This is a genomic window from Streptococcus cuniculipharyngis (assembly GCF_007859195.1).
Lineage (GTDB): Bacteria > Bacillota > Bacilli > Lactobacillales > Streptococcaceae > Streptococcus > Streptococcus cuniculipharyngis.
In genome coordinates this window covers 115,344-173,014 of record NZ_VOHL01000002.1, presented here as the reverse complement: position 1 = coordinate 173,014, position 57,671 = coordinate 115,344, and the positions used below count along the sequence as shown (strand labels likewise).

The 57,671-nt window shown below is 44.2% G+C and carries 56 protein-coding genes, 1 other RNA gene and 3 pseudogenes (2 of these 60 cut by a window edge); 54 read left to right on the top strand and 6 right to left on the bottom strand.

Going from position 1 to position 57,671, the window contains the following annotated elements; all coding sequences use genetic code 11:
* The 8 genes from dnaI to greA form a co-directional block, all read left to right on the top strand.
* A protein-coding gene (gene dnaI, locus FRX57_RS04290) for a primosomal protein DnaI (protein WP_146567049.1) crosses the window boundary here: on the top strand, positions 1-896 show its 3' portion. The gene continues 7 nt to the left of window position 1, outside the view; the window shows 896 of its 903 coding nt (coding positions 8-903); the start codon falls outside the window, past its left edge; the stop codon is at positions 894-896.
* Positions 897-932: 36 nt separating this feature from the next.
* Positions 933-2,243 (top strand): ribosome biogenesis GTPase Der, encoded by a 1,311-nt coding sequence (gene der, locus FRX57_RS04285; protein ID WP_146567047.1) that lies wholly within the window; start codon positions 933-935, stop codon positions 2,241-2,243.
* 87 nt (positions 2,244-2,330) lie between these two features.
* Positions 2,331-5,411: a pilus expression-regulating Snf2 family helicase gene (locus tag FRX57_RS04280; protein WP_146567044.1), complete on the top strand. Its 3,081-nt coding sequence runs from the start codon at positions 2,331-2,333 to the stop codon at positions 5,409-5,411.
* Between the two features lie 118 nt (positions 5,412-5,529).
* Positions 5,530-6,153 carry a divisome accessory protein ZapJ gene (gene zapJ, locus FRX57_RS04275; RefSeq protein ID WP_146567042.1) on the top strand — a complete coding sequence of 208 codons (624 nt, stop codon included), beginning with the start codon at positions 5,530-5,532 and terminating at the stop codon, positions 6,151-6,153.
* An 8-nt stretch (positions 6,154-6,161) separates the two neighbouring features.
* Entirely contained in the window at positions 6,162-7,493 is a 1,332-nt protein-coding gene (gene murC / locus FRX57_RS04270) for a UDP-N-acetylmuramate--L-alanine ligase (RefSeq protein WP_146567040.1), read from the top strand.
* A gap of 12 nt (positions 7,494-7,505) precedes the next feature.
* On the top strand, positions 7,506-8,006 hold the full coding sequence (locus tag FRX57_RS04265) for a GNAT family N-acetyltransferase (protein WP_342782202.1): 501 nt from the start codon (positions 7,506-7,508) through the stop codon (positions 8,004-8,006).
* Between the two features lie 116 nt (positions 8,007-8,122).
* Positions 8,123-9,841, top strand: coding sequence for an endolytic transglycosylase MltG (mltG, locus tag FRX57_RS04260; protein WP_146567038.1), 1,719 nt, complete (start codon positions 8,123-8,125; stop codon positions 9,839-9,841).
* 80 nt (positions 9,842-9,921) lie between these two features.
* On the top strand, positions 9,922-10,404 hold the full coding sequence (gene greA, locus FRX57_RS04255) for a transcription elongation factor GreA (protein ID WP_146567036.1): 483 nt from the start codon (positions 9,922-9,924) through the stop codon (positions 10,402-10,404).
* 93 nt (positions 10,405-10,497) lie between these two features.
* Here greA and yidC read toward each other — a convergent pair whose 3' ends face one another.
* Together yidC and FRX57_RS04245 are read right to left on the bottom strand one after the other, a co-directional pair.
* Positions 10,498-11,424, bottom strand: a complete 927-nt coding sequence (yidC, locus tag FRX57_RS04250; protein ID WP_146567034.1) for a membrane protein insertase YidC — start codon at positions 11,422-11,424, stop codon at positions 10,498-10,500.
* Positions 11,425-11,502: 78 nt separating this feature from the next.
* The gene (locus tag FRX57_RS04245) at positions 11,503-11,781 is read right to left on the bottom strand and encodes an acylphosphatase (RefSeq protein WP_146567032.1); all 279 of its coding nucleotides are present in this window, start codon (positions 11,779-11,781) and stop codon (positions 11,503-11,505) included.
* 73 nt (positions 11,782-11,854) lie between these two features.
* Between FRX57_RS04245 and FRX57_RS04240 the strand changes: the two genes are divergently transcribed.
* The 29 genes from FRX57_RS04240 to trxB all read left to right on the top strand — a co-directional run bounded on the left by FRX57_RS04240 (position 11,855) and on the right by trxB (position 36,036).
* On the top strand, positions 11,855-12,598 hold the full coding sequence (locus tag FRX57_RS04240) for a TrmH family RNA methyltransferase (protein WP_146567030.1): 744 nt from the start codon (positions 11,855-11,857) through the stop codon (positions 12,596-12,598).
* 38 nt (positions 12,599-12,636) lie between these two features.
* The gene (locus FRX57_RS04235) at positions 12,637-13,134 is read left to right on the top strand and encodes an HD domain-containing protein (protein WP_146567028.1); all 498 of its coding nucleotides are present in this window, start codon (positions 12,637-12,639) and stop codon (positions 13,132-13,134) included.
* Between the two features lie 9 nt (positions 13,135-13,143).
* Complete coding sequence (locus tag FRX57_RS04230; RefSeq protein WP_146567026.1) at positions 13,144-13,830, top strand: Bax inhibitor-1/YccA family protein; 687 nt, start codon at positions 13,144-13,146, stop codon at positions 13,828-13,830.
* Positions 13,831-13,959: 129 nt separating this feature from the next.
* Positions 13,960-14,205, top strand: a complete 246-nt coding sequence (locus FRX57_RS04225) for a YneF family protein (RefSeq protein ID WP_146567024.1) — start codon at positions 13,960-13,962, stop codon at positions 14,203-14,205.
* 82 nt (positions 14,206-14,287) lie between these two features.
* A complete protein-coding gene (gene racE / locus FRX57_RS04220) occupies positions 14,288-15,085 on the top strand; it encodes a glutamate racemase (protein ID WP_146567022.1) in 798 nt (265 codons plus the stop codon).
* Positions 15,082-16,059, top strand: a complete 978-nt coding sequence (locus FRX57_RS04215) for a nucleoside-triphosphate diphosphatase (protein WP_146567020.1) — start codon at positions 15,082-15,084, stop codon at positions 16,057-16,059. Before racE ends, FRX57_RS04215 begins: the two co-directional genes overlap by 4 nt.
* Positions 16,041-16,559, top strand: a complete 519-nt coding sequence (locus FRX57_RS04210; protein ID WP_146567018.1) for a metallophosphoesterase — start codon at positions 16,041-16,043, stop codon at positions 16,557-16,559. Before FRX57_RS04215 ends, FRX57_RS04210 begins: the two co-directional genes overlap by 19 nt.
* Complete coding sequence (gene cbpB, locus FRX57_RS04205; protein ID WP_146567016.1) at positions 16,556-17,023, top strand: cyclic-di-AMP-binding protein CbpB; 468 nt, start codon at positions 16,556-16,558, stop codon at positions 17,021-17,023. The genes FRX57_RS04210 and cbpB overlap by 4 nt, the downstream gene beginning before the upstream one ends.
* Positions 17,024-17,026: 3 nt before the next feature.
* The gene (xerD, locus tag FRX57_RS04200) at positions 17,027-17,779 is read left to right on the top strand and encodes a site-specific tyrosine recombinase XerD (protein ID WP_146567014.1); all 753 of its coding nucleotides are present in this window, start codon (positions 17,027-17,029) and stop codon (positions 17,777-17,779) included.
* A gap of 224 nt (positions 17,780-18,003) precedes the next feature.
* Complete coding sequence (locus FRX57_RS04195; RefSeq protein ID WP_146567012.1) at positions 18,004-18,711, top strand: segregation/condensation protein A; 708 nt, start codon at positions 18,004-18,006, stop codon at positions 18,709-18,711.
* Positions 18,708-19,292, top strand: coding sequence for an SMC-Scp complex subunit ScpB (gene scpB / locus FRX57_RS04190; RefSeq protein ID WP_146567010.1), 585 nt, complete (start codon positions 18,708-18,710; stop codon positions 19,290-19,292). The genes FRX57_RS04195 and scpB overlap by 4 nt, the downstream gene beginning before the upstream one ends.
* Entirely contained in the window at positions 19,282-20,007 is a 726-nt protein-coding gene (locus tag FRX57_RS04185) for a pseudouridine synthase (protein WP_146567008.1), read from the top strand. Before scpB ends, FRX57_RS04185 begins: the two co-directional genes overlap by 11 nt.
* The gene (gene yidD, locus FRX57_RS04180; protein ID WP_146567006.1) at positions 20,004-20,243 is read left to right on the top strand and encodes a membrane protein insertion efficiency factor YidD; all 240 of its coding nucleotides are present in this window, start codon (positions 20,004-20,006) and stop codon (positions 20,241-20,243) included. Before FRX57_RS04185 ends, yidD begins: the two co-directional genes overlap by 4 nt.
* Positions 20,244-20,317: 74 nt before the next feature.
* Entirely contained in the window at positions 20,318-21,466 is a 1,149-nt protein-coding gene (gene nagA / locus FRX57_RS04175) for an N-acetylglucosamine-6-phosphate deacetylase (protein ID WP_146567004.1), read from the top strand.
* A 282-nt stretch (positions 21,467-21,748) separates the two neighbouring features.
* Positions 21,749-22,144, top strand: coding sequence for a DUF1398 domain-containing protein (locus tag FRX57_RS04170; protein WP_146567002.1), 396 nt, complete (start codon positions 21,749-21,751; stop codon positions 22,142-22,144).
* A 13-nt stretch (positions 22,145-22,157) separates the two neighbouring features.
* Complete coding sequence (glyQ, locus tag FRX57_RS04165; RefSeq protein WP_146567000.1) at positions 22,158-23,072, top strand: glycine--tRNA ligase subunit alpha; 915 nt, start codon at positions 22,158-22,160, stop codon at positions 23,070-23,072.
* Positions 23,073-23,075: 3 nt separating this feature from the next.
* Complete coding sequence (glyS, locus tag FRX57_RS04160; protein WP_146566998.1) at positions 23,076-25,109, top strand: glycine--tRNA ligase subunit beta; 2,034 nt, start codon at positions 23,076-23,078, stop codon at positions 25,107-25,109.
* Between the two features lie 8 nt (positions 25,110-25,117).
* Positions 25,118-25,372 carry a DUF896 family protein gene (locus FRX57_RS04155; protein WP_146566996.1) on the top strand — a complete coding sequence of 85 codons (255 nt, stop codon included), beginning with the start codon at positions 25,118-25,120 and terminating at the stop codon, positions 25,370-25,372.
* Positions 25,373-25,542: 170 nt separating this feature from the next.
* Positions 25,543-26,292: a PepSY domain-containing protein gene (locus FRX57_RS04150; RefSeq protein WP_146566994.1), complete on the top strand. Its 750-nt coding sequence runs from the start codon at positions 25,543-25,545 to the stop codon at positions 26,290-26,292.
* A 143-nt stretch (positions 26,293-26,435) separates the two neighbouring features.
* Positions 26,436-27,386 carry a 16S rRNA (cytosine(1402)-N(4))-methyltransferase RsmH gene (gene rsmH / locus FRX57_RS04145; RefSeq protein WP_146566992.1) on the top strand — a complete coding sequence of 317 codons (951 nt, stop codon included), beginning with the start codon at positions 26,436-26,438 and terminating at the stop codon, positions 27,384-27,386.
* A 5-nt stretch (positions 27,387-27,391) separates the two neighbouring features.
* Positions 27,392-27,724, top strand: coding sequence for a cell division protein FtsL (gene ftsL, locus FRX57_RS04140; RefSeq protein WP_146566990.1), 333 nt, complete (start codon positions 27,392-27,394; stop codon positions 27,722-27,724).
* A complete protein-coding gene (gene pbp2x, locus FRX57_RS04135) occupies positions 27,721-29,964 on the top strand; it encodes a penicillin-binding protein PBP2X (RefSeq protein WP_146566988.1) in 2,244 nt (747 codons plus the stop codon). The genes ftsL and pbp2x overlap by 4 nt, the downstream gene beginning before the upstream one ends.
* A 1-nt stretch (position 29,965) precedes the next feature.
* On the top strand, positions 29,966-30,970 hold the full coding sequence (gene mraY, locus FRX57_RS04130; RefSeq protein ID WP_146566986.1) for a phospho-N-acetylmuramoyl-pentapeptide-transferase: 1,005 nt from the start codon (positions 29,966-29,968) through the stop codon (positions 30,968-30,970).
* Between the two features lie 88 nt (positions 30,971-31,058).
* Positions 31,059-32,402: a DEAD/DEAH box helicase gene (locus FRX57_RS04125; protein WP_146566984.1), complete on the top strand. Its 1,344-nt coding sequence runs from the start codon at positions 31,059-31,061 to the stop codon at positions 32,400-32,402.
* Positions 32,403-32,511: 109 nt separating this feature from the next.
* Positions 32,512-33,327 (top strand): transporter substrate-binding domain-containing protein, encoded by an 816-nt coding sequence (locus tag FRX57_RS04120; protein WP_146566982.1) that lies wholly within the window; start codon positions 32,512-32,514, stop codon positions 33,325-33,327.
* 6 nt (positions 33,328-33,333) lie between these two features.
* On the top strand, positions 33,334-34,122 hold the full coding sequence (locus FRX57_RS04115; RefSeq protein WP_425472613.1) for an amino acid ABC transporter permease: 789 nt from the start codon (positions 33,334-33,336) through the stop codon (positions 34,120-34,122).
* Positions 34,115-34,858, top strand: coding sequence for an amino acid ABC transporter ATP-binding protein (locus tag FRX57_RS04110; RefSeq protein ID WP_146566978.1), 744 nt, complete (start codon positions 34,115-34,117; stop codon positions 34,856-34,858). The genes FRX57_RS04115 and FRX57_RS04110 overlap by 8 nt, the downstream gene beginning before the upstream one ends.
* A gap of 5 nt (positions 34,859-34,863) precedes the next feature.
* Entirely contained in the window at positions 34,864-35,088 is a 225-nt protein-coding gene (locus FRX57_RS04105; RefSeq protein WP_146566976.1) for a DUF4059 family protein, read from the top strand.
* Between the two features lie 36 nt (positions 35,089-35,124).
* Positions 35,125-36,036, top strand: a complete 912-nt coding sequence (gene trxB, locus FRX57_RS04100; RefSeq protein ID WP_186600824.1) for a thioredoxin-disulfide reductase — start codon at positions 35,125-35,127, stop codon at positions 36,034-36,036.
* 191 nt (positions 36,037-36,227) lie between these two features.
* Here the strand turns inward: trxB and FRX57_RS04095 are convergent, their stop codons facing one another.
* Positions 36,228-36,419: a hypothetical protein gene (locus FRX57_RS04095; RefSeq protein WP_146566972.1), complete on the bottom strand. Its 192-nt coding sequence runs from the start codon at positions 36,417-36,419 to the stop codon at positions 36,228-36,230.
* A gap of 172 nt (positions 36,420-36,591) precedes the next feature.
* Here FRX57_RS04095 and FRX57_RS04090 point away from each other — a divergent pair, with 172 nt between their 5' ends.
* The 3 genes from FRX57_RS04090 (at position 36,592) to FRX57_RS04080 (ending at position 40,049) form a co-directional block, all read left to right on the top strand.
* Complete coding sequence (locus tag FRX57_RS04090) at positions 36,592-38,055, top strand: nicotinate phosphoribosyltransferase (RefSeq protein WP_146566970.1); 1,464 nt, start codon at positions 36,592-36,594, stop codon at positions 38,053-38,055.
* Positions 38,052-38,876, top strand: coding sequence for an ammonia-dependent NAD(+) synthetase (gene nadE, locus FRX57_RS04085; RefSeq protein ID WP_146566968.1), 825 nt, complete (start codon positions 38,052-38,054; stop codon positions 38,874-38,876). The genes FRX57_RS04090 and nadE overlap by 4 nt, the downstream gene beginning before the upstream one ends.
* Positions 38,877-38,993: 117 nt before the next feature.
* The gene (locus FRX57_RS04080) at positions 38,994-40,049 is read left to right on the top strand and encodes a zinc-dependent alcohol dehydrogenase family protein (protein WP_146566966.1); all 1,056 of its coding nucleotides are present in this window, start codon (positions 38,994-38,996) and stop codon (positions 40,047-40,049) included.
* Between the two features lie 35 nt (positions 40,050-40,084).
* Here FRX57_RS04080 and pbp1a read toward each other — a convergent pair whose 3' ends face one another.
* Together pbp1a and recU are read right to left on the bottom strand one after the other, a co-directional pair.
* Positions 40,085-42,412, bottom strand: a complete 2,328-nt coding sequence (gene pbp1a / locus FRX57_RS04075; protein ID WP_146566964.1) for a penicillin-binding protein PBP1A — start codon at positions 42,410-42,412, stop codon at positions 40,085-40,087.
* Positions 42,372-42,999 (bottom strand): annotated as a pseudogene (recU, locus tag FRX57_RS04070) (Holliday junction resolvase RecU). Before recU ends, pbp1a begins: the two are co-directional and overlap by 41 nt.
* A gap of 71 nt (positions 43,000-43,070) precedes the next feature.
* Here recU and FRX57_RS04065 point away from each other — a divergent pair.
* The 6 genes and pseudogenes from FRX57_RS04065 (at position 43,071) to FRX57_RS04045 (ending at position 47,284) form a co-directional block, all read left to right on the top strand.
* A complete protein-coding gene (locus tag FRX57_RS04065) occupies positions 43,071-43,589 on the top strand; it encodes an SLOG family protein (RefSeq protein ID WP_146566961.1) in 519 nt (172 codons plus the stop codon).
* 91 nt (positions 43,590-43,680) lie between these two features.
* A pseudogene (locus FRX57_RS04060) lies at positions 43,681-44,016 on the top strand (DivIVA domain-containing protein); the annotation flags it as partial.
* A pseudogene (locus FRX57_RS07875) lies at positions 43,999-44,079 on the top strand (cell division regulator GpsB); the annotation flags it as partial. The pseudogenes FRX57_RS04060 and FRX57_RS07875, both read left to right, overlap by 18 nt.
* 14 nt (positions 44,080-44,093) lie before the next feature.
* Positions 44,094-44,471, top strand: an RNA gene (gene rnpB, locus FRX57_RS04055) — RNase P RNA component class B.
* A gap of 60 nt (positions 44,472-44,531) precedes the next feature.
* A complete protein-coding gene (locus FRX57_RS04050; protein WP_146566957.1) occupies positions 44,532-45,686 on the top strand; it encodes a THUMP domain-containing class I SAM-dependent RNA methyltransferase in 1,155 nt (384 codons plus the stop codon).
* A gap of 20 nt (positions 45,687-45,706) precedes the next feature.
* On the top strand, positions 45,707-47,284 hold the full coding sequence (locus tag FRX57_RS04045) for a cell division site-positioning protein MapZ family protein (RefSeq protein WP_146566955.1): 1,578 nt from the start codon (positions 45,707-45,709) through the stop codon (positions 47,282-47,284).
* Between the two features lie 22 nt (positions 47,285-47,306).
* Here the strand turns inward: FRX57_RS04045 and FRX57_RS04040 are convergent, their stop codons facing one another.
* Entirely contained in the window at positions 47,307-47,789 is a 483-nt protein-coding gene (locus FRX57_RS04040; RefSeq protein ID WP_146566953.1) for an S-ribosylhomocysteine lyase, read from the bottom strand.
* A 137-nt stretch (positions 47,790-47,926) separates the two neighbouring features.
* Here FRX57_RS04040 and FRX57_RS04035 point away from each other — a divergent pair, with 137 nt between their 5' ends.
* The 8 genes from FRX57_RS04035 to pknB all read left to right on the top strand — a co-directional run.
* Positions 47,927-49,534 carry a ribonuclease Y gene (locus tag FRX57_RS04035; RefSeq protein ID WP_146566951.1) on the top strand — a complete coding sequence of 536 codons (1,608 nt, stop codon included), beginning with the start codon at positions 47,927-47,929 and terminating at the stop codon, positions 49,532-49,534.
* A gap of 170 nt (positions 49,535-49,704) precedes the next feature.
* Positions 49,705-50,328, top strand: a complete 624-nt coding sequence (gene gmk, locus FRX57_RS04030; protein ID WP_146566949.1) for a guanylate kinase — start codon at positions 49,705-49,707, stop codon at positions 50,326-50,328.
* Between the two features lie 21 nt (positions 50,329-50,349).
* Entirely contained in the window at positions 50,350-50,667 is a 318-nt protein-coding gene (gene rpoZ / locus FRX57_RS04025; RefSeq protein ID WP_146566947.1) for a DNA-directed RNA polymerase subunit omega, read from the top strand.
* 42 nt (positions 50,668-50,709) lie between these two features.
* The gene (locus tag FRX57_RS04020; RefSeq protein WP_146566945.1) at positions 50,710-53,088 is read left to right on the top strand and encodes a primosomal protein N'; all 2,379 of its coding nucleotides are present in this window, start codon (positions 50,710-50,712) and stop codon (positions 53,086-53,088) included.
* Positions 53,089-53,201: 113 nt separating this feature from the next.
* A complete protein-coding gene (gene fmt, locus FRX57_RS04015; protein WP_146566943.1) occupies positions 53,202-54,137 on the top strand; it encodes a methionyl-tRNA formyltransferase in 936 nt (311 codons plus the stop codon).
* Positions 54,127-55,446, top strand: a complete 1,320-nt coding sequence (gene rsmB, locus FRX57_RS04010) for a 16S rRNA (cytosine(967)-C(5))-methyltransferase RsmB (protein ID WP_146566941.1) — start codon at positions 54,127-54,129, stop codon at positions 55,444-55,446. Before fmt ends, rsmB begins: the two co-directional genes overlap by 11 nt.
* A gap of 36 nt (positions 55,447-55,482) precedes the next feature.
* Positions 55,483-56,223: a Stp1/IreP family PP2C-type Ser/Thr phosphatase gene (locus tag FRX57_RS04005; RefSeq protein WP_146566938.1), complete on the top strand. Its 741-nt coding sequence runs from the start codon at positions 55,483-55,485 to the stop codon at positions 56,221-56,223.
* Positions 56,220-57,671, top strand: the 5' portion of a protein-coding gene (pknB, locus tag FRX57_RS04000; RefSeq protein WP_146566936.1) for a Stk1 family PASTA domain-containing Ser/Thr kinase. 360 nt of this gene lie beyond the right edge of the window; 1,452 of the gene's 1,812 nt are visible here — the first part of the coding sequence; its start codon is at positions 56,220-56,222; its stop codon lies off the right edge, out of view. The genes FRX57_RS04005 and pknB overlap by 4 nt, the downstream gene beginning before the upstream one ends.

The following is a 57,671-nucleotide window of genomic DNA, read 5'->3' as shown; positions in this document are numbered from 1 at the left end:
GAGTAGGACAGACCTTGGGTCAGGGGCGACTGACCAGTCACTTGTCAACAGAAGAGATTATTCAGAAAATCTTAGCGGATAGTGATGTGGCGACCTTTATTGCCAAGGAAGGCTTGGACCAGCTAGCGATTAAGCGGAGCTTACCTAAGTTTAACCAGTATCTGATTGAACGAGAAAAATTCTTGACCCAAGACCAGACCTATTTAGCCAAGGGCTATCAGCCCATCTTGGCCATGAATGAGGGCTATGCGGATGTGTCTTATTTGGAGACGGCAGAGCTCAAATATCGGCAACAGGAACGTGATGTTCTGTCACGGATTCGGTTGCTAAATCTGCCCAAGAGTTATCGTCAGGTCACTATTGAGGATATTGCCTTGGACGACCTTAAACGGATACCTGTTTTTGATGCCTTGGTTGATTTTGTCAATCATTATCCTCAGGGCCAGTCTAAGGGGATTTACCTTTATGGTGATATGGGGTTAGGCAAGTCCTTTATGATGGCGGCTTTTGCCCATGAATTGTCGAAAAAAAAGGAAGTGTCAACCACCTTGGTTCATTTTCCCAGCTTTGCCATTGACATTAAACAAGCCATTAAAACGGGAGAGGTCAAGGAAGAAATTGACCGCCTGAAGCTAGCTCCAGTTCTTGTTTTGGATGATATTGGAGCAGAGCAAACCAGTTCATGGTTGCGCGATGAGGTTTTGCAGGTCATTTTGCAGTATCGGATGCAGGAAGAATTGCCGACCTTTTTCACCTCTAATTATAGTTTGGCAGATTTGGAAAAGAAAATGGCCCAGGTCAAAGATAATGATGAGGCTTGGCCAGCCAAGCGGGTCATGGAACGGATTCGCTATTTGGCCCGCGAAATCCATCTAGTCGGCGAAAATCGTCGTTAATTGAAATCAAGACAAATAGAAAGCAGAGAAAGAATTATGGCTTTACCAACAGTTGCCATCGTGGGACGTCCCAACGTTGGCAAATCAACCTTATTTAATCGTGTGGCGGGTGAACGCATTTCCATTGTTGAAGATGTGGAAGGGGTCACTCGCGACCGCATTTACACGACGGCAGAATGGCTCAACCGTCAATTTTCTATCATTGATACAGGGGGAATTGACGATGTGGACGCTCCCTTTATGGAGCAAATCAAGCACCAGGCTGATATTGCCATGACCGAGGCTGATGTCATCGTTTTTGTCGTTTCGGCCAAGGAGGGCGTGACAGACGCAGATGAATACGTGGCAAAAATCCTTTATCGGACCAATAAACCAGTCATTCTAGCGGTCAACAAGGTGGACAATCCCGAGATGCGTAATGACATTTATGATTTTTATTCGCTGGGCTTGGGTGACCCTTACCCAGTGTCATCTGTCCATGGGATTGGGACAGGTGATGTCCTAGATGCCATTGTCAGCCACCTGCCAGCGGAACAGGAAGAGGAAAATCCTGATGTCATCAGGTTTAGCTTGATTGGTCGCCCTAATGTCGGTAAATCCAGTCTGATCAATGCTATTTTGGGTGAGGATCGTGTCATTGCCAGTCCGATTGCAGGAACTACCCGTGATGCCATTGATACCAGCTTTACAGACAACGAGGGTCAGGAGTATGTCATGATTGACACGGCTGGTATGCGTAAGTCTGGTAAGGTTTATGAAAATACCGAAAAATACTCAGTCATGCGGTCTATGCGGGCCATTGACCGGTCTGATGTGGTGCTGATGGTTATCAATGCTGAAGAAGGGATTCGCGAGTATGACAAACGGATTGCCGGCTTTGCCCATGAGGCTGGTAAGGGCATTATCATCGTGGTTAATAAGTGGGATACCTTAGAAAAAGACAACCACACGGTTAGCCAGTGGGAGGCGGATATTCGTGATAATTTCCAATATATCTCCTATGCCCCAATTATTTTTGTGTCGGCCGTGACCAAGCAACGCCTGCACAAGTTGCCAGACATGATCAAAACCATTAGTCAAAATCAGAATCTCCGTATCCCATCGGCTGTCCTTAATGATGTGATTATGGATGCTATTGCCATCAACCCAACACCGACAGATAAGGGCAAACGCTTGAAAATCTTTTATGCCACCCAGGTTGCGGTCAAACCACCAACCTTTGTGATTTTTGTTAATGAAGAAGAGCTCATGCACTTTTCTTACCTGCGTTTCTTAGAAAACCAAATCCGTCAGGCCTTTGTCTTTGAGGGAACACCAATCCATCTCATTGCCAGAAAACGGAAATAATAGACCGATAAGTGGGGTAAACTCCACTTATTTTTTGTTTTTTTGGAAAATTTTGTTATAATTTAACTAATAAAAAGGAGTGAGAGCATGGGAAGAATGATTCCTGGACGGGTGCGTAATGAAGGCATAGCCCTATACGACCAAGGTCTAGTTATTTTTTTGGATGAAAAAGATGAGCTAATTGAAGCCCAAGTAGCAGGAATCGCTATTTGTTATTCCTTTAATGACCACTTGGTACATTGTGCCTGTCAATCATTTGCGGAAAAAGATTACTGTGTCCACCTGGCGGCAGTGGAGCATGCTCTCAACAAGGACAATCGTTTTAAAAACCGACAAGCTATGGCTGCCCAATCAAACCTTAAGGCGGAGCGGACCAAGTCTTTTGGTAGCCTATTTTTAGAAGGCTTAGCCAGTAATCAAGATCGGACAACCACGTATCGCCTGTCTGTTCAGGGACAGTTTAGCCCCTATGCGAGTGATATTTGGTGGACCCTAAAAATCAATCGTCTCCCCGATCAACGAACTTATATCATTCGTGACATTAGAGCTTTTTTGACGACGGTCAAAAAGGAAACAGGTTATCAGATCAATAAGCAGTATTTTGAACCTCTATCATTGTTAAAATTTGATCAGCCTAGTCAGGCACTTATTCGTTTTTTATGGCGTATGTTACCCAAGGGTAATCAAAGTATTACTGCTGTGTTTCTTCCCAACCAGGGGCGTCATCTTTCCTTGTTTGGTGGCTTTTTTGAGGAAGGCCTCGGCCTGTTTCAAAACTTACATGAATTTCGTTTTGAAGATGGAGAGACCCTCTATGAGAAACTGGAGTGTCGTGAGTTAAGTCCAGACCAACCACTTTATTCTTTTGATATTGTGGAAAAAGGTCAGCAGATTGAATTATTGATTTTGGAAAAAAGTCAGGAGCTCTTTTTTGATCATGATTACCTATGGTTTGAGGGGGTGTTTTATCGGCTGACTGTCCAGCAATCTCGTTTGGTGGGAGCCTTGAGGAGTCTGCCATTAGAAGATGATGGTAGTCGTCGTCTTACTTTTAATTTGGAAGATAAGGCCCAATTAGCAGCCGTTTTACCAGAATTTCAACTTTTGGGGCAAGTAAATGCTCCTCTTGATTTTATGGTCAAAGATTTTGTTCCTCAGTTTGACGTGGATCTTTTAGCGGATGGTCGCCTGCTCCTGTCCCTGACCTTTGACTATGGTGAACATTTGGTTAGAAGTCGTCAAGACTTATCAGCTCTGCCCTACACTAGTCATTTTCAGCATGAGGAAGAGGTCTTTCAGACCTTGCTTGCTCATGGTTTTCAAGGGGATTTTCAGGCTCATCATGTACCATTGACTTCAAAAAACATCTATGATTTTTTTGCTAAAACTGTTCCGTCCTTGGAGGCGCTAGGAACGGTAAGACTGTCCCAAGACATCTGGGCCTTACGGGCAGTGTCCCGACCGCAAGTATTGATTGACCATAGCGGTGGTCTATTGGAAGTCTCCTTTGACTTTTCTGGTATTGATGAAGCAGATGTTAGCCAAGCCATGACGGCTCTCTTTAATCATCAGGCCCATTTTATTAGCCAAGAGGGGCAGTTGATTCTGTTTGACCAAGAAACACAGGGCATTAGTGATACCCTGCATGGGCTAAAGCTATCATCGGCCAAAGATAACCGTTTTTTATTGGCGCCTCGCCAAGCCTATCAGTTGTCACAGGCGGTTCAGGGACTAGATTCGGTTCGTTTGTCTGAAGACTTTCAGCAACTGGCCTATGATTTGACCCATCCTGAAGCCTTTCAACTAGATCAGTTAGTGGTCAAGGCTGAGTTGAGAGATTATCAGCTGGTGGGTGTCCGCTGGTTTAATATGTTGGACCATTATGGCTTTGGGGGGATTTTAGCGGATGACATGGGGTTAGGTAAAACCTTACAGACCATCGCTTTCTTATCGTCAAAAGTAAATCCTGAATCCAAAGTGTTAATTCTAGCTCCCTCTAGCTTGATTTACAATTGGCAGGATGAATTTGTCAAATTTGCTCCCCAATTGGATGTCGTTGTTTCCTATGGCCAAAAGGCCGTCCGAGATCAATGTATCGCAGAAAATCATCAAGTGACCATTACCAGCTATGCCTCCTTCCGTCAGGATTTTGAAGCTTATCGGGCCCATAACTTTGATTACCTCATCTTAGACGAGGCTCAGGTGATGAAGAATAATCAAACCAAAATTGCCCAGCATTTGCGACAGTTCCCCGCCAAGCGTTGTTTTGCTTTGTCAGGAACTCCTATTGAAAACAAGTTACAGGAAATCTGGTCGATTTTTCAAATTGTCTTGCCAGGTCTCCTTCCTAGCCTACCCAAGTTTGTCAAAATGCCTCCAAGTTTGGTGGCAAGATATATTGGTCCTTTTGTCATGCGCCGGAAAAAAGAAGATGTGTTGCCGGAATTACCAGACTTGATGGAAATAGTTTATCATAATGAACTGGTTGATGAGCAAAAGGCGATTTATTTGGCCCAGTTACGCCAAATGCAAGAGCGAGTCAGAGAAACCTCCGCGCAGGATTTTCAATCGCAAAAGATGGAAATTCTGTCGGGTATTATGCGCTTGCGTCAAATTTGTGACACTCCCGCCCTCTTTATGCCTTATCAAGGAAGTAGTGGTAAATTAGAAAGCTTGCGTCAGCTCTTGACGCAACTACGAGAAAGTGGGCATCGTGCCTTGATTTTTTCTCAGTTTAGGGGGATGCTAGACCTAATCGAACTGGAGTTAGGGCAACAAGGCCTAACCAGTTATAAGATAACCGGTTCAACGCCAGCTTCTCTACGTCAAGAGATGACTCGCTCCTTTAATGAGGGGCAAGGGGACTTTTTCTTAATTTCCCTCAAGGCAGGAGGGGTCGGTTTGAATTTAACAGGGGCAGATACAGTTGTCTTGATTGACTTATGGTGGAACCCTGCGGTGGAAATGCAAGCCATTGGTCGTGCCCATCGCTTAGGACAAAAACGGAATGTCGAAGTCTATCGCCTGATTACTCGTGGCACCATTGAGGAGAAGATTTTAGCCTTGCAAGAGAATAAACGTCACTTAATTACAACGGTTTTAGATGGCAAAGAGAGTCGTTCTAATCTTAGTTTGGCAGAGGTGAGGCAAATTCTTGGCTTGGACTAATTGACACAGAAAGAGTCAGCAAAAGCTGGCTCTTTTTCAAAGGGTGTTTTCTAAAAAAGAAGTTTTGAAAAAAAAGAGAAATTAAGGTATAATAAACAAGCGTAGAAAGGAGGTTCCCATGGCAAAAGGAAGAAGACCGTTTCCCTTAGTGGCTGACAATGAGCCTGTGATGACACCAGCTCCCGTCATGCACCTGTACGATAAGGAAGATTTGATTAGCAATATCTCAGGAGTTTATCAAGAAAAAACTTATGCAGATAAAGTACCGGCCTATCAGCCCATTTCGCAAATGACAGGGTCAGATGAGCTAACTGTTTCAGCCAAGCCAGCTCCTGCTCCTGTAACAACTAAATCCTACGCTCAGGAAATGCGGGAAGCAGCCAAGCAAGATTTGAAGCAGAAAAGACAGACTTTTTTGGCCCAGGAAATGAAAATTCCGGCTAAACCTAGCTTTCAGAGGGAACCGACTAAACCGGTACCTTCGGACAAGAGAGACAAGCCAAAGGTTATTAGCCCCCTAGCCAGGTTGGCTAATCACCTTAGGCAAGAGGAGTATATCTTGGCTGAGCTACCGCGCCTTTATCAGGAACCAAACAACCTTTCTATCAAGGAGAAACCTAAAAAAAATAACTATGATTTCTTAAAACGAAGTCAAATTTACAATCAAACAGAACATCAGCTTCAAAAAGAACGTCAAGTGGCGCAAGAATTAAATTTGACGCGTTTTGAAGACATGAAGTAGGAGACAAGATGACAAAGATTTATCATTTTATTGGAATTAAAGGTGCAGGTATGAGCGCCTTAGCGTTGATGTTGCACCAAATGGGGCATAAGGTACAAGGAAGTGACGTTGATAAGTACTACTTTACACAGTACGGTTTGGAGCAAGCAGGGGTAGCCATCCTACCATTTGATTCAAATAATATCCAGGCGGACATGGAAATTATTGCAGGGAATGCCTTTCGTGAAGATAATAATGTTGAAGTGGCCTATGCAGTTCAGCAAGGAATACCTTTCAAGCGTTACCATGAATTTTTAGGGGAGTTCATGCGCCAATTTACCAGTCTAGGTGTGGCGGGGGCCCATGGTAAGACGTCGACAACCGGCCTTTTATCACACGTCTTGAAAAATATCACTGACACTTCTTATCTGATTGGTGATGGAACAGGACGTGGCTCAGCCAAAAGTGAGTATTTTGTGTTTGAATCTGACGAATACGAGCGTCATTTTGCACCCTATCATCCAGAGTACAGCATTATCACCAATATTGACTTTGACCATCCAGATTATTTCACTAGTCTTGATGATGTCTTCAATGCTTTTAATGACTATGCCAAGCAGATTACCAAAGGGTTGTTTGTCTTTGGTGGGGATCCCCTATTGCGCCAGTTAGAAGCTACGGCGCCAATCTACTATTATGGCTTTGACCAAGATTGTGATTTTATTGCCTATGATGTGGTCCGTACAACCAATGGATCTGATTTCAAGGTGCGCTATGGACAGGTGGAGTTGGGGAGTTTCCATGTTCCTGCCTTTGGTCGTCACAATGTGTTAAATGCCACAGCAGTTATCGGCAATCTCCATATTGCAGGTTTTGAGATGAGCTTGGTAGCAGAGCACTTAAAAACATTTTCAGGTGTTAAACGTCGCTTTACGGAAAAAATTGTTGATGGAACCATCATCATCGATGATTTTGCCCACCATCCAACTGAAATCATCGCAACCCTAGATGCAGCCCGTCAGAAATATCCAGCTAAACAGGTGGTAGCAATTTTCCAACCCCATACCTTTACTCGGACTATTGCCCTGCTAGATGATTTTGCTCAAGCCTTGAATGAAGCTGATTATGTTTATTTAGCGCAGATTTATGGCTCAGCCCGTGAGGTGGATAATGGCCAGGTCAAGATTGAAGATTTGGCGGCGAATATTGCCAAACCAGTCCAGGTCATCAGCGTGGACAATGTTTCTCCCCTATTAGACCATGATAATGCGGTCTATGTTTTTATGGGAGCTGGCGATATCCAAACCTATGAATACGCTTTTGAAAGCTTGGTTGCCAGTCTGGCTAGTAGTAATCAATAGGGTTTGAGGAAAATGATGCAAATTAGGCATGTTAAGCCAGAAGATTTAGCTCGTTTGATGGTTCTTGAACGTGAAAACTTTCTGCCAGCAGAGGCTATTTCGGAAGCTGCGATGAGAGAACAGATTGCTCATATCAGCGACAGTTTTCTGGTGGCTGACATTGATCAACAAGTGGTTGGCTATATTACTGCCCATGTGCGCCAAGAGAAGTACCTTGTTGATGATGTTTTTATGGGAGCTGTTCCCAATCAAGGTCAGGGAGGCTTCCTTATCATCAGCGCCTTGTCAGTTGCTAAGAGTCATCAGGGTCAGGGCATTGGAAGCACCTTATTGGCGGCAGTCAAGGATTTGGCAGTGGTCCAAAATCGTCGTGGTCTCAGTTTGACCTGCCATGACTACCTCATCAAGTATTATGAGATGAATGGCTTTGTGGATGAAGGGGAATCAGCCTCTCAACTGGCAGCTTGTCAGTGGTTTAATCTGGTTTGGTATAATCCCCAATATCAAGATTAATAATTATTACGACAAGATAACATTTAACTGAAAAGTAACCGAAAATAGAGTGAAGTCTTGATTTTATCACGTTTTTAGGTTATAATGGCGTTTGATAAAGATGGGAGGTTGAGAATTTGACTGACACGAATAAGCCAAAGACTCCGACAGGCCAGTCTTTTAAGGAGCAGATTTTAGCAGAATTGGAAGAGGCCAATAGACTAAGAAAACTTCGAGAAGAAGAATTATATCAAAAAAAATTAGAAGCAGAGGCAGCTGCTAAACGAACAGCAGAATTGTTGGCCGAGTATGAAGAACAACGTCGTTTAGAAGAACAACGAGTGACTGAAGAGCGAGTGAAACTGGAACGTCAAGTCCAGTCTGCCTTAGATGACATTCGAGTAGAAAAATTAGCGGTGAATACCAAGGAGCTCAATGAGCAGGCCGCATATGTGACTCGCCCTCAAGAGCCTAGCTTAGAAGCAGAAGAGGTTGAATCCTTGAACCTGTCTCCTCAGGAGGAAACCGTTGAGCTGGTTCAGACACAGAATCTTTCGGACTTGGTTGGCTTGGCTGACCTGCCTGAAGAAGAACTGGCAGAAAGTCAGGTGGAATCAGGTTTAGAAATGGTTCCTGAGGAAGAGGACCTGGTAGATACTCAGGTACCTTTTGCCTCAGATTCTGTTTTGGAAGAAGAGGACCGGCCTGCTTATAGCAACAAGAAAGAAAAGACGGATAGTATTGCCAAGAAAATCTCTACAATCTTAATTTCTATTATTGTTATCTTGATGTTGGTGACCGCCTTCTTTGGTTATCGCTATGTCAAGGGAGCCCTTAATCCAGTAGATTCTACCTCGACAGAATATGTGCAGGTAGAAATTCCGGCCGGCTCTGGTAACAAGCTGATTGGTCAAATCCTTGAACAGGCTGGTGTCATCAAAAATGGCACAATCTTTAACTACTACACTAAATTCCGTAATTATACTAATTTCCAAAGTGGTTACTATAATTTCCAAAAAAATATGTCCTTGGATGATATTGCTGCGGAATTGCAAAAAGGAGGCACGGCTGAGCCGACACGTCCAGCCTTGGGTAAAGTGTTAGTCACAGAAGGTTATACGATTGACCAGATTTCTCAAGCAGTGACCAGCAATGCCAATACCAAGGATACGTCAGATAAAACACCGTTTAGTCGTGATGAATTTTTGAAATTGGTAGCTAACCAGACTTTCATCAACAAAATGGTTCAAAAATACCCAAATCTCTTATCGGGACTGCCATCAGCCAATGATGCCGTTTACCAGTTAGAGGGGTATCTTTTCCCAGCAACCTATAATTACTATGAAGAAACAACCCTAGAAGAGTTGGTTGAAGAAATGATTGCAACGATGGATGCCCAACTAGCGCCATATTACAATCAAATCGCAGCTTCTGGTAAGACCGTTAATGAAGTCTTGACCCTGGCATCTTTGGTTGAAAAAGAAGGGTCAACAGATGATGATCGTAAGATGATTGCTAGTGTCTTTAATAACCGTTTGCAACAAAATATGCCACTCCAAAGTAACATTGCTATCTTATATGCCATGGGTAAACTGGGACAAAAAACAACGCTAGCTGAAGATGCGGCCATCAATACAGAGATTAACTCCCCTTATAATATTTACCGTAACACAGGCTTGATGCCTGGTCCAGTGGATAGTCCAAGTCTGTCAGCGATTAAGGCAACGGTAGCTCCAGCTAATACGAATTTCTTGTATTTTGTTGCTGATGTTAAAACAGGAAATGTTTATTATGCAACCAGCTACGAAGAACATTCAGCCAATGTTGAAAAATACGTTAATAGTCAATTGAACTAATCTAAGCACTAAGCCAAGAGCCTGGAAATTTTCCTAGCTCTTTGGTTTTCAGAGAATCAAGAAAGAGGTTTCGAAAAATTATGGCAGAAAAAACCTATCAAATGACCCTAGCTGAGAAAGAGCAGTTAGAAAAAGAGTTAGAAGAACTGAAACTGGTTCGTCGTCCGGAAGTTGTTGAACGGATTAAAATTGCCCGTTCTTACGGAGATCTTTCTGAAAATAGCGAATACGATGCGGCCAAAGATGAACAAGCGTTTGTTGAGGATCAAATTTCCATGTTGGAAACTAAAATTCGCTATGCTGAAATTATTGACAGTGATGCCTTTGCCAAAGATGAAGTGGCTATCGGACGAACTGTTGAGGTCAAAGAGGTTGGCTCTGGCGATAAACACACCTATTCAATTGTCGGAGCGGCTAGTGTGGATATTTTCTCTGGTAAGATTTCTAACGAAAGCCCAATTGCTCAAGCCTTGATTGGTAAAAAAGTTGGTGACAAGGTCAGTATAAATGCACCTGTTGGGGCCTATCAGGTTGAAATCGTTCGTGTTAGCAAAACCAAATAAGTTAATAACAGAAGGTAGTTGTTTCTACCTTCTGTTGTTTTCCATATACAAAAAGCAAGAGCCTTTACGGCTCTTGCTTTTTGTACTGTCTAATTATTTTCGACGTTGCTTGCCGGCATTGCGGTTTGATGGTTTTCGAGCGCCAAGAGCTTCTTGGGCTTTTGGGGTAACATCCTTGCGTGTTTTCGAACTTTGGTAGGCCTTTGGTGGATTTTTTTCAAATTCCTCAGCAACTTTTTGACGCAGTCTTGGTCGTAAAATAGACATGGTAATCAATTGTTGTAGGATGGAGAAGATACCACCGACAAACCAATATAGGGTGACACCTGCTGGCATACTAAAGGACATCATCACCATCATGAGTGGGGTCATATACATCATGGTCTGCATTTGTTTGGCTTGTTCCGGAGACGCGTTCTGCATGCCCTGCATGGATAGCCAAGATTGAACATAGTAGAGAATCCCGACAATGATAACCAGCGGTAAATCTGGCTGGTCTAGTCTAAACCAGAGGAAGCTCTGCCCCGCAATCCCTTCAGTAAAGCGGGCGGCATAAAAGAGGGCTGAGAAGAAGGGAATTTGAATCAGAAGAGGCATGCAGCCAATTCCCCCCAACATACTGACCCCATTTTCACGCTGTGCAGCTAGGAGGGCTGTTTGCGCAGCTAGTTTTTCCTCTTGGCTACTTGCTGCTTGCATTTGCTTCTGCAGAGGCTCAAGAATAGGTTTGAGATAAGCCATCTTCTCAGACTGGTAGCTGGCTTTCCAACTTTGGTAAAGCCCTAGTGGTAAAATAACCAGCCGGACAATGATGGTGACCAGGATAATGGCGATACCAAAGCCAAGCCCCATGTCATTGGCGAAGTATTGGATGAATTTGCCCATGGGTTCAACAAGGAGTTTATAGACCCAGCCTTCTCCAGTGGGGACACCATTTTTTTGCTGGACACACCCTGCAAGAAGAAAAAGTAGGCTCAGGCCAAGCCCAGATAAGCGTAATTGTTTCTGTCTTTTTTTCACAATAATTTCCTCAAATTTTAAGATACCCCTTATTTTACCTTTTTTTTGTTAATTTCTCAATAGTTCTCAAGGATGAATTTAATAAATCACTTGAAAGTCGCTGAAATCTGAAAAATTAGCCATGGTGACGTCCAAATAGCTAACCTTAGACATAGGAGAAGGTCCCTTGCGAATGTCTTGGATAAATTTTGCTAATTTGGCAGAATTTTCGGATTGGACTAGAATTTCGACCGTTCCATCAGCATTATTCCATACTCGGCCATAAAGATCTTCTATGTCTAGGGCTAGATTGACAACGGCATAGCGAAAGCCAACTCCCTGAACGCGACCTGAGGCTAGTAGTCTTAGTTTTTTCATGGTGAAATCTCCCTTCTGAAGTCATGACTTCATTATATCATAGAATGGACCAGCTTTGTGGTATAATAAGGACATGATTACAATGACATCTAAAGCCAATCCATTAATAAAACAGACCAAAAAATTATTGCAGAAAAAACATCGTCAGTCCGCCTACTTGATTGAAGGTTGGCATTTATTTGAAGAGGCTTGTCGGGCAGAAGTGCCAATAACCCGTGTTTTTGTCCTGCCCGATTATTTGGAGCAATTGTCGACTTACCAGGGTCAGGTGGTCTGTGTCTCTGAACAGGTGCTGAAGGAACTATCTAGTTCTCAGACGCCTCAAGGGATTATAGCAGAATTGCCAATACCTGAGCAGACGTTTTTACAAAAGGTTCAAGGAAGATACCTGTTGTTGGAGGATGTGCAGGACCCGGGCAATGTAGGAACAATGATTCGGACAGCAGATGCTGCCGGTTTTGATGGGGTTTTCATTTCAGAGAAGACGGCGGATATTTATAATCCAAAGACGTTGCGTTCAATGCAGGGGAGCCATTTTCATCTCCCGATCTATCGGATGCCTACCTTGACTAGTCTTGATATGTTACAGGCCCAAGGGGTTACTTGTTTGGCTACGACCGTATCAAAGGATTCGGTAGACTATCGCTCAGTGGAGTTGCCTTCATCTTTTGCCCTGATTTTTGGTAATGAGGGTCAGGGAATTTCTCAGGAGGTTGCAGAAGTAGCCGACCAACTGGTTCATATTAGCATGCCAGGTCAGGCTGAAAGTTTAAATGTTGCAGTGGCAGCTGGTATTTTAATGTTTAGTTTTATTTAAGTTGATATGATATAATAATTCAACAGAGGTGAAATAAAATGAAACATTATGAACGAGATACTGAGTTTATGCAACATGTGGGGCATTTGATTCGTCACCCACGCTTTCAAAAGTTAATCCCTATTGTTCAACATCATCATTCTACCCGTTTTGAACATTCGATCAATGTGGCCTATACCAGCTATAAAATTGCTAAAAAATTTGGCTGGGATCATAAGAGCACGGCTCGGGGAGGCTTGTTGCATGACTTCTTTTATTATGATTGGCGAGAAACTAAATTTAATAAAAGTCATGCCTGGGTTCACCCGCGCATTGCTATCCGTAATGCCAGAAAATTAACCCAGTTGAACAAACGGGAAGAAGATATTATTTTAAAACATATGTGGGGGGCCACCATGGCTCCGCCACGTTACAAAGAGGCTTATATCGTAACCATGGTGGACAAATATTGGGCGGTCAAGGAGGCTTTGACGCCGCTCAGAAACTACTTGAAACAAGGCCCTTGGTCTAAGACCTCAAATAAGATGAAGATTTAGGAGTGAAAGATGAGTACAGCTGTTTATGACCGGTCTGAGGCGGGTTTGGCTAGCTTTTATGCTAAGGTTTATAGCTTGGTTGGAATGGGAATCGGCCTATCGGCTGCTGTTGCTGGTTTGATGCTTTATGTCTTTCCAGACAATATGCAGTTGATTTTAGTTAGCTACCCTTGGCTTTATTATGGGGCGATGGTTATTGAATTGGCCTTAGTTTTTGTGGCAGGCGGTGCAGCACGTCAGAATACTCCCATGGCCCTGCCTCTCTTTTTAGCTTATTCTGCTCTCAATGGTTTTACCTTGAGTTTTATCCTTAAAGCTTATGCTCAGACAACCGTCTTTCAAGCTTTAGTGTCATCGGCCTTGGTTTTCTTTGTGATGGCCATGATTGGACGGCGGACTCATAAGGATTTATCGGGTATGAAAAAAGCAATGATGGCTGCCTTAATTGGTGTTTTGCTAGCCAGTCTGGTTAATCTCTTTTTGTCAAGTAGCTTGATGTCCTACCTAATCAGTCTAGTGTCGGTCCTTGTTTTTTCGGGTTTGATTGCCTATGACAACCAACTCATTAAAGGTGTGTATGAGCAGACAGGTGGTCAGGTCACGGATGGGTGGGCTATCTCTCTGGCCCTGAGCCTTTACCTTGATTTTGTCAATCTTTTCCTCAGTCTGTTGCGCTTGTTAGGGCGGAGAGATTAAGATAGCGGAGCATTTCCCTTGTTGAAGCTTAGAGGAGAGGTTATTGGTTGGGCTACTGCATGCCGTAAATTTTGTCTTTTGGCTGGTTTTTTGGTATAATGAGTAGGTAAAAAAATGAGGAGAAGGAAGATGTCAACATTTCTTTGGATTGTAATTGTATTGCTTGCTTTTTTAGGTGGCCTTGTGGGAGGGACTTTTATTGCCCGTAAACAAATGGAAAAATATTTGGAAGAAAACCCACCATTGAACGAGGATGTTATTCGCACCATGATGAGTCAAATGGGACAAAAGCCAAGTGAAGCTAAGGTTCAACAGGTTGTTCGTCAAATGAACAAGCAACAAAAGGCGGCACGCGCTAAGGCCAAGAAAAAATAAATGTAACGGGGAGCAGGGAAGGGATTTTCTGCTCTCTTATTTTTTAGCTTGGTAAAATTAGTGATGAAAGAATGGGGAAGGTATGGATAATAGGCCAATTGGCTTTTTAGATTCTGGTGTGGGGGGACTGACAGTGGTTAGAGAGTTGATACGCCAACTCCCCCAAGAAGAGGTTGTCTATGTTGGCGATTCAGCAAGGGCTCCCTATGGACCGCGTCCAGCGGAGCAGATTAGGGAGTTTACTTGGCAACTGGTTAGGTTTTTGTTAACCAAAAATGTTAAAATGATTGTTATCGCTTGTAATACGGCAACAGCTATTGTCTGGGAAGAAATCAAGGAAAAGTTGGACATTCCAGTCATTGGCGTGATTTTACCTGGGGCGGGGGCTGCCATCAAGGCTAGCCAGACGGGTCGTATTGGTGTCATTGGGACGCCGATGACTATCCAGTCGGATATTTATCGGGAAAAAATCCAGTTCTTAGCCCCACAAATAGAGGTAATCAGTCTGGCTTGTCCCCGTTTTGCCCCTTTGGTAGAATCTAATGAAATTAACTCTAGTCTGGCTAAAAAAGTTGTTTATGAAAGCCTAGCCCCCTTGGCTGAGGCAGAACTAGATACCTTGGTTTTGGGGTGCACTCATTACCCTTTATTGGGGGCTTTGATTCAAAGGGTTATGGGAAGCAATGTTAGCCTGATTGATAGTGGAGCAGAATGTGTGCGTGATATTTCTGTCCTGCTAAACTATTTCCAGCTAAATCGAAGCTGGTCAGCGGGTTCTTCTCGACACCAGTTCTATACGACTGCTAGTGCCAAAAGCTTTCAGGACATTGCAGAAAGCTGGTTGAAACAAACGATTGATGTGGAGCATGTGGACTTATGAGTAAAGATATTTATGAATACAAGGCAGGAGAAGACTGGTACATTGCCAAGTGGGGTAGTGCCAGTCCTATGATATATCACCTAGGAGCAGGCGAGGAGAAATTGACGGGCATTAGGGATTGTTTAGCCAGCCTATCCATGATGACTGAAGGGCAGCCTTCTTTTGAATTAGTGGTGGTAAAAAAATCTTCGGATGAGAAACTCTTGCAGTTTTTGGTAGAGATGCTTAATGAGCACTTAGGGCGGACCCTAAAGTTAACATACTTTAAGGGGTTGATTTTGATTTCAGAAGAGAACCGGGTCTTGTGGACTCAGGTCGCCAAGGAGGAACTCAAATTGTCAGAGGTTTTAGGGCAGGCGCATGTCTTGGGAGAGACTCTCTTGATTGCGACACGTAATGAGGGGAAAACCAAGGAATTTCGTGCCTTATTTGAGCGCCTAGGGGTTAAGGTAGAGAATCTTAATGACTACCCAGACCTACCAGAAGTGGCTGAGACGGGGATGACCTTTGAGGAGAATGCTCGCCTTAAAGCTGAAACGATTGCTAGGTTAACAGGACAGATGGTTTTAGCCGATGACTCAGGGCTCAAAGTAGACTTGCTGGGTGGTTTACCTGGGGTTTGGTCATCTCGTTTTGCTGGTCCAGATGCTAGTGATGAGGAAAATAATAGGAAATTGTTGCATGAATTGGCAGTGATTGCTGACTTGAAAAAACGCAGTGCTCAATTCCACACCACCCTGGTGGTGGCTGCTCCGGAGCGGGAGAGTCTAGTCGTGTCAGCTGATTGGACGGGTTATATTGGCTTTCAACCACAGGGAGAGAACGGTTTTGGCTATGATCCACTCTTCTTGGTTGGGGAGACAGGCAAAACAGCGGCAGAACTGACAGCGGCCGAAAAAAATCAGCAGTCTCACCGTGGGCAAGCCGTTAAAAAATTAATGGAGGTTTTTCCAAGATGGCAAACTACACTTTAATTGTTATGAGTGATTCTCATGGAAATCCTAGCGTGGTGGAAGAGATCAAGGCACGTTACCAAGGGCAGGTTACTGGCATTTTTCACAATGGTGATTCAGAACTTGCTAGCAATTTGCCAGTTTGGGAGGGCATTCAGGTTGTTCGGGGAAATTGTGATGGGGAAGGCTATCCAGATCGTCTAGTGACTCAGTTTGCTGGTTTAACCATTGCTCAAACTCACGGGCATCTCTATCTGATCAATTTCATGTGGGATCGTCTGTACTTTTGGGCACAAGAAGAAGGCGCTGATATCTGTCTTTATGGCCATCTTCACCAAGCGACGGCTTGGCAGGAGGGGAAAACAGTCTTTATTAACCCTGGAAGTGTCGAGCAACCGCGTGGCCCTGTTCAGGAAAAATTATATGCCCGGGTAGAGGTAGATGATGAGCGGATTAAGGTTGATTTTTACACCCTTGATCATCAACTCTATCCCGCTTTATCAAAGGAATTTAGTCGATGATTGCAAAAGAATTTGAAGAATTTTTACTGGCCCATTTGGAAAATTACCTAACGCCAGAGGAAGAATTAGCCATTTTCATTGATAGTCACAATGTCAGTCATGTCATGCTCTTGTTGACCAATAATGGCTTTTCCCGGGTTCCTGTGATGACGAAAGATAAGCACTATGTCGGAACAATCAGTATGTCGGATATTATCCAGTACCAGAAAGAGCATGACTTGACCGAGATGGAACTGGCGGACTTAGATATTTCGCTGATGGTCAATAAAAAATTGCCCACCATTGCTTTCGATGCTGATTTGACAGAAGTGATGCACAAGCTGGTGGATGCCTCTTTTTTACCCGTTTTGACTAATGACCAACTGTTTCTAGGAATTATAACCCGTAAATCAATTCTCAAAGCAATCAATAGTCTGTTACATGATTTTAATCGCTTTTATGAGATTCAGCCTAAGGAGGACTAGGCCTTGCTTGAACAAATGATGTGTCAGGTGTCAGCTTTTTTGGCGACGAGAACTCTGGCTGCCAATTCCCAGCAGTCCTATCGCTATGATTTACAACAATTTTGCCAGACCACAAGGGGTCAGGTGACAGATCAAAGCTTAAGACGGTATGAGGAGTCCTTGCTCGGTTTAAAGGCAACGGCCCGCAATCGTAAATTATCAGTTGTTAATCAGTTCCTCTATTTCTTATACGAGCAAGGAGAATTAACTCGATTTTACCGACTGAAAAGTCAGCAAGTCTTGGTTAAGAACAGGACTTGGCTAGTTTCAGAACAATTAAACCTATCACGTCTTTACCAGATAGACTTGGCCAGCACTGGTCAACTAATTGCCCTTTTAATTCTTGAATTAGGCTTGACACCCAGTGAATTGGTTTTGGCAGAGATGAAGCAGTTTGATTTGGATTTTAAGCTCTTGCGTCTGATCAGAAAGCAACAGGTTAGGGTTCTGCCCTTGTCGGACGTTTTGCTTCCATTTTTACTAGCTCGTCAAGCACAAACCTATCTTTTTGAGCATGATGGCCAAAGGTATTCTCGGCAATGGTTTCATCGGCAATTATCTAACTACTTAAGAGAACTCGGCTTGTCAGAGGTTTCGGCCCAACGGTTGAGGGAAGAATATATCAAACGACAGGTTGAGCAAGGCATGGATGCGCAAACCTTGGCGAAACATCTGGGGTTAAAAAGTCTAACGAGTCTGGAAAGATATTACAAATGAAGAGGGGTTGACCAAGTCACCCCATAAAGGTCGGTTGGGGTGCCAATCGACTTTTAGTCTGTTCTTAGGATTGAGGTGATTTTCAGGTGAATAGACGGGAAAGCCTGGTCAAGGTCTCTCATCTGAGGAAATTTATGATATACTGGAAGAAGTTGAAAAAATCAGGTCCGCTCCTCTTGGAGATCGGGGGATGTGAGGGAGAAATAAAGCAGGTTGAATAGGCAATGGATATAAAATTAAATGATTTTGAAGGCCCCTTGGACTTGCTCTTGCACCTAGTGTCTAAGTATGAGGTCGATATTTATGATGTGCCTTTGGTCGAGGTGATTGAGCAGTACTTGGCTTATTTGAAAACCTTGCAGAGCATGAGGTTGGAGATTGCTGGTGACTATATGGTTATGGCCAGTCAGTTGATGCTGATAAAAAGTCGTAAGTTGCTGCCTAAACTGGTCGAAGAAAAGCCTGTTGAAGAGAGTCCTGAATATGAGTTGCTCAATCAATTAGAAGAGTATAGTCGCTTTAAGCTCCTAAGTCAGGAGATGGGCCAGCAGCATGATCAGCGGGCTCGCCATTTTTCAAAGCCCAAACAGGAACTGGTCTATGATGATTCGATTTTAGTCCAAGATAAGACGGTGGTGGATCTCTACTTAGCTTTTGCTAAAATCATGGCTAGAAAGCAGGAGGAATTCAAATACAATCATGCCACGATTGAGGCAGAAGACTACCACATAGAAGATGCGATGTTAGACATTGAACAAGCTATGTCTGAGCAAAAACAACTGCCGTTGTCTCAGTTATTTGGGCAAAAGCAGACCCTAAATGACCTTATTACCCTTTTTTTAGCCCTCTTAGAATTAATCAAATTGGGGAAGGTGACCTGCTATCAGGCCAAGGCTTTTGATGATATTTACCTAGAGAAGGAGACGGTATGAGACCTTATTTGGCAGAGATTGAGGCCCTACTATTTGTAGCAGGTGAGGAAGGGCTGAGTTTGAGACAAATGGCTGAGCTTTTGGATTTGCCCCCTTCAGCCCTGATACAACAGTTGGAAGCTTTACAGGTGAAACATCGGGAGGATGTCCAGTCTAGTTTGGCAGTTTTAGAAACAGGGCAGCGATATCGGCTGGCAACCAAGGAGGGACATGCTGACTTATTACGTCAGTATTCGCGGAGCCCGATTAACCAGAGTTTGTCACGAGCTAGTTTGGAAGTCTTATCAATTATTGCTTACAAGCAACCCATTACTCGGATTGAGGTGGACCATATTCGCGGTGTCAATTCCAGTGGGGCTATCAGTAAGCTTTTGGCTTTTGATTTGATTGAAGAAGCTGGTAAAAAAGAGGTTGTGGGTCGTCCCAATCTCTATCGAACAACAGCTTACTTTTTGGATTATATGGGGATTAATCATTTGGAAGAGTTAGTTGATATTTCTGACTTGACAGTTAAGGAAGAAAGCGTTAATCTCTTTGATAAGGAAGAACTAGGAGACAGAGAAGAACAACATGAGAATTAACAAATATATTGCTCACGCAGGGGTGGCTAGTCGTCGCAAGGCAGAAGAACTAATCAAAAAAGGTCTGGTTACTATTAATGGCCAGCTGGTGACAGAGCTTGCGACGATGGTCAAGTCAGGCGATGTGGTTGAGGTCAGTGGTAGTCCGATTTATAACGAAGAAAAGGTCTATTACCTACTGAACAAACCACGTGGTGTGATTTCCAGTGTCTCTGATGATAAGGGGCGGCAAACGGTTATTGACCTCTTGCCTCAAGTCAAGGAGAGGATTTACCCCGTGGGACGTTTGGACTGGGATACGACCGGACTTTTGATTTTGACTAATGATGGTGATTTTACCGACAAGATGATTCACCCGAGAAATGAAATTGACAAGGTCTATGTGGCGCGTGTCAAGGGCTTGGCAACCAAGGAAAACCTGCGTCCCTTGACCCGTGGTGTGGTTATTGATGGCAAAAAGACCAAGCCTGCACGTTATACCATTATCAAGGTGGACCGGGAGAAAAATCGTTCAGTGGTAGAGCTAGTTATCCATGAAGGACGCAACCATCAGGTCAAGAAGATGTTTGAAAGTGTCGGTCTGTTGGTTGACAAATTGTCACGCACTCGCTTTGGCACCTTGGATTTGACTGGCTTGCGACCAGGAGACTATCGCCGTCTCAACAAAAAAGAAATCAGTCAGCTCCATAATGCGGCCATCAATAAAATCAAATGAAGCTAGTCATTTACTTGGTACGAGCCTACCAAAGATGGATTTCACCCTTGTTTCCGCCTTCCTGTATCTATCGCCCCACTTGCTCGGCCTATATGATTGAGGCCATTGAAAAGCATGGGATCAAAGGGGTAGTTATGGGCTTGGCTCGGATTGGTCGTTGTCATCCGTTTGCTAGGGCAGGTAGCGATGAAGTGCCTGACCATTTTTCCTTAAAAAGAAATGGTCAAGATGATTGAGAAAATGTTTATTGTCGGTTGCTTCAGAGTTTTTATATTATAATAAACCTAGTTTGTGGAAGAAAGAGGTAGTTATGTTTATCAAGGCAGATGGCTTTATTTACCCTTACGAGGAAAAAGAAGGCGGCTATCTTGAACTGGTGGATGGTCGTTTTGGTCAGTGGTATCCCACGGTTCCTGCAGGGGCAGAAGTGGTGGATTATACGGGTTTTTATGTGGCTCCAGGGTTGGTGGATACCCATATCCATGGTTATGCTGGGGCGGATGTTATGGACTGTCAGGAGGAAAGTTTGGCTCGTATGAGTCAAGCCTTACCAGAGACTGGGGTAACCAGTTTTTTACCCACAGCTTTGACTGCTGATAGGGAAACTCTGACCAAGGTTTGTCAGGTAACGGTGGCCATGAAAGATAAGGTAACAGGGAGTAAGATTCAGGGGCTTTATTTTGAGGGGCCTTATTTTACAGAAGCTTATAAGGGGGCTCAAAATCCTACCTATATGCGTAATCCTAGCCAGCAGGAGTTGGACCAGTGGTTGATGGCCTCGCAAGGGCTCTTGTGCAAGCTAGCTCTAGCTCCTGAACGTCCAGGCACAGAAGAGTTTATCGCCTATGCCAAAGCCAAGGGGGTCAAGATTGCCTTGGGGCATTCTAATGCAACCTATGACCAAGCCAAAAAAGCAGTGGCTGCCGGTGCTAGCGTCTGGGTCCATGCCTATAATGGCATGCGGGGGCTCAATCATCGTGAACTGGGCATGCTAGGGGCAGTTTATCACTTGCCAGAAACCTTTGCCGAATTGATTTGCGATGGCTACCATGTCCATCCCAATGCCTGTGATTTACTGATTAAGCAAAAAGGCCATGATCGTGTTGCCTTGATTACGGATTGCATGAGTGCCGGAGGGATGGCAGAAGGCACTTATCACTTGGGAGAATTCCCGGTAGCGGTAGCTGATGGCCAAGTGAGGTTACGAGATGGAGGCAGTTTGGCTGGCTCAATTTTGCAGCTGAAAGATGCTGTAAAAAATATCGTGACCTGGGGTCTGGCCAGTCGTTTGGAAGCCATTCGGATGGCTAGTTACATTCCTGCCAAGTCCCTTGGCATTGAAGACCGTTGTGGGCAAATCAAGCAGGGTCTGCCAGCAGACTTTATCATCATGACCAAGGACCTCGATCTGGTGGCCACTTATGTCAATGGGCAAAAAATTTGGTTGCAAGAAGAGTAAGATTAGACAGGTCAAACATTTTGTGGTAAGATAGGTGTGTTGAAAGAGATTTTATTGGAACCTTAAAGCGAGTCTAGGTCGGTGTAAGCTAGGCAGGCGTACAGTAAATGGTGGCAGTTCAATGCTTTAATCAATAACAATGAAGTCAAAAATAGGGTGGAACCGCGTTGCTACGCCCCTGTGTAAACAGGGGAAAGTGCGTGGTTTTTATTTGTTTTGGATTGATTATTGGAAAAAGCTTATTTGGATAAGGAATATTAAGGAAATAGAAAGAGAGCGTCAATGTTTACCTTAGAAAATATCAATCGAGGTCATGAACAGTTTACAGGGCCTGATTTTCCTAAGCTGATTGCTTATTTTAAGGAATTGGGCATGGTGGAAAATAGGGTGAATATCCAGTCTGGTCTGGTTACTTATCGCTCAACAACAGGCCAGTTATTGGAAAAAACGGGCTATCAGGTGACGGGATTGGTTGCGGACAAGGTCAATCGCGATCAGTTTCTGGCTAGTTTACGCCATCATCAGGCTGGACAGACAGATTTTCCAACCTTCTGTCAAGAAACAGCAGAAGCTGGGATTTACCAATGGGTGATTGACCTTGAAGCTATGACTTGTTCCTATGTGGATAAGACAGGAGAGCCTGTCTTTGTAGAAATTATACCTAGTGTGGATAAATAGAAAAGAGGATATGATGTCAAAAAAATTAACCTTTCAGGAAATTATCCTGACCTTGCAACAATTTTGGAATGAACAAGGCTGCTTGCTCATGCAGGCCTATGATAATGAAAAAGGGGCGGGAACCATGAGCCCCTACACCTTCTTGCGTGCTATTGGGCCAGAGCCTTGGAATGCGGCTTATGTCGAGCCATCTCGTCGTCCAGCAGACGGTCGCTATGGGGAGAATCCTAACCGTCTTTACCAACACCATCAGTTTCAGGTGGTCATGAAACCAAGCCCAAGCAATATTCAAGAACTTTACCTACAAAGTTTGGAGCTCTTGGGCATCAATCCCTTGGAACATGATATTCGTTTTGTTGAGGACAACTGGGAAAATCCGTCAACAGGTTCAGCAGGTTTGGGCTGGGAGGTCTGGCTTGACGGCATGGAAATTACTCAGTTCACTTATTTCCAACAAGTTGGTGGCTTGGAGACCTATCCTGTGACGGCTGAGGTGACCTATGGTTTGGAGCGTCTGGCGTCTTATATCCAAGAGGTGGAGTCAGTTTATGACATTGAGTGGGCTGATGGGGTCAAATATGGCGAAATTTTCATCCAGCCAGAGTATGAGCATTCCAAATACAGTTTTGAATTGAGCGACCAAGACATGCTTTTGGCTAATTTTGAGAAATTTGAGCAGGAGGCCAAGAATTGCTTGGCAGAACATCTTGTTCACCCAGCCTATGACTATGTTTTGAAATGTTCGCATACCTTTAACCTCTTAGATGCTCGTGGGGCAGTGTCAGTAACAGAGCGGGCAGGTTATATTGCCCGTATCCGTAATCTGGCGCGTGTGGTAGCCAAGACCTTTGTCGCTGAACGCAAACGCTTGGGTTACCCATTGTTAGATGAAAAAACACGTCAAGAATTATTGGCAGAGGAGGAATAAGGCATGGTAAAGAATTTATTAGTAGAACTTGGCTTGGAAGAATTGCCAGCCTATGTGGTCACTCCCAGCATGGAGCAGTTGCGTGACCGAATGGCCAACTTTTTACAGGAACATCGGCTAGAGTTTCAAGAAATCGAGACCTTTTCAACTCCCCGTCGCTTGGCGGTTTGTGTGCGAGGTTTGGCTGACCAACAGACGGATTTAACCGAGGATTTCAAAGGGCCAGCTAAAAAAATTGCCCTAGATGCAGATGGGAATTTCACCAAGGCTGCGGAAGGCTTTGTCCGTGGCAAAGGCTTGACGACAGCCGACATTCGCTTTGAGGAAATCAAGGGCGAGGAATATGTCTATGTGACCAAGCAAGAGAGTGGTAAGCCAGTCAAGGAAGTTTTAGCAAATCTTGCACCAGTCTTGACCGGCATGACCTTCCCGGTGAGCATGCGTTGGGCAAGTAACAAGGCCAGCTATATCCGCCCAGTGCACACCGTAACAGTTCTCTTAGATGATGACCTGTTAGACTTAGAGCTGTTTGGTGTTCAAAGCAACCGACTTAGTCGTGGCCACCGTTTCCTTGGTCATGATGTGGAAATCGCTAGTGCGGATAGCTATGAAGCAGATTTAGCCTCAGTCTTTGTTGTGGCAAATCCAACCCAGCGTCAGCAAATGATTGTCGAGCAGATTAAGGCCTTGGAAGAAAAACATGGCATTCAAGTGGAGATTGACCCAGACCTACTAAATGAGGTGTTGAACTTGGTTGAATACCCAACTGCTTTCTTGGGACAATTTGATGCCAAATACCTAGAGGTTCCAGAAGAAGTCTTGATTACCTCCATGAAAAATCACCAACGCTACTTTGTTGTCCGTGACCAAGCAGGCCAACTCTTACCCGCCTTTGTTTCTGTTCACAATGGTAATGACCAACACTTAGAAAATGTCATCAAAGGCAATCAAAAGGTGCTCTTGGCACGCTTGGAAGATGCCGAATTCTTCTGGCGTGAAGACCAGAAGTTAGAGATTACTGACTTGGTAACCAAGCTAGAACATGTGACCTTCCATGAGAAAATTGGCTCTTTAGCTGACCACATGAAGCGGACCAAAGAGATTGCTCTCTACCTTGCCCAGCAGCTAGACCTGTCTGCCAGCGACTTGGCTGATTTAGAGCGTGCAGCAACTATTTATAAATTTGACCTCTTGACGGGGATGGTGGGAGAATTTGATGAGTTACAAGGCGTCATGGGTGAAAAATATGCCCGCCTAGCAGGTGAAAGCAGTGGCGTGGCAACTGCCATTCGTGAGCATTATTTGCCAAGCAGCAGTGAAGGGGCTTTGCCAGAAAGCCAGGTTGGAGCAATTCTCGCTTTTGCGGACAAGCTGGATACCCTGCTTTCCTTCTTTAGTGTTAGCTTGATTCCAAGTGGTTCCAATGACCCATATGCCCTTCGCCGTGCTGCCCAAGGTCTGGTAAGGATTTTGGAAGAGCGGGCTTGGCCACTAGATTTGAAAGACCTTTTGGCACAAGTCTATGATCTCGCAAGCCTAGCTTATAATAATCAAGCGGAGGTCTTGACCTTTATTCAAGCGCGTTTGGATAAAATGCTAGCTGATGATCAGATGGCCAAGGATATCCGGACAGCTGTTTTGGCAAGCACGACTTGGCAGGTGCCTCAGCTCTTAGCGACAGCTAAGTGGTTGACCAAGCAAGCTCAAACAGAAGGTTATAAGGTGGCAGTGGAAAATCTGGCCCGAGTCTTTAATTTAGCGGAAAAAGCAGAAACAAGAACAGTTGATGATAGCTTGTTTGATAATCTAGCTGAAAGCAAATTCTATCAGGCCATTAGCCGTTTAGACTTGACCCAGTCCTTGCCTGCTAGTTTGGATCAGCTCTTTGCCCTTAGCCCAGTCATTGCGGATTTCTTTGACAATACCATGGTCATGGTTGATGACCAGGCGGTGAAAAATAACCGTTTGGCCTTGCTTGCTTCTTTGGCGGATCAAGCAGGACAATTTGCCATCTTTAACCAACTACAAACCAAATAGGAGATCTTATGGAACAAGCAAAAATTGATCGAATTAATGAACTGGCCCGCAAGAAAAAATCAACTGGCTTGACTGAGGCCGAATTACTAGAACAAAAAGCTTTGCGGGAAGAATACATTGAAGGCTATCGTCGGGCTGTCCGTAGTCACATTGAAGGCCTTAAAATTGTTGACGAAGAAGGCAATGACGTTACCCCAGAAAAACTCAAGCAAATTCAGCGAGAGAAAGGGCTTCATGGTCGTTCCTTGACGGACCAAGATTAAAAGTGTTGCTATTTTTCATGAGCAGTTGACTGGAAGACAAACCCTACTTGAGGTTTGTCTTTTCTCTGTTTGGGAATAAATTCTGTTTCTTTTATTTTATCAGGTCAAATTGCTTGACAGTCTTAGTGTCTTAGCATAGAATAGAAAAGTAATAAAAAGGAGAAATTCACATGAAAATCAAAAAAATATTAATTGCTGCTGCAATTGCCCTGCTATCTATCCTTGGTCTTTCGACCTGTGCTAATGCTGTTTTGAATTCGAATAATTCAGCAACTGTTTCAAATAGTTCAAGCACCAAAGAAACTGCGTCAAACAGTTCGGCAGATAAGACGTCTTCATCTGCTAGCGCTTCAGCTTCTGACAAAAAAGGGACATCTGAAGCTTCTTCTTCAGGATCATCTGCTTCATCAAGTGCTAAGTCTTCAAGCACTGATGGTTCAGTTAGCGGTCCTCTGAGCCAAGATGATGCGATTGCCGCAGCCCTGGCTGATGCCGGTGTGGCTGCAGAAGATGCGACGGTTACAGCAGTTACAGAGACAAGTGTTGACGGTGTTAACCAAGTTAAGGTTGAATTTACTAGCCAAGGTAAAGAATACGAGTACACCCTAAATGCAGACAGTGGTGAAATCATTGAAAAAGGTTCAGAATCAGCAGATGAGTCAAGTGAATCAGATGCAGAGGATTCAGACACCGCAACAAGTAGCCTATCAGCAGCTCAACAAGAAAAAATTCTTGCTGCAGCAGCTGCCGATGCCGGTGTAGCAGTTGAAGATGCAACTCTTCTTGGTCTTGAACAAGATGAAGAAGACGGCACAAAACAAGTGGATGTTGACTTTGTCAGCAATGGTGTGAGATACCACTATATCCTCAATGCAGCTAACAATGAAGTGATTGAAACATCATCAAGTCCAGCAGAGTAAGCTTTGTTAAGGAATAGCGTAAGAAAATTCTCCAAATCTTAGGATTTGGAGAATTTTTTAGTTGTCTTGGCTGATAAGTTGCAGATTAAGAAAGAGACTTCCTTTTAATTTATAAAATAGGTAAAATATGTTAAAATATGTCTATGACTAAAAATTTTCATCATGTAACGGTTCTTTTGCACGAAACAGTTGATCAGTTAGCCATTAAACCAGACGGGATTTATGTTGATGCCACCCTCGGTGGAGCAGGCCACAGTGCCTATCTCTTGTCGCAACTCGGCGACCAGGGGCATCTCTACTGTTTTGATCAGGACCAAACCGCTATTGATCATGCTAAGGAACGCTTAAAAGACTATGTCGCGAAGGGCCAAGTAACCTTTATCAAGGATAATTTTAGACATTTAGCAGCCAATCTCGCTCGTTATGGGGTAGAGGAAATTGATGGCATTATCTATGACTTGGGAGTGTCTAGCCCACAATTAGACCAAAAAGAGCGTGGCTTTTCTTATAAGCAAGATGCGCCTTTAGATATGCGGATGAATCAAGAGGCGAGTCTAACAGCGTATGAGGTGGTCAATCACTATGATTACCATGATTTGGTGCGGATTTTTTTCCGCTATGGTGAGGATAAATTTGCCAAGCAAGTGGCCAGAAAAATCGAGCAAGCTCGAGCAGTCACGCCCATTGAAACAACGACTGAATTAGCAGAGGTGATAAAGGCAGCCAAGCCAGCCAAAGAACTAAAAAAGAAGGGACATCCGGCCAAACAAATCTTTCAAGCTATCCGGATTGAAGTCAATGATGAGTTAGGAGCAGCGGAAGCTTCCTTGCAAGAGGCCTTAAGGCTATTGGCAGTGGATGGGCGAATGTCAGTGATTACCTTTCATTCTTTGGAAGATCGTTTGACCAAGCAGCTTTTCAAAGAGGTCAGCACAGTCCAGGTTCCTAAGGGACTTCCCTTTGTGCCTGAAAACTTGGAGGCTCAATATGAACTGGTTACTCGTAAGCCTATTCTGCCAAGCCTAGAGGAACTGGACCAAAATAATCGGGCTCATTCTGCTAAGCTCCGTGTCATTAAGAGAATTAGGAAATAACAGCTATGTCAAAAGAAAAACGACAGGAAGCCTTATCACAGGTGCTTCAAGATCATATTAGGACCTTGTCTAGAATTGAGAAGGCTTTTTATGGTGCCCTTGTGGTCACAGCGGTTACCATGGCCATCAGCATTGTTTACCTCCAAACCAGAATGTTGCAGGTTCAACAGGAAGTCACTAGCTTGAATAATAAAATCAGCGAGAAGGAAACGGAACTCAATGATGCCAAGCAGGAGGTCAATGAATTAAATCGTTTTGACCGCATTGCCAAGATAGCGACAGAGGCCGGTCTTAGTATCCAGCACGATAATATTGGTAAGGTGGACGCGGAAGAATGAGAAAATTCACGGATTATTTTTTACAGTATGTGTTGACTGATCGCCGAAGACCAGCTGAAAATCGTGTTCGGGTAGGGCAAAACTTGATGCTCTTGTCCATCTTTTTCTTCTTTATCTTTATGATTAACTTTGTTATTATCATTGGGACAGATAAGAAGTTTGGTGTGGATTTGTCTGAAGGAGCGAAGCAAGTCTACCAGCGCACGCAGACGGTAGCCGCTAGGCGGGGAACCATCTATGATCGCAATGGTAATGTGATTGCTGAGGATTCTACGACCTACAGCGTCTATGCCATTATTGACAAAAATTACGTGACGGCTACTGGTGAGGAGTTGTTTGTCAAGGCTGACCAGTATGGCCAGGTGGCGGATATTTTTAAAAAATACCTCAAGTTGGAAAAGGACTATGTGTTAAAACAACTATCGCAAGAGGGTCTGACTCAGGTTTACTTCGGGGTCAAAGGGGGCAACTTAACCTATAGCACCATGAGTAATATCAAAAAGGCAGCCGAATCAGCAGGGGTTAAAGGGATTGCTTTTGAAACAAGTACGAGCCGTATGTACCCCAACGGAACCTTTGCTTCTCAATTTATTGGTCTAGCCCAAACCCAGGAAGATAAAGACGGGAACAAGCACCTGGTTGGTACAACTGGGTTGGAAGCTGCCTTCAATGATATTTTATCAGGAACGGATGGTAAAATTACCTATCAAAAGGATAAAAATGGGAATACCCTATTGGGAACAGGTGTTCAGGTGAGCAAGGCTATCAATGGTAAGGACATCTACACCACCTTATCGGAGCCCATCCAGCGCTATTTGGAAACGCAAATGGATGTTTTTCAATCCAAGGCCAGAGGTGTCCAGGCTAGTGCTACCCTGGTTAATGCAAAGACGGGTGAAATTTTAGCCACCACTCAACGGCCAACATTTAATGCAGATACCAAGGAAGGCTTGACAGAAGATTTTACCTGGCGTAGTGCTCTCTATCAGACCAACTATGAACCGGGTTCAACCTTGAAGGTGATGACTCTCGCCTCCTCAATTGATGCAGGGGTCTTTAATCCCAATGAGATTTACAATAATAGTAGTCTGACCTTGATTGATGCTACTATCCGAGACTGGTCGGTCAATGATGGAACGTCAACAGGGGGCTACATGTCCTTTGCCCAAGGTTTTGCCTACTCTAGTAATATCGGGATGACTTTGCTTGAGCAGAAAATGGGTGAGGACAAATGGCTTAATTATCTGGCTAAGTTTCGTTTTGGTTTCCCAACACGTTTTGGGATGGGGAATGAGGCGACTGGTTTAATGCCAGCTGACAATATTGTCAGCATTGCCATGAGTTCTTTTGGGCAGGGGATTGCTGTGACCCAAACCCAAATGCTTCGAGCCTTTACAGCTATCTCAAACGATGGGGTGATGCTAGAGCCCCAGTTTATTAGTCGGATTTATGACCCTAATACGGATAGTTCACGGGTCAGTCAAAAAGAAGAAGTCGGTCATCCAGTTTCCAAGCAAGCAGCCAGCCAAACCCGTGATTATATGGTAACCGTTGGTACTGATCCGAATTTCGGAACCCTTTACTCTAAAACAGAGGGACCGATTATCCAAGCCAATAATCAGTCAGTAGCAGTTAAGTCAGGAACCGCCCAAATCGCTGCCGAAGATGGCTCTGGTTATTTGACAGGACCACGGGACTATATTTATTCCGTTGTGGCCATGGTACCGTCAGATAACCCTGACTTTATCATGTATGTTACCTTGCAGCAACCACAAGAGTGGTCAGGCCTATTTTGGAAAGATGTGGTCAATCCTGTTCTTGAAGAAGCTATTCTGATGAAGGACACAGTTCTCAGTCCGGTTGAAAATCCATCGAAAACATCAAGTCCTTATCAATTGCCAGATGTATTGGGCGAAAGTCCAGGGGATACGGCAGATGAGCTTCGTCGCAACCTTGTGCACCCAGTTGTTTTGGGGTCAGGAAGTAAGATTAGTAAACTTTCGGTCAAGCCAGGTAGTGACCTAAAAGAAAATCAACAGATTTTAATATTGACCAGTAATTTGGAAAATGTCCCTGACATGTATGGCTGGACCAAGAAAAATGTAGAGGTATTTGCCAAATGGATGGGTGTTGAAGTCAGCTTCAAGGGATCGTCCTCAGGCAAGGTTATCCAGCAAAACATTGATGCTGGAACATCAATTAATAAATTGAAAAAAATAAGTGTAACGTTAGGAGATTAACATGTTTGTAAGTTTAATGGCTGGTGGCATAAGCTTTGCCTTGACAGTCTTTCTCATTCCACATTTTATGACCTTTTTCCAAAGGAAAAAAATTGGTGGGCAACAAATGCATGAAGATGTCAAGCAGCACATGGCCAAGGCTGGCACACCAACCATGGGAGGCTTTGTGTTTCTCTCTGTTTCAGTAGTGGTTAGTTTGTTAGCTCTTTTACTGACCACCCTGCCTAGTCAATGGGCTCCAGGACTAGCGATTTTATCTGTAGTGCTGATTTATGGCGGCATTGGTTTTCTTGATGACTTTCTCAAGATTTTTAAAAAAATCAATGAGGGCCTTACCCCAAGCCAAAAAATGTCAGCTCAGATTCTGGCAGGCCTAATTTTTTACTTTGCCTATAGTCAGCCTAGTGGAGCGACCTCTTTAAACCTCTTTGGGTTGGACTTGAATTTAGGGATTTTCTATTTAGGCTTTGTTCTGTTTTGGATTGTCGGCTTTTCTAATGCAGTCAATCTGACAGACGGTCTGGACGGTTTAGCCTCTATTTCAGTGGTGATTAGCCTGACAGCTTATGGCATCATTGCCCTAGTGCAAAAGCAATATGATGTCTTGCTCCTGATTGTTAGTACCATTGGTGGTCTGCTTGGTTTCTTTCTTTACAATAAAAAACCAGCTAAAATTTTTATGGGGGATGTGGGTAGCCTTGCCCTAGGAGCCTTGCTAGCCACCATTTCCATTGCTCTCCATCAGGAATGGACCTTGCTCTTGATTGGTTTTGTTTATGTCTGTGAAACCAGCTCGGTCATGCTGCAGGTGGCCTATTTCAAATACACCAAGAAAAAATATGGTGAGGGTCGTCGGATTTTCCGTATGACCCCGCTCCATCACCATTTTGAATTAGGTGGCTTTACCGGTCGGGGTCAGGTCTGGAGTGAGTGGAAGGTAGATATCTTCTTTTGGTTGGTTGGGCTGCTGATGAGTGCCCTAACTTTGCTGATTCTATATCTGTGAGAAAGAGGGACTGTGGTCCTTCTTTTTATTTGTGGTCAAGAGATAGTCAGAGTTTCTTCTTATTGGCTTTTTTGTTATAATAAAAGGTATGAACTTTACAGATTTTAATTTTAAACCATCTATACAGGCAGCTTTGGCAGACCTGAAATTTATCCAACCAACACCTGTACAGGAAAAACTGATTCCTCTTGTCTTATCAGGAAGAGATATTGTTGGTGAGTCAAAAACAGGGTCAGGGAAAACCCATACCTTTTTGCTACCGATTTTTCAGCAATTAGATGAGACAAGCCAGCAGGTGCAGGCTGTTATCACTGCCCCATCTCGTGAGTTAGCCACGCAGATTTACAAGGCCTGTCAGCAACTCGCTTCTTTTTCCGAGCAGGAGATTCGCTTGGCCAATTATGTGGGAGGGACAGACAAGCAACGACAGATTGAGCGTCTCAAGACCCATCAGCCCCATCTTGTGGTTGGGACACCAGGTCGAATCTATGATTTGGTTCAGTCAGGTGATTTGGACATTCATAAGGCTAAGACTTTTGTGGTTGATGAGGCGGATATGACCTTGGACATGGGCTTTTTGGACACGGTTGACCGCATTGCTGCTCGCCTGGCTAAGGATGTGCAGATCTTGGTCTTTTCAGCGACCATTCCGCAAAAATTACAGCCTTTCTTGAAAAAATACCTGACCAATCCCATGATGGAAAAAATCAAAACCCAGACGGTGATTGCCGATACCATTGACAATTGGCTGGTATCCACCAAGGGTCGGGATAAGAATGGTCAGATTTTAGAAATGATTCAGGGCATGCAGCCCTATTTGGCCATGATTTTTGTCAATACCAAGACACGGGCAGAAGAGTTACACCAGTACTTGGTAGCCAATGGCTTGAAGGTGGCTAAAATTCATGGGAATGTGCCACCCCGTGAACGTAAGCGTATCATGAACCAGGTCAAAAATTTAGACTATCAGTACATCGTAGCGACAGACTTGGCAGCACGAGGCATTGATATTGAGGGCGTCAGTCATGTCATCAATGATGAAATTCCTCAAGACTTGAGCTTTTTTGTCCATCGTGTTGGTCGAACAGGCCGCAATGGCCTTAGTGGCACAGCCATTACCCTTTATAAGCCAAGTGATGACTCTGATATTCGAGAGTTGGAAAAATTAGGCATTAGCTTTGTGCCCAAAGTCTTGAAACACGGTGAACTTCAGGACACCTACGACCGCGATCGTCGCCTTAATCGTGAGAAAAGCCAGCAAAAACTGGACACGGAGATGATTGGCTTGGTTAAGAAGAAAAAGAAAAAAATCAAGCCCGGCTACAAGAAGAAAATTCAATGGGCCGTTAATGAAAAGCGACGTAAGGAAAAACGGGCGGAATTGCGGGCCAAGGGCCGTGCTGAGCGTAAGGCTAAAAAGCAGAGCTTTTAAGAGTATCACTAATTGATAATAAATACTTATCACCTCCATAGAAAATTGTTATTAGGCAAGCTGTCTTTCTTATGTTATACTAGGAGCAATTAAAAAAGGAGGAAAAACGATGACAAACAAGTTCTTTAAATTAGCGTTACTGATGACCCTAGTGGGGGTGAGCTTGTGTTGCCAATTGACCGTATCGGCTAAGACCAAGGTCCGTGTGGCAACGGATTCGGACACCGCTCCTTTTACCTACAAGGATAAAAACCGGTTTACGGGCTATGATATTGATGTCTTACGAGCTGTCTTTCAAAATAGCAAGGATTATCAGTTGACTTTTGAAACGGTGCCCTTCGCCTCTATCTTGACGGGTTTGGATGCTGGACGCTACCAGATCGCTGCCAATAACTTTAATTACAGTGCTGAGCGGGCTAGCAAGTATCTTTACTCTCAGCCCATTTCCCAGTCAAATTATGCCATTGCTAGTCAAAAGGGCTACAAGCAGTTAGCTGATTTATCGGGCAAGAAGACCTCTGCCTACGCGGGAGCTAGCTATACTCAGGTTTTGGAAAACTGGAATCAAGCTAATCCAGCCAAAGAACCAATTGCCATCAACTATGTGGCCAATTCAGTTCCCTTAGCCCAACGCTTGCAGGAGGTAGAGTCAGGCAAGAGTGATTTTATCTTTTTTGATGCGATTTCCCTAAAGACCATTAGCCAGGAACAGGGCATTCAAGTGGACATCCAACCCTTGACTGACCAGGTTGGTGAAGACAAGGATGGTCTGGAATACTTCTTGTTTGCTAAGGGCAAGGAGGGCAAGAAACTCCAAGCCTTTGTTAATAAGCGTTTGACTAGCCTGGAAAAAGACGGTACTTTGAAAAAACTCAGTGAGAAATACTTTGGTGGCGATTTTGTCTCGCTCCTATCAGAAAAATAAAGGAAGATTATGAATACATTAGCAACGACAGGCTGGTACGGACGTTTTGTGGCAGTCCTGCCAGACGGTCAGTTATTTAGCTGGCGAGCAGTTTTTGATGCTGTTCCTAGCATTTTGGAACAAATGCCCATCACCTTAGGGTTAACAGCGGGAGGAGCAGTCTTTGGTCTGCTCCTAGCCTTGTTTTTTGCCATTGTCAAAATCAATCGAACCAAGATCCTCTATCCTATCCAAGCATTGGTGGTTAGTTTCCTACGCGGAACCCCTATTTTGGTTCAATTGATGTTGAGTTATTATGGGATTCCCCTCTTGCTCAAGGCCCTCAACCAAAAGTATGGTTTGGATTTAAATGTCAATAATATTCCTGCTTCGGTCTTTGCCATCACAGCCTTTGCCTTCAATGAGGCAGCCTATACCAGTGAGACTATCCGGGCAGCTATTCAGGCGGTCAATAGTGGGGAAATTGAAGCAGCCAAAAGTCTGGGCATGACCTCTGCTCAAATCTATCGTCGGGTTATCATTCCCAATGCAGCAGTGGTGGCAACCCCAACCCTGATTAACACCCTGATTGGCTTGACCAAGGGAACCTCACTAGCCTTTAACGCAGGGATTGTGGAAATGTTTGCTCAGGCACAAATCTTGGGTGGGCGTGATTACCGTTATTTTGAACGTTTTATTTCCGTAGCCCTGATTTACTGGTTGGTTAATATCGTTATTGAAAATATTGGTCGCTTGTTGGAGAAGAAAATGGCCATTCCAGCACCAGAGCAAGTCAAAGGAGGCCGTCATGATTAAGATTTCTCATCTAACTAAGGAATTTTCCGGTCAAAAAGTCTTGGACAATTTGAACTTGGACATTGAAAAAGGACAGGTTGTTGCCCTAGTCGGTGCCTCTGGTGCTGGTAAATCAACCTTTCTCCGTAGCCTTAACTATTTAGAACAAGCCGATTCTGGCATCATTGACATTGACGGTTTTCAGGTTGATTTTACCAAGATTAGTCAGGAGGATGTCCTTATTCTTCGGCGAAAATTAGCCATGGTGTTTCAACAGTTTAACCTCTTTGAACGCCGCACGGCCCTCGATAATGTCAAGGAAGGGCTCAAGATTGTCAAAAAACTGTCTGACCAAGAAGCTACCCAAATTGCCAAGGAAGAGTTGGCCAAGGTTGGCTTAGCTGACCGTGAAAATCACTACCCCCGTCATCTTTCAGGGGGCCAAAAACAGCGGGTGGCCTTGGCTAGGGCCTTGGCTATGAAACCTGATGTGCTTTTGTTGGACGAGCCAACCTCAGCCCTTGACCCAGAATTAGTTGGCGAAGTGGAAAAATCCATTGCTGATGCAGCCAAGGCTGGTCAGACCATGGTCTTGGTTAGTCATGACATGAATTTTGTCTATCAGGTAGCCGACAAGGTCCTCTTTCTGGAAAAAGGGAAAATCTTGGAGCAAGGGAGCCCAGAAGAGATTTTCCGCCACCCTAAAGAAGCAAGAACCAAGGAATTTTTTGCTTCCTACAACAAACAATATCTCTAAAGCCTATGTTAATGAATATTTTTAGTTTTTATTTGCAAGGCCTTCTGTGGGCCATCGTCTTTGCCATTTTGCTATCCATTGCCTGGATGCTGTATCGGGTTCACCGCAAACTTGATCCCACCCTCAAAGAGCGGCAAGCAGCCCTTTATGACACCCTGATGATGGCTTTGATTACCATTCCCATCTTGTCCTTTGCCTTTATGGCCTTGATTTTGATGATTAAAGCTTAGGACAAGGTTGGGACAATAGTAGCCTAAAAAGGAGAAATGATGTACGATACCATAGTGATTGGGGCAGGACCAGCAGGCATGACCGCAGCCCTCTATGCTGCCCGTAGTAACTTGAAAGTAGGCCTCTTGGAACAAGGAGCCCCAGGCGGTCAGATGAACAATACCGCTGATATTGAAAACTACCCAGGCTTTGAGTTGATTTCAGGCCCAGACTTATCCATGAAAATGTTTGAACCCTTAGAAAAATTAGGGGTAGAGCATATCTATGGCATTGTCGAAGAGGTTGAGGACAAGGGTCAGACCAAGCTAGTCAAGACCGCAGATGAGGTTTATGAAACCAAGAGCCTGATTGTTGCGACTGGAGCCAAGCACCGCTTGTTGGGTGTGGCTGGCGAAGCTGACTATAGCAGCCGTGGGGTTTCCTACTGTGCGGTCTGTGATGGTGCTTTTTTCCGTGACCAAGACCTTTTGGTCGTTGGTGGTGGTGATTCAGCGGTGGAAGAAGCTCTCTTTTTAACCCGATTTGCCAAAAGTGTTACCATTGTTCACCGTCGTGACCAGCTGCGTGCTCAGAAAGTCCTGCAAGACCGTGCCTTCGCCAATAATAAGATTAACTTTATCTGGGACAGTGTGGTCAAGGAAATCAAGGGTGACGGTAGCAAAGTGACCAGTGTTGATGTGGAAAATGTCAACACTGGGGAAGTCAGCAACCATGCCTTTGGCGGTGTCTTTATCTACATTGGCCTAGACCCTGTCTCTCAGATGGTATCGGGTCTAGACATCACTGACCAAGACGGTTGGATTCCAACAGATGACCAAATGGCAACTAAGCGAACAGGGATTTTTGCCATTGGTGATGTGCGGCAAAAAAACTTGCGGCAAATCACCACCGCTGTTGGTGATGGAGCTACCGCAGGTATCTCAGTCTATAACTATTTAGCGGAATAAAAATAAACAACTATTTCAATCAGAAATAGTTGTTTTTTGTATGTCCTCTTGAGGCCCCAACGAATAGCCTTACCAGATGACGCTAGGACCATATATCGTTAATTTAGGTTTGACATCTTTGACATGAAAGCGGTCGTAGGTCCGCCAGACCTGATAGGCTGCTTCAGATAAATTTATATTGGGCAGGCCAATCAAGAGGCTGGCCGATTGATAAAATTTTCTAGGGTGAGATAGCTGGTATTGGTGACCTGCAAGATTTTTTTAAGGCTAGCTAGGGGGTCGCTGAGGAGAATAAAAAATTTTTTCTCATCCCGTGACAGGTTGGACAGCTTAATAAATTTTTTATTGAGGCGATGACTAAGATGGCTGGCTTCTTGAATCACTGGGCTGATGGTTTTTCTCTCTTCTTTATGGTTCGTTTAACTCTGTTTCTGAGAGATATCAAGAAACAAAAAAGGGCTTTCTGGCTCTGTCGGCTACCAAGACGGTCTCACTGGCCTTTTTCAAGGAAATTTATGCTATAATAGTAGGGAAAAAAGAAAGAAGTGAGTAATCATGTACACAGATGATAGTTTAACCCTGCACACAGATTTGTACCAAATCAATATGATGCAGGTTTACTTTAAGCAAGGGATTCATAACAAGAAGGCTGTTTTTGAAGTTTATTTTAGAAAATTGCCTTTTGCCAATGGCTATGCTGTTTTTGCTGGTCTGGAGCGGATTGTCAAGTATCTGGAAAAGCTCAAATTTTCGGAAACAGACTTGGCCTATTTGAAGGATTTGGGTTACGATGACGATTATTTGGCTTACTTGAAAAACTTTAAGCTTAGTTTATCCATCAAATCAGCCCGTGAGGGGGACCTGGTCTTTGCCAATGAACCCTTGGTGCAGGTGGAAGGTCCGCTGGCCCAGTGTCAGTTGATTGAAACAGCCCTGCTCAATATCATCAATTTCCAAACCCTAATTGCGACCAAGGCAGCTCGGATCAAGTCCGTCATTGAGGATGAACCCTTGTTAGAATTTGGCACTCGGCGTGCTCAAGAGATGGATGCCGCTCTTTGGGGGAGTCGGGCAGCAGTGATTGGTGGCGCAGATGCAACCAGTAATGTCCGTGCGGGAAAACTGTTTGGTATTCCTGTTGCAGGCACTCATGCCCATGCCTTGGTTCAGGCTTATGGTAATGACTATGAGGCCTTTAAGGCCTATGCTCAAACCCACAAAGACTGTATCTTCCTTGTCGATACCTATGACACGCTGCGTCTTGGTGTCCCTGCTGCCATCAAGGTGGCCAAGGAATTTGGTGATCAGATTAATTTCAAGGGCGTGCGGATTGACTCAGGCGACATGGCTTATCTGTCCAAGAAAGTCCGTCAACAACTGGACGAGGCTGGCTTCCCAGAGGCTAAAATCTATGCTTCCAATGATTTGGACGAAAATACCATTCTCAATTTGAAAATGCAGAAAGCCAAGATTGATGTCTGGGGGGTAGGCACAAAACTCATCACCGCCTATGACCAACCAGCCCTGGGAGCTGTTTATAAGATTGTTTCTATTGAGGATGACAAGGGGGTCATGCAGGACACCATCAAGCTGTCTAACAATGCCGAAAAGGTTTCTACTCCTGGCAAAAAGCAGGTTTGGCGGATTACCAGTCGTGCCAAGGGCAAGTCAGAAGGGGATTACATTACCTTTACCGATATTGACGTTAATCAACTGGATGAAATTCACATGTTCCACCCGACCTATACTTACATTAATAAGTGGGTGCGTGATTTTGATGCGGTTCCTCTTTTAGTGGATATTTACGATCAGGGACAACTGGTCTATGACTTACCGAGCTTAGCGGCCATTAAAGATTATGCCAAGAAAGAACTGGATGCCCTTTGGGATGAGTACAAGCGGGTACTCAATCCGCAAGAATATCCCGTAGATTTGGCGGGAGATGTTTGGAAAAACAAGATGGACTTGATTGACCGTGTCCGCAAGGAAGCTTTTAGTAAGGGGGTAGAGGTATCATGAGTTTACAAGCAGAAATTATTCAAGCTCTTGGGGTTGAGCCTCAGATTGACCCTGAGCTAGAGATTCGTCGTTCCATTGATTTTTTGAAAGCTTATTTGACCAAACATGCCTTTCTCAAGACCCTTGTTTTGGGGATTTCAGGCGGACAGGATTCGACCTTGGCAGGACGCTTGGCTCAGTTAGCCATGGAGGAAATGCGGGCCGAAACCAAGACCGAGGATTATCAGTTTATCGCGGTTCGTCTCCCTTATGGGGTCCAGGCTGATGAGGCAGATGCCCAAAAAGCTCTGGATTTTATTCAACCAGATAAACTGTTAACGGTTAATATCAAAGCAGCTGTTGATGGCCAGGTGGCCGAATTAGCTAGTGCTGGTGTCAGCATTTCTGATTTTAACAAGGGCAATATCAAGGCCCGCCAGCGGATGATTAGCCAATACGCCATTGCCGGCCAATATCAGGGGGCAGTCATTGGGACAGACCATGCAGCGGAAAATATCACTGGCTTCTTCACTAAATTTGGTGATGGTGGGGCAGATATCCTCCCTCTCTTTCGTCTTAACAAGCGGCAGGGCAAGCAACTCTTACAGGCTTTGGGAGCGGATAAATCCCTTTACGAGAAAGTTCCGACTGCTGACCTAGAAGAGGATAAGCCAGGTCTTGCTGACGAAGTGGCTCTAGGGGTTACCTATGCTGAGATTGATGATTATTTGGAAGGCAAAACCATTTCCCCTCAGGCCCAAGAGATTATTGAAAACTGGTGGCGTAAGACCGCCCACAAACGTCATTTACCCATTACCATCTTTGATGATTTTTGGAAATAAGAGCAATCTACCCTTTAGGGTAGATTTTTTTGTTAAAAGACTAACAAAATACTTGCAACCGCTTACTTCGAGGAGTATAATATTGTTAAAGAAATAACAATATTAGAGGAGGCACTTATGAAAGCTGCAACTTACCTTGCCAAGGGGCAATTAGAACTGGTTGACCAACCAAAACCAAGCATCCAAAAGCCAACCGATGCCATTGTCCGTATGGTTAAGACCACTATTTGTGGAACTGACCTCCATATTTTGGGTGGTGATGTGCCCGCCTGTCAACCGGGTACCATTTTGGGCCATGAAGGCTTGGGCATTGTCGAAGAAGTTGGTTCTGCGGTCAGCAATTTCAAGGTGGGCGACAAGGTCATTGTGTCTTGCATCACCTCTTGCAATACTTGCTATTATTGTAAACGTCAGTTGCCATCTCATTGTGAGAGTGGGGGGTGGATTTTAGGTCACCTCATCAATGGTACCCAGGCTGAATATGTTCATATTCCTCATGCGGACGGTAGTCTCTACCATGCTCCGAAAACAGTTGAGGACGATGGCTTGGTCATGCTGTCTGATATTTTCCCAACTTCCTATGAAATTGGCGTGCAAGCATCAGATGTCAAACCAGGTGACAGTGTTTGTATCGTCGGAGCAGGACCTGTTGGCCTAGCAGCCCTCTTGACCGTTCAATTTTATTCTCCAGCCAAGATTATCATGATTGATTTGTCCCAATCTCGATTAGAAGCGGCTAAGAAATTTGGGGCGACCCACACCATTTGTTCGAGTGATTTGGCAGAAATTAAAGGCGAGATTGATGCCATTACTGAGGGGCGTGGGGTTGATGTTTCCATGGAGTGTGTCGGCTATCCTGAAACCTTTGACATCTGTCAAAAAGTGGTTGCTATCGGTGGGCATATTGCTAATCTGGGTGTTCATGGCAAACCCGTTAGTTTTGAGCTACAAGACCTATGGATTAAAAACATTAGTCTCTCAACAGGTTTGGTTAATGCCAATACCACTGAGACCTTGCTTAATGTCTTAAAATCAGGCAAGATTGACGCCACTCAACTGGTCACCCATCACTTCAAGCTATCGGAAGTGGACAAGGCCTATGAGGTCTTTAAGAATGCTGGTACTAATCATGCCCTCAAGGTTATTATTGACAATGATATTACAGTGGTCTAAAAAAGAAAGCTCCAGGTTAACTGGGGCTTTCTTGCTTAGTCACTGTCTATGACACTGGTGTTACCGGAGATTGAATTGACTGCTTCACCAGTTCCTGTGGCAGGAGTTGACGAGTAGATTGGGTCAAAATCAGTGGTTTCTTCATCGGTATCAAGTTTAGCTGAAGATGCTGGTGTCTCCGTTGTTTCCTTACTGCTGATGCTCGTCTCAGTAGAGGATTCAAGGGCTGAACTGCTGGCACTAGCGGAAACCTTGTTGTCAGAAGAACTTGTTTTTTCCTGACTAGAAGAGCTTTTAGCTTCGGAGCTGCTAGTTGTCGGTTGACTATGGTTGGAACGACTCGCTTTTGGTGGGGTATAGTAGTTTTTGTTGTTACTATTGTAACCATCCAAATAGAGCATACCACCGCTACGATACATGCCAGCTGGCATTTCCCAATCATCACTGTAACCACCCGTTAGGTAGGACATGGCGGTGCGATAGACCTGGGCTGCAATTTTCAAGCCATTACCGTAAAGTGGTGTTAGGCGGTTTTTGTAACCTGTCCAAACGGCCATAGAATATTGTGACGTGTAGCCGACAAAGTTAGAATCGGGAGCGATTGTTCCTACATTTTGCGTGTACAGTCCTGTTTCGGCAGCAATGATGTCCAATTCTTCATCACTATAGTTAGAGGTTCCTGTTTTACCAGCCTGTGGCATGTAACCAATAGCGGCTTCGGTACCTGTTCCGTAAGAAAGAACAGTTTTCAACATGTCTGTCATCATGTAGGCTGTTGTTTCTTTCATGGCCCGATTGCCTTCTGGCTTGTAAGTTTTTACGGAGCCATCGTTGAATTCAATCTTGTTGACATATTGCGGTTTGTAATAGGTACCGCCGTTAGCAAATGCAGCATAAGCGGCAGCCATTTTTTCACTACTTGCACCATATTTTTGATCAGCAACGGAAGTGTTACTTGAAATGGCATTTGAGTAGAGGAGCTCAGGGTAATCAATGCCTAGTCCGTTGAGGAATTTGAGGGCTTGATCAAGGCCAGCAGCTTCTAAGGCACGGATAGCAGGGATATTACGCGACTGCATCAAGGCAGTTTGAATGGTCATCCAACCGTAGTACTGACGGTCCCAGTTATAAACTTGGATATCAGTGCCTGGCCAGAAGTAAACCGAGTCATTGGTTGCTTGGGCAGTTGAGGTATAGGCCCCTGTATCAAGAGCAGGTGCATAGTCGGTGATGGGTTTCATGGTAGAGGCCCAGTCACGATCGGTAAGCACGGCTTGGTTGGTTCCAAAAGAAATACTTTCGTCTTGGTTACGTGCCCCCAGTTGGGCAATAACCTGTCCATTGGTAACATCCATGATGGTAGAGGCTACCTGCATTTGGTCATCTGGATAGGCGATATAATCGTAAGTGTTATAAACGTCCCAGAGGTAGCGCTGGAGGTCAGCATTGACATTGGTATAAACTTTTAGGCCAGAGGTGAAGATGTCTTTACCAGTTTTGTCTTGAATCTCTTGAATCACTTGTTTGAGGTAGTTATCCAAGTATTTTTCGTAGCTGATTTTCTTTTGTAGGGCTTGGAGACCGTCTTCAACAGGTGTTGCGACAGCTTCTTGGTAGTCTTTTTCACTAATGCGGCCGTAATTATACATTTGAGCTAGAACGGTATCACGACGTCCTTTGGCAGCTTCGGCATTGGTATAAGGGTCATATTGACTTGGGGCCTGTGGAATACCTGCAAGCAGGGCTAATTGGGCGATGGAGAGCTCAGGTAAATCCTTACCGTAGTAGTTTTTAGCAGCTGTTCGCATGCCGTAGTAGCCATTTCCCATATAGACCTTATTAATGTAGAAGGTCAGGATTTCCTGCTTGGTGTATTTGCGCTCCATTTGGAGGGAAAGCCAGGCTTCTTGGGCCTTACGTTTGATGGTTTGGTCTTTTTCATCAGTAGAGAAATAGGCCAATTTAATCAACTGTTGATCAAGGGTTGAGCCGCCTTGGGTGGTATTGCTAGTCAGATTATGAACAGCAGAGCCCAGGATGCGGAAGATGTCAATCCCACGGTGTTCAAAGAAGCGGCGATCTTCAATAGATGTGATGGCATTCACCAGGTTAACAGGAATGCTATCGGCAGTTACACTTTCACGCTGCTCAGCTCCCAAATCGGCAATTTGATTGCCTTGGCTATCAAAAACCAGGCTGGAATTGACTGCCCGCAACTTGTCCTCGGACAGCGAGGGGGCAGTGATGGCATAAAAGGCAAATAAGAGGCCACCAAGGACGACAGCTAAAATGATGACACTCAAGATAGCTCCGATAGCATATTTAAAGATTTTGATAATAGATTTCGAGTTGATAATAATCACCGCCTAAAATTTTTTTCAATAATATCAAGGTAAGGAACCTGAGGAAAAGCAGAGTTTGCAACGAGATAACCATTTTTTTTGATATAATCAAGTGGCATTGATTTTTTACCATCATCAACACAATAGAAATCAATCAGGTGTTGAGCGGGTAAGAAATAAGTTTCCCTAAGGGTAGAAAAGTGAAGGAGAACAAAACAAATACCGTCTTGCTCTAAAACCTGCCTCATGTGTTCAATCTGATGAGAATGGAAGTTTTTCATGGGCATGGATGTTTTGTGTCGCGTCTCCTTGGCTTCAAAATCAAGATAGAGTCCTTTGTAGACCCCCGAGTAATCGGTTGTCGAGGCCTGTCTAAAATAGGCTTCAACAATCTTAGCTCGGCTACGTCTAGGGTAGTCAACCTTGACAATCTGCACTGGAGTAGGCTTTTTATGGATAACAGCTATATGATGGGCAAGGTAATAGTCGTTTGTTGCATTGATACTTGCTTCAAAGGACATGCCACGATTAGCAAAGTTAGTCAGATTAGCCTTAGCAACTTTGGTTTCAAGCTTCTGCCGTCTTAGTTGATGAGGATAGTTAACCATGTTACTCCTAACCGTTATAATATAACACAAGTAAGAACATTATAGCATATTTTTAGAAAGGATACCAAAAAATGACTGTAATTCTTGTTGCTGGCTATAAAAATAGTGATTTGGGGATTTTTCAAACGTCTGACCCCCGTTTGAAACTAATCAAAAAGGCCATTAAGAAAGATTTGGAGGAGTTGTTGGAAACTGGCTGTGACTGGCTAATCTTTACAGGAAATTTGGGTTTTGAGCACTGGGTTTTGGAAGAGGCCAAGGACTTGCGGACGGTTTATGATTTTCAAATGGGGACTATTTTTCCTTTCGAGGATTATGGTCAGCAATGGAATGAGGCCAATCAAGTAAAACTAGCTGATTTTAAGGGATTGGATTTTGTGAAATACACTTACCCAAGCTATCAAAATCCAGGCCAACTAAAGGCTTATCAGCAGTTTTTGTTGGACCACACTGACGGGGCTTATTTCTTTTATGATGAGGAACATGAAACAAATTTGAAATATTTATTTGCTCAAATGAAAGACATGACAAATTATGACATAAAACGCTTAACCTTTGATCGGCTCAATGATTTAGCTGAGGATTTTTGACGACTTTGACTAAGTTAATTTCTTGATTTTTAGATGGTTTTACTGTATAATGCAAGGGAGAGTTAGCAAGAGCTGCTCTTTTTAGAATGACATGTGTGGGGGCAAGAGAATGGCAGGTATTATTTTGAGTCCAAAGGACATCTTTGAACAAGAATTTAAGACAGTAATGAGAGGCTTTGACAAAAAAGAAGTGGATGAGTTTCTTGATGATGTGATTAAGGACTATGAAACATTTATGGCTCAGATTGATGCTTTGCAGGCGGAAAACCAAGCTTTGAAAGAACAGCTACAAGCAGCCCCTCTTGATAAGGTGGCGGCTGAGCCAAGTCGTGCAAGGGTGAGTTCTGAGACTAGTTATGCTGGTGTGACTAACCCAGCCAGTTCAAAGACGGCTTATATCACCTCAAGTCAGACGGCAACCAATTTTGATATTTTAAAACGCATTAGTCGCTTAGAAAAAGAAGTTTTCGGTAAGCAGATTGTTGAGTGATAAAATGACATGCAATTTTTGGATAATCGCGTGATAGCTTGCTATCATGAGGAAAGTCCATGCTAGCACTGGCTGTGATGCCAGTAGTGTTTGTGCTAGGCGAACAAATAAGCCTAGGGACTTGTCTTAAACGAGTTACGGCGGATAAAATGGCTAAGTCTTTGGATAGGCCAGAGTCATCCTGAAAGTGCCACAGTGACGTAGTTTCCATGGAAACGTGGGAAATGGAACGCGGTAAACCCCTCAAGCTAGCAACCCAAACTTTGGTCGGGGCACGAAATAGCTGGAAGACGAACAGACTATTTTGATTGCAAGGCTTCCTTGCAATAGACAGATGATTATCAAGGGAGATGAGGCCTAGTCATCTCCTGAACAAAACATGGCTTATAGAAAATTGCATAATAGGTGGGCTAGCACTTGGCTAGCTTTTCTTGTAAATAATGAAAGAGTGTATGAAAGAACAATTCAAATTAGTAGCGACAGCGGCAGCTGGCCTAGAGGCGGTTGTGGGACGTGAAATCAGGGAGCGGGGCATTGATTGTCAGGTGGAAAATGGCAAGGTGCTCTTTGCGGGAGATGTCAGAACCATCATTGAAACCAATCTCTGGTTGCGGGCGGCTGACCGGATTAAGATTATCGTTGGTCAGTTTCCGGCCAAAACCTTTGAAGACTTGTTTCAAGGGGTCTTTGCCCTAGACTGGGAAAACTACCTTCCCCTTGGGGCCAAGTTCCCTATTTCCAAGGCCAAATGTGTTAAGTCCACCTTGCACAATGAGCCTAGTGTTCAGGCCATTTCTAAAAAGGCAGTGGTTAAAAAATTGCAAAAACACTACCATCGCCCAGAAGGTGTGCCCTTACAGGAAATCGGGGCAGAATTCAAGATTGAAGTGTCTATCCTGAAAGACCAGGTGACGGTCATGATTGATACCAGTGGTGACAGTCTTTTCAAAAGGGGCTACCGGACAGAAAAAGGTGGGGCACCGATTAAGGAAAACATGGCGGCGGCTATTTTGCAACTCTCCAACTGGTACCCAGACAAGCCCTTGATTGATCCTACCTGTGGCTCTGGGACCTTCTGTATTGAGGCTGCTATGATTGGCATGAAGATTGCCCCAGGTTTTAACCGTCAATTTGCCTTTGAGCAGTGGGACTGGGTCGATAAAAATCTCGTCCAGCAGGTGCGAGACGAAGCCGAGCAAATGGCGGATTACGAGGCTGATTTAGATATTTCTGGCTATGATATTGACGCTCGCATGATTGACATTGCCAAGAAAAACGCCCAAGAGGTGGGCTTGGCTGATGTTATTCACTTTAAGCAAATGCGGGTCCAGGACTTGCGGACAGACAAGGTCAATGGCGTGATTATTTCCAATCCGCCTTATGGCGAGCGCTTGTTGGACAGTCGTCAGGTAGATGTCCTCTACCAGGAAATGGGTCAGGTCTTTGCTCCCTTGACCACCTGGAGTAAGTTTATTCTGACCAGCGATGAGGCATTTGAGCAGAAGTATGGCTCAGTAGCCGATAAGAAACGTAAACTTTATAATGGTACCTTGAAGGTTGACCTCTACCAATATTTTGGTCAGCGGGTTAAACGGAACATTAACTAAAGAAAGGAAAAATAAAAGGTATGACTAAAGATGATAAAAGCTTGACGGAGAAGGCTAAGTTGAATTTTGAAAAAGCAAAAGAGATGACAATTGGCGAAGCTGTTCGTAAAGAATCGGAATTGCGGGCGGGAGTGACCGAAGATGATGGTGTGCTAGATAAGTACATCAAACAAAATCGAGATCAGGTAGAGTCGCAAAAATTCTCTAATATTGATATTGACAAGCTGGATACAGCTGTCTTGGATAATTTTATCAAACAACAACGAGAGGAATTGTCGCAGACAGGTTTGCTTCAGGAAGAGCCCCTTGCCTCAGTCAAAACCGAGGAGCAAGTCGTTGCCGAAAAGGTGGAACAAGCAAGTCAAAAGACTACGTCTATTTTTGATGAGGTTGATGTGGCCCCAGTTGCACCAGCAAGGACTTCAAATTTGTCACGTGTTAATGATAGCGCAGAAGACGATTTTGTCTTGGGAGATGAGGCGGATCAGGTTCCTGTTTATAAACGTAAAAAATGGCTCTTGGGTGGATTAGCAGCCCTGACCTTGGGTGTTTTTGGTCTAGGCTATGCTCTAAACCAGTCAGGTAATGCTGCTAAAACATCTGTGACAGGAAGTAATGCCACTAGCCAAAGTAGCACGACTTCGTCAAGTAGCAACAAGTCTGCGGAAAAAGCTGCGGCCAAGGCGGATTTAGATGCCTTTAATCAAACCTATGATAGTTTTTTTGCAGATAGTGAAAAAACGAAATTGAAAAACAGTGAATTTGCTAACCTACCGAATCTAGAGTCAGCCCTGAAAAAATTAGAAGGGACTGAAGAATATAGTCAGGCTAAGGCAAAATATGATAAATTAAGTAAAGCAATGGCTGCAATTCAAGCGGTTAATGCCAAGTTTGAAACAGAGGCCATTGTCGATGGTGAAAAAATGGCAGCCACGCTTAAGGCTGATGCTAACTTGGATGATTTGACTAGCGATGTGTTAAACACGGGGAACGCTTCAGTTGATACCCTCCTCCAGTCTGTTATCTCAGAGGCTCGAACAAATGCTGTAACAACCGGATTGACTCCTGAAGAAAAAGCGGCTCAAGAAGCAGCGGCAAGTGAAGCTGCAGCAAATACAGCAACAGATGCTGCGGTTAATACAGAAGGAGCTACGGCTGACCAAACAACCCCTGCTCAATCTTCGGAGGCGGTAGCTCAAACTCCAAGTTCAGAGGTGGCTGCAGTTACTCCGGCACCAGCCCCTGTTCAAGAGCAAGCAGCGACACCAGCTGCTCCAGCCGTGAGCAGCATTGGCTCAGATTCGTCAGTTTTGCAAAGAAATCTGACACGGGTGCCTTACAATGACAGTGCCATTGCAGACACTGCCAATCCAGCCTGGGCTTTTAATCCTGGCGTCTTAGAGAATATCATTGCGATTTCTCGAGCTCGTGGCTACTTTACGGATAATAACTACTATGTTGAGCCAGTCAATATTATCAATGGCAATGGTTACTACAACATGTTCAAGTCAGATGGAACCTACCTTTTCTCCATTAATGCGAAGACAGGTTACTTTGTCGGTAATGCCCCAGGTAATGCAGATAATTTGGATTATTAAAAAAGAGCCGATTGGCTCTTTTTTAGATAAGCTGTCGTTCAAAGGGGTCGGTAGAGATACCTTGTTCCAAGATAAGTTTGGCCCATTCTTTGGCAGAAAAGAGACTGTGGTCCTTGTAGTTACCACAAGATTCAATAGTAGTGCCTGGAACCTCTTCCCAAGTGGTTGTCGTTGCAATTTCTTCAAGTGATGATTTGATGACCTTGGCTAAATCAGCTGATGAATGCTTGCCCCACATGATGAGGTGAAACCCAGTACGGCAGCCAAAAGGCGAGCAGTCAATCATACCATCAATCCGTTGGCGAATGAGTTTCGCCAATAAATGTTCAATGGTGTGGAGGCCAGAAGTCGGAATAGCGTCCTCGTTTGGTTGCACCAGACGAATATCAAAATTGGTGATGACATCACCAACTGGCCCGTATTCTTCTGAAATCAGACGGACATAAGGGGCCTTGACGGCTGTGTGATCTAGCTCAAAACTTTCAACAATAACTTCTTTTGTCATGCGAACTCCTTAAAATGAATGGTTTATTTTATGATACCATAAATTTGAAAAGCTTATCTAGTTTTAGATTGTGAAAAATGTTAGTTTATGATAAAATGAATACTGGCTGAGGTCAAAAATAAATTGAGGTAAAAAACATGATACAACTAATTTTAGGACTTGTTTCTTCCCTCATTGGTTTGTTGATTGGTTATGCAGTTATTTCAGCCAAAATGAAATCGGCGAAAGAAACTGCAGAACTAACTCTTTTGAATGCAGAACAAGACGCAGTGAATCTACGTGGTCAGGCAGAATTAGAAGCTGACCAAATTAGACAAGCTGCCCAGCGCGATGGTAATGCTCAACGCAAAGAATTACTTATCGAAGCAAAAGAAGAGGCTAGGCGTTATCGTGAAGAAATTGCTCAAGAATTTAAGTCTGAACGTCAGGAATTAAAACAAATGGATAACCGCTTGTCAGAGCGGGCCCATTCGCTTGATCGTAAAGATGAAAATCTGGCTAGCAAGGAAAAAATGCTAGAGAAAAAAGAGCAAAGTCTTACGGATAAGTCTAGACATATTGATGAGCGTGAAGAACAGGTGGCCCAACTAGAGGTCAAAAAATCAGAAGAGCTGCAACGTGTGGCCAATATGACCATCGCTGAAGCTCGTGAGATTATCTTAACGGAAACGGAAAATAATCTTACTCAGGATATCGCTGCCCGCATTAAGGCGGCGGATCAGGAAGTGCGTGACCGTGCGGATAAGACAGCCAAGGAGCTCTTGTCTCAGGCTATGCAACGTTTGGCTGGAGATTATGTGGCAGAGCAGACCATTACGACGGTCCATTTGCCAGATGATAGCATGAAAGGACGGATTATTGGCCGTGAGGGGCGCAATATTCGCACCTTGGAAAGCTTAACGGGGATTGATATTATCATTGATGACACGCCAGAAGTGGTGATGTTGTCAGGTTTTGACCCGATTCGTCGGGAGATTGCCCGCCTAACTCTAGAAGCCCTAATCAAGGATGGGCGGATTCACCCAGCCCGTATTGAGGAGCTGGTTGAAAAAAATCGTCAGGAGTTAGACAATCGTATTCGTGAGTACGGTGAAGCGGCAGCCTATGAAATTGGGGCCCTCAACTTGCACCCTGATTTGATTAAAATCATGGGACGGCTACAGTTTCGAACAAGTTATGGGCAAAATGTCCTTCGTCATTCGGTTGAGGTTGGTAAATTGGCAGGTATTTTGGCCAGTGAACTAGGCGAAAATGTCGCCTTGGCTCGCCGAGCTGGTTTCTTGCATGATATGGGTAAGGCGATTGACCGTGAAGTTGAAGGTAGCCATGTGGAAATTGGTACTGAGTTTGCTCGCAAGTATAAGGAGCACCCGATAGTGGTTAACACCATTGCCAGCCATCATGGGGATGTAGAACCAGAAAGTGTTATTGCAGTGATTGTTGCTGCAGCAGATGCGCTTAGTTCTGCCCGTCCTGGGGCCCGCAATGAGTCAATTGAGAACTACATTAAGCGTCTGCGTGACCTGGAAGATATCGCTACTAGCTTTAGAGGGGTTAAGCAGAGTTATGCCCTTCAAGCAGGTCGTGAGATTCGGATTATGGTGCAACCAGATAAGGTTTCTGACAAGCAGGTCACAATTTTGGCCCATCAGGTCCGCAAGAAAATTGAGAATGAGCTCAATTATCCAGGCAACATTAAAGTCACTGTTATTCGTGAGCTGCGAGCAGTAGACTATGCCAAATAAGAATCAAACAAGTGTCTGTCAGGACACTTGTTTTTTGGTTTTTATAGGATAAAATGAAAGGTTTAAATTTATGATTATTTTGCGAGAAAATGGAAAAATTCTAGTTCTAACCTTGAAAAATAAGGTAGATTTTGATAGACTGGTAGGTAAGAATAATCAAGGAGAGTAACATGTCTGAACGTGGGCTTTTAATCGTTTTTTCGGGACCTTCTGGTGTCGGCAAGGGAACGGTTAGGCAAGAGATTTTTTCAACCCCTGATCATAAATTTGAGTATTCGGTCTCAATGACGACGCGGCCACAGCGTCCTGGGGAAGTTGACGGTGTGGATTATTTTTTCCGCAGCCGTGAGGAGTTTGAGGACTTGATTCGTCAGGGGCAGATGTTGGAATATGCCGAATATGTCGGTAATTACTACGGTACTCCCCTCAGCTATGTCAATGAAACCTTGGACAAGGGGATTGATGTTTTTCTTGAAATCGAGGTCCAAGGGGCCTTGCAGGTCAAGAAAAAAGTACCAGATGGTGTTTTTATTTTTCTAACTCCACCTGATTTAGAAGAGCTACAAGACCGTTTGGTGGGTCGTGGGACCGATAGTGAGGAAGTTATTGCCAAACGAATTGAACGAGCTAAGGAAGAGATTGCCCTCATGCGTGAATATGATTATGCTGTTGTTAATGACGAGGTTGCTCTAGCGGCCGAACGGGTCAAGCGCATCATTGAAACAGAGCATTTCCGTGTGGAGCGTGTCATTGGTCATTATGATAATATGATTAAAGCAACCGTGAAGAGATAAGTTAGAAAAGAGTAGAGAGCTATGATGTTAAAACCGTCAATTGATACCTTGTTGGATAAGGTACCATCAAAATATTCGTTAGTGATGCTACAGGCTAAGCGAGCCCATGAACTTGAAGCTGGAGCAGAGCCAACAAAAGAATTTACAGCTGTTAAGTCAACCCTGCGTGCTTTAGAAGAAATTGAGGCTGGTTTTGTAACCATTCATCCAGATCCTGATGAAAAACGTAATCAGGTTCTATTGCGCAAGGAAGCAGAACGATTAGCGCGTGAAGAAGAAGAGCGTCGCATTAAAGAACAAATTGCTAAAGAAAAAGAAGAAGAGGGAGGAAAAATCTAAGATACTTATCTTAGATTTTTCATTTCATATAGGAGGTGGACGATGACAGTTGCTCGGATTATTGTTGACATTCCGTCAATGCAGACAGATAAACCTTACTCTTATCGGGTACCTCAGGCCCTGTTGTCCTTGGTGGCGGTGGGAAGTCGGGTACATGTTCCTTTTGGTCGCAGTAACCGCCTTTTGCAGGGATTTGTTGTGGAGCTAGTTGAAGAGGACCTTCCTTCGTTGAAGGAGGTGGCCGCTGTATTGGATCTCGAGCCGGTGCTTAATCAAGAACAGCTCGACTTGGTCAATCAAATGAGAAAGACGGTTTTTTCGTATAAAATTACCCTACTCAAGGCCATGTTGCCCAACCTCTTAACTTCTGATTATGACCGGCTATTACGACCGAACCAGGCTCTTGATCCAACAGACAGGTTAGCCATTTTTGGCCAAGCAGAGCAGGTCTTGTGGTCTCAGCTACCTGCTGAGGTGGAGGGGCAAGTGGTCTCTTTAGTTAAGGCAGGTTTGATTGATCTTGCTTATATTGCTAAGGATAAAAAGACGATTAAACGCCTAAAATCCTACAAGGTTGATGCTGCTTATTTAGCGGAACTTGTGATTGCCCCCAGGGCTAAAAAACGTCTGTTGCTCAGGGAATACCTACTAGCTCATCCCCAAGGCTTGTTAAGTGATCTTTATCAAACCTTTTCACGGGATCAAGTCCATTATTTTCGTGAGCTTGGGGTCCTGTTTCTTGAAGAAACCGAGGTTAATCGGAGTCAGCTTTACTTTGAGGGGGTAACGAAGTCAGAGCGTTTGACCTTGAATGATGAGCAGGCCGAGGTTTTAGAACAACTAAAGGATAAGATTGGACAAAGGTCAGTGCCTGTTTTGTTACAGGGGGTTACGGGAAGTGGCAAGACAGAGGTCTATCTACAGTTGATTGATCAGGTTCTAACCTTAGGAAAGACGGCTATCGTCTTGGTTCCAGAGATTTCCCTAACCCCTCAAATGAGCCGACGCTTTATTGCTCGCTTTGGTCAGCAAGTGGCCATGCTGCATTCGTCTCTGTCTGATGGGGAAAAATTTGATGAGTGGCGTCGGATAAAAACAGGTCAGGCTAGAGTGGTTGTTGGAGCTCGTTCAGCGATTTTTGCTCCCTTGGAAAATATTGGGGCTATTATTATTGATGAGGAGCATGAATCAAGCTACAAACAGGAGTCTAATCCTCGTTATCATGCGAGAGATGTGGCCGTTTTACGGGCCAATTACCATCAGGCGGTCTTAGTGTTAGGGTCTGCGACCCCAAGTATTGAGAGTCGGGCTCGGGCCAGTCGAGGCGTTTACGATCGCCTTAGTTTGACGCAGCGGGCTAATCCTGCGGCGAGTCTCCCCCAAATTGAGCTTGTGGATTTCCGTGATTATCTTGGCCAACAGGCAGTTAGTAACTTTACCCCAAGGTTATTGGAGAAGATCCAAAATCGTCTGGATAAGGGGGAGCAGGTAGTCCTGATGCTCAATCGGCGGGGTTATTCAAGCTTTGTCATGTGTCGGGAATGTGGTGCGGTTGATCAGTGTCCCAACTGTGATATTTCTCTGACCCTACATATGACGACCAGAAGTATGAACTGTCACTATTGTGGTTTTCAAAAGGGCATTCCTCAGATCTGTAGCAATTGCCGGAGTTCGACCATTCGCTACTATGGCACAGGAACCCAGAAGGCTTATGATGAATTGCTGCAAGTCTTTCCTCAAGCTAGAATTCTCCGTATGGATGTTGACACCACGAGAAAGAAGGGCGCCCATCAGGCGATTTTAGAACGTTTTGGTCGGCAAGAAGCTGATATTTTGTTAGGTACCCAGATGATTGCCAAGGGGTTGGACTTTCCTAATGTCACTCTGGTTGGGGTACTGAATGCAGATACGGCAATCCATCTGCCAGATTTTCGCTCTGCAGAGCGGACCTTTCAATTGTTGACCCAGGTAGCCGGTCGGGCTGGTCGAGCAGCTAAGGCTGGAGAGGTTATCATTCAAACCTATAATCCTCAGAATTATGCCATCCAGTTTGCTAAAAATCAGGATTATGAGGGGTTTTATGCCTATGAAATGCCCTTGCGGCAGCGTTTAGCCTATCCACCTTATTATTACACCGTGGGTCTCAGTTTGTCTCATGCTCAGGAAGAAGTGGTCATGAAACAGGCCTATGAGATATTGGACTTGCTACGGCAGTATTTATCGCCCCAAGCCAAGATTTTGGGGCCTGTGCCCAAGCCTATTGCCCGGACTCATAACCTTTATCATTATCAAATTATTGTTAAATATCGGTTTGAAGCAGGATTAGAAACTGTTCTTAACCACATTTTGGCCTTGAGTCAGTCGCCTGAGCAAAAAGGATTACGTTTGAGCATTGATAGTGAACCTCAACATTTTCTCTGAGCCTTGAGAAAACGCATTAAGACCTGATTTTAGCAAGTTTGCCATGTTATTTTTGCCTAAATATGGTAAAATAAAAGAATATTAATTTGAGTGGAAAGTTGGTCAACACCGTCATGACAAAATTGATTTTTATGGGAACGCCAGATTTCTCGGCCACCGTCTTGCAAGGTCTCCTAGACAGCCAGGCCTATGAGATTTTAGCAGTGGTGACCCAGCCAGACCGCCAGGTGGGTCGTAAGAAAGAAATGAAACAAACACCAGTGAAAAAATTGGCTCAGGCTTATGGGCTAACTTGCTATCAACCTGAAAAATTATCTGGCAGCCAGGAGATGGCAGAGTTGATGGCGCTTGGCGCCGATGGAATTGTGACAGCGGCTTTTGGCCAGTTCTTGCCAGAAAAATTACTCAATGCGGTTGACTTTTCCATCAATGTGCATGCGTCACTCTTGCCCAAATATCGAGGGGGAGCACCCATTCATTATGCTTTGATAAATGGTGACAAAGAAGTTGGTGTGACTATTATGGAAATGGTTAAGCAAATGGATGCCGGAGATATGGTAGCCAAGGCCAGTATTCCTATTCAAGAAGAAGACAATGTCGGAACCCTCTTTGATAAGTTAGCGGTGGTTGGACGTGATTTATTATTGCATAGCCTGCCGGCCTATATAGCAGGAGAGTTGCAGCCAATCGCTCAAAATGAGGAAGAAGTGACTTTTGCACCTAATATCAGTCCAGAAGAAGAAGTCTTGGATTGGCATAAGACAGCGAGAGAGTTGTTTAATCAGGTGCGTGGCATGTATCCTTGGCCGGTAGCTCATACCTTTTTAGCTGGCAATCGCTTCAAGATTCAGCAACTAGTAGAGGTGGATAGTCAAGGCCAACCAGGTCAAATTATTGAAAAGACCAAGAAAAGGTTGGTGGTGGCAACTGGCCATGGAGCGGTTTCTCTGTTGCGGGTTCAGCCAGCGGGTAAACCACAGATGGCTATCGGTGACTTTCTTAATGGTTTAGGACGAGATTTGCAAGTAGGAGATTATTTTGGCAAATAAATGGCAGGAAACAGCGAGAGGTCAAGCCTTGTTAACGTTGGCAGAAATCTTCCACGAAGGAGCCTATACCAATATTGCCTTGCATAAAAGATTATCCGGCAGTCAATTATCTCGGGCAGATAAGTCCTTGTTGACTGAACTGGTTTACGGAACGGTTACTCGTAAATTAACCTTAGAATGGTATCTCTCCCATTATGTAGCTGATCGTGATCGATTAGATAGTTGGGTTTATGACTTACTATTGATGAGTGCTTACCAGTTGTTGTATCTGGATAAGATTCCCCAACATGCGGTGGTCAATGAAGCGGTACAGTTGGCTAAGCAGCGCCAATCTAAAGGGGCAGACAAGTTAATTAATGCCATTTTGCGGCAGCTAAGCCAGCAGGATTTACCAGACCCTCAAACGATTAAACGGTTAAATAAACGTTATGCAATCATGTATTCGTTACCAGTCTGGTTGGTTAGAAAGATGATTGAGCAGTTTGGTCAAGAACGGGCAGTTCAGATGTTTGCCAGCCTTTTGGAACGCAATAAGGCTAGTGTCCGAGTGACTCAACCAGAGAAGTTGGCGGAGCTCAAGGATGAATTGGCAGCTAGCCCGTCATTATTATCGTCAGTAGGCCTGGTTAAGGACTCAGGGCATTTTGCAGGAACTAGGGCCTTTAAGGCAGGCGAGATTACGATTCAGGATGAATCAAGTCAGTTGGTAGCGCCGACTTTAGGCTTGGAAGGTCATGAAATTGTTTTAGATGCCTGTGCCGCTCCTGGTGGCAAGACTAGTCACCTAGCCTCCTACTTGACCACTGGTCAAGTGCTGGCCTTGGATTTGTATGACCACAAATTGGCCTTGATTGAGGAAAATGCTAAGCGCTTGGGACTGACTGATCGCATTAAAACGCAGCGCTTGGATGCTAGTCAGGTCCATAAACAGTTCCCTGCTGAGACTTTTGATAAAATCTTGGTAGATGCCCCATGTTCAGGTTTGGGACTGCTTCGGCGTAAGCCAGATATCAAATATCAGAAAAAAGAAGCTGACTTGCAAGAACTGCAAACGATTCAGCTAAAAATACTTGATAGTGTTTGTCAAACACTGAAAAAAGGTGGTATAATAACCTATAGTACCTGTACTATTTTTTCAGAGGAAAACCAAGACCTTATTCAACGATTTTTGGAGACTCATCCAAACTTTGAACAAGTCAACCTGGAACATGACCAAAAAGACATTATGGTTGACGGTTGCCTCGTCATTACACCTGAACAATATCAAACCGATGGTTTTTTCATTGGACAGGTAAGACGTATCTCTTAGAACGAAAGGAGACTGACTTAGTCAGAAGGAAATAATATGAAAATATCACTTTTAACAGATATTGGACAGAAGCGTTCAAATAATCAAGACTATGTCAATAAGTATGACAATAAGGCTGGTATTACCCTCCTTCTCCTAGCCGATGGTATGGGTGGACACAGAGCTGGCAATATTGCCAGTGAAATGACGGTAACAGACATTGGACGTGAGTGGGTCAATACCGACCTTACTGAGCTTAGTCAGATTAAGAATTGGCTGATGGCCGTTATTGAAGCAGAAAATCAAAAGATTTATGAAGTTGGGCAAAATGATGCCTATAAGGGGATGGGAACAACCATTGAAGCGATAGCTATCGTGGGAAATACAGTTCTCTATGCTCATTTGGGAGACTCACGTATTGGTCTGATTCGAGAGAACACTTACAAGCTCTTGACCAATGATCATTCTTTGGTTAATGAACTGGTTCGTGCTGGCCAAATTACTGAGGAGGAGGCGGCCAACCATCCTCAAAAAAACATCATCACCCAGTCAATTGGTCAACCTAAGCCAGTTGAAATTGACCTAGGTGTGCAAACCTTAGAACCTGGTGATTATCTCTTAGTCAATACTGACGGGTTAACCAACATGATTTCTGAACAAAATATTCTTGATATCCTAGCGCAAGACATGAGTCTGGATAACAAGGCGAAACTGTTGGTGTCACTGGCTAATGAAGCCGGTGGCTTGGATAATATCACCGTAGCTTTACTTCAGGCTGAAAGTGAGGCTAGTTCATGATACAGGTTGGCAAATTATTTGCTGGTCGTTATCGTATTCTGAAATCAATCGGACGTGGTGGGATGGCCGATGTTTATCTTGCCAAAGACTTGATTCTTGATAATGAAAATGTAGCCATTAAGGTCCTACGTACCAATTATCAAACGGATCAGGTTGCGGCCGCACGTTTCCAAAGGGAGGCGCGTGCCATGGCAGAGTTGAGCCATCCAAATATTGTAGCCATTAGGGATATTGGAGAAGAAGACGGCCAGCAATTTTTAGCAATGGAATATGTTGATGGGGCGGATTTGAAAAAATACATTCAGGACCATGCCCCCTTGTCTAATAACGAAGTGGTTCGGATTATGGAAGAAGTTCTTTCGGCCATGACCCGAGCCCATGAACATGGAATCGTTCATCGCGACCTAAAGCCGCAAAATATCCTTTTGACCAAAGAAGGAACGGTTAAGGTGACGGATTTTGGTATTGCCGTGGCCTTTGCCGAAACTAGCCTGACGCAGACTAATTCAATGTTGGGCAGTGTGCATTACCTTTCTCCAGAGCAGGCTAGAGGATCCAAGGCAACTATTCAGAGTGACATTTATGCCATGGGGATTATGTTATTTGAAATGTTGACTGGGAAAATTCCTTATGATGGTGACAGTGCGGTGACGATTGCCCTCCAACATTTTCAAAATCCACTTCCTTCGATTATTGAGAAAAATCGGGAAGTTCCCCAAGCTTTGGAAAATGTTGTGATTCGAGCGACCGCTAAGAAATTGAGTAATCGCTATGTGTCTACCTATGAGATGAGTAAGGATTTGGAAACGGCTCTTTCTCCACAACGTAAGCGGGAGAAGAAGGTTGTCTTTGCCGAAAAGCTGGAGGCTAAAAAATTAGCTCCCAAGATTGAAGCGAGCACAGCCAAAGCGACAACAGAGCAGTTGTTGAAAAAGCCGGCTGCTAAAGCGCAGAAGGCCACCAAAGTCACCCCTGCCCTGGGTCTTGCTAATAAGAAGACCCGTCAAAAACGTAGCCTTTTTACGAGCCTTGTCAAGATTTCCTTGGCCTTTTTAACCCTTTTGTTGGCCCTGTTTGCTTTTTTAACCTTGACTAGACCAAAAACCTTGTTGGTTCCAGAGGTGACTGGTCAAGAGGTGACAGTTGCTAAACAAATCATTGAAGATAATGGCTTAAAGGTGGGCAATGTTTATGAAGAGGACAATGATGATGTTGAGGCTGGTAAGGTTTTTAAAACCAATCCGACAACAGGGATGACCAAGCGAGAGGGAGGTACCATTGACCTCTATGTTTCAAAAGGCATGTCTGCAGATAGTTTTAAGATGCCGGACTATCGTGATGGGGACTACCAAACAGCGGTTAATGATCTGGTTGCCAATTACAATGTTTTGGAGTCACAAATTGAGGTTAAACGGGTGGTTGATGATGAAAACCTAGCTGGAACGGTC

Bases quoted from the DNA above. Each gene is read 5' to 3' on its own strand.
- der (WP_146567047.1), top strand. From the start codon at position 933: ATGGCTTTACCAACAGTTGCCATCGTGGGACGTCCCAACGTTGGCAAA.
- FRX57_RS04280 (WP_146567044.1), top strand. From the start codon at position 2,331: ATGGGAAGAATGATTCCTGGACGGGTGCGTAATGAAGGCATAGCCCTA.
- zapJ (WP_146567042.1), top strand. From the start codon at position 5,530: ATGGCAAAAGGAAGAAGACCGTTTCCCTTAGTGGCTGACAATGAGCCT.
- murC (WP_146567040.1), top strand. From the start codon at position 6,162: ATGACAAAGATTTATCATTTTATTGGAATTAAAGGTGCAGGTATGAGC.
- FRX57_RS04265 (WP_342782202.1), top strand. From the start codon at position 7,506: ATGATGCAAATTAGGCATGTTAAGCCAGAAGATTTAGCTCGTTTGATG.
- greA (WP_146567036.1), top strand. From the start codon at position 9,922: ATGGCAGAAAAAACCTATCAAATGACCCTAGCTGAGAAAGAGCAGTTA.
- FRX57_RS04245 (WP_146567032.1), bottom strand. From the start codon at position 11,781: ATGAAAAAACTAAGACTACTAGCCTCAGGTCGCGTTCAGGGAGTTGGC.
- FRX57_RS04240 (WP_146567030.1), top strand. From the start codon at position 11,855: ATGATTACAATGACATCTAAAGCCAATCCATTAATAAAACAGACCAAA.
- FRX57_RS04235 (WP_146567028.1), top strand. From the start codon at position 12,637: ATGAAACATTATGAACGAGATACTGAGTTTATGCAACATGTGGGGCAT.
- FRX57_RS04230 (WP_146567026.1), top strand. From the start codon at position 13,144: ATGAGTACAGCTGTTTATGACCGGTCTGAGGCGGGTTTGGCTAGCTTT.
- FRX57_RS04225 (WP_146567024.1), top strand. From the start codon at position 13,960: ATGTCAACATTTCTTTGGATTGTAATTGTATTGCTTGCTTTTTTAGGT.
- racE (WP_146567022.1), top strand. From the start codon at position 14,288: ATGGATAATAGGCCAATTGGCTTTTTAGATTCTGGTGTGGGGGGACTG.
- FRX57_RS04215 (WP_146567020.1), top strand. From the start codon at position 15,082: ATGAGTAAAGATATTTATGAATACAAGGCAGGAGAAGACTGGTACATT.
- FRX57_RS04210 (WP_146567018.1), top strand. From the start codon at position 16,041: ATGGCAAACTACACTTTAATTGTTATGAGTGATTCTCATGGAAATCCT.
- cbpB (WP_146567016.1), top strand. From the start codon at position 16,556: ATGATTGCAAAAGAATTTGAAGAATTTTTACTGGCCCATTTGGAAAAT.
- FRX57_RS04195 (WP_146567012.1), top strand. From the start codon at position 18,004: ATGGATATAAAATTAAATGATTTTGAAGGCCCCTTGGACTTGCTCTTG.
- scpB (WP_146567010.1), top strand. From the start codon at position 18,708: ATGAGACCTTATTTGGCAGAGATTGAGGCCCTACTATTTGTAGCAGGT.
- FRX57_RS04185 (WP_146567008.1), top strand. From the start codon at position 19,282: ATGAGAATTAACAAATATATTGCTCACGCAGGGGTGGCTAGTCGTCGC.
- yidD (WP_146567006.1), top strand. From the start codon at position 20,004: ATGAAGCTAGTCATTTACTTGGTACGAGCCTACCAAAGATGGATTTCA.
- nagA (WP_146567004.1), top strand. From the start codon at position 20,318: ATGTTTATCAAGGCAGATGGCTTTATTTACCCTTACGAGGAAAAAGAA.
- FRX57_RS04170 (WP_146567002.1), top strand. From the start codon at position 21,749: ATGTTTACCTTAGAAAATATCAATCGAGGTCATGAACAGTTTACAGGG.
- glyQ (WP_146567000.1), top strand. From the start codon at position 22,158: ATGTCAAAAAAATTAACCTTTCAGGAAATTATCCTGACCTTGCAACAA.
- glyS (WP_146566998.1), top strand. From the start codon at position 23,076: ATGGTAAAGAATTTATTAGTAGAACTTGGCTTGGAAGAATTGCCAGCC.
- FRX57_RS04155 (WP_146566996.1), top strand. From the start codon at position 25,118: ATGGAACAAGCAAAAATTGATCGAATTAATGAACTGGCCCGCAAGAAA.
- FRX57_RS04150 (WP_146566994.1), top strand. From the start codon at position 25,543: ATGAAAATCAAAAAAATATTAATTGCTGCTGCAATTGCCCTGCTATCT.
- rsmH (WP_146566992.1), top strand. From the start codon at position 26,436: ATGACTAAAAATTTTCATCATGTAACGGTTCTTTTGCACGAAACAGTT.
- ftsL (WP_146566990.1), top strand. From the start codon at position 27,392: ATGTCAAAAGAAAAACGACAGGAAGCCTTATCACAGGTGCTTCAAGAT.
- pbp2x (WP_146566988.1), top strand. From the start codon at position 27,721: ATGAGAAAATTCACGGATTATTTTTTACAGTATGTGTTGACTGATCGC.
- mraY (WP_146566986.1), top strand. From the start codon at position 29,966: ATGTTTGTAAGTTTAATGGCTGGTGGCATAAGCTTTGCCTTGACAGTC.
- FRX57_RS04125 (WP_146566984.1), top strand. From the start codon at position 31,059: ATGAACTTTACAGATTTTAATTTTAAACCATCTATACAGGCAGCTTTG.
- FRX57_RS04120 (WP_146566982.1), top strand. From the start codon at position 32,512: ATGACAAACAAGTTCTTTAAATTAGCGTTACTGATGACCCTAGTGGGG.
- FRX57_RS04110 (WP_146566978.1), top strand. From the start codon at position 34,115: ATGATTAAGATTTCTCATCTAACTAAGGAATTTTCCGGTCAAAAAGTC.
- FRX57_RS04105 (WP_146566976.1), top strand. From the start codon at position 34,864: ATGTTAATGAATATTTTTAGTTTTTATTTGCAAGGCCTTCTGTGGGCC.
- trxB (WP_186600824.1), top strand. From the start codon at position 35,125: ATGATGTACGATACCATAGTGATTGGGGCAGGACCAGCAGGCATGACC.
- FRX57_RS04090 (WP_146566970.1), top strand. From the start codon at position 36,592: ATGTACACAGATGATAGTTTAACCCTGCACACAGATTTGTACCAAATC.
- nadE (WP_146566968.1), top strand. From the start codon at position 38,052: ATGAGTTTACAAGCAGAAATTATTCAAGCTCTTGGGGTTGAGCCTCAG.
- FRX57_RS04080 (WP_146566966.1), top strand. From the start codon at position 38,994: ATGAAAGCTGCAACTTACCTTGCCAAGGGGCAATTAGAACTGGTTGAC.
- FRX57_RS04065 (WP_146566961.1), top strand. From the start codon at position 43,071: ATGACTGTAATTCTTGTTGCTGGCTATAAAAATAGTGATTTGGGGATT.
- FRX57_RS04050 (WP_146566957.1), top strand. From the start codon at position 44,532: ATGAAAGAACAATTCAAATTAGTAGCGACAGCGGCAGCTGGCCTAGAG.
- FRX57_RS04045 (WP_146566955.1), top strand. From the start codon at position 45,707: ATGACTAAAGATGATAAAAGCTTGACGGAGAAGGCTAAGTTGAATTTT.
- FRX57_RS04040 (WP_146566953.1), bottom strand. From the start codon at position 47,789: ATGACAAAAGAAGTTATTGTTGAAAGTTTTGAGCTAGATCACACAGCC.
- FRX57_RS04035 (WP_146566951.1), top strand. From the start codon at position 47,927: ATGATACAACTAATTTTAGGACTTGTTTCTTCCCTCATTGGTTTGTTG.
- gmk (WP_146566949.1), top strand. From the start codon at position 49,705: ATGTCTGAACGTGGGCTTTTAATCGTTTTTTCGGGACCTTCTGGTGTC.
- rpoZ (WP_146566947.1), top strand. From the start codon at position 50,350: ATGATGTTAAAACCGTCAATTGATACCTTGTTGGATAAGGTACCATCA.
- FRX57_RS04020 (WP_146566945.1), top strand. From the start codon at position 50,710: ATGACAGTTGCTCGGATTATTGTTGACATTCCGTCAATGCAGACAGAT.
- fmt (WP_146566943.1), top strand. From the start codon at position 53,202: ATGACAAAATTGATTTTTATGGGAACGCCAGATTTCTCGGCCACCGTC.
- FRX57_RS04005 (WP_146566938.1), top strand. From the start codon at position 55,483: ATGAAAATATCACTTTTAACAGATATTGGACAGAAGCGTTCAAATAAT.